The sequence below is a fragment of the Edaphobacter sp. HDX4 genome, from assembly GCF_036877565.1.
Lineage (GTDB): Bacteria > Acidobacteriota > Terriglobia > Terriglobales > Acidobacteriaceae > Edaphobacter.
Window position 1 is genome coordinate 1 of the sequence record NZ_JAEDXW010000035.1, and the last position, 43693, is coordinate 43693.

The 43693-nt window shown below is 58.4% G+C and carries 42 protein-coding genes, 1 tRNA gene and 1 pseudogene; 28 read left to right on the forward strand and 16 right to left on the reverse strand.

The genetic code is table 11. From position 1 onward, the window contains the following. Positions 1 to 246: 246 nt before the first annotated feature. The 4 genes from JAO29_RS21770 to JAO29_RS21785 all read right to left on the reverse strand — a co-directional run bounded on the left by JAO29_RS21770 (position 247) and on the right by JAO29_RS21785 (position 5034). Complete coding sequence (locus JAO29_RS21770) at positions 247 to 873, reverse strand: lysozyme inhibitor LprI family protein (RefSeq protein WP_334270385.1); 627 nt, start codon at positions 871 to 873, stop codon at positions 247 to 249. 741 nt (positions 874 to 1614) lie between these two features. Continuing rightward, a complete protein-coding gene (locus JAO29_RS21775; RefSeq protein WP_334270386.1) occupies positions 1615 to 2388 on the reverse strand; it encodes a hypothetical protein in 774 nt (257 codons plus the stop codon). Positions 2389 to 2476: 88 nt separating this feature from the next. Next, positions 2477 to 4684, reverse strand: coding sequence for a M56 family metallopeptidase (locus tag JAO29_RS21780; RefSeq protein ID WP_334270387.1), 2208 nt, complete (start codon positions 4682 to 4684; stop codon positions 2477 to 2479). After that, on the reverse strand, positions 4681 to 5034 hold the full coding sequence (locus tag JAO29_RS21785) for a BlaI/MecI/CopY family transcriptional regulator (protein ID WP_334270388.1): 354 nt from the start codon (positions 5032 to 5034) through the stop codon (positions 4681 to 4683). The genes JAO29_RS21780 and JAO29_RS21785 overlap by 4 nt, the downstream gene beginning before the upstream one ends. A 755-nt stretch (positions 5035 to 5789) precedes the next feature. Between JAO29_RS21785 and JAO29_RS21790 the strand changes: the two genes are divergently transcribed. From JAO29_RS21790 to JAO29_RS21815, 6 genes are all read left to right on the forward strand, one after another. Then, positions 5790 to 6002, forward strand: a complete 213-nt coding sequence (locus JAO29_RS21790; RefSeq protein ID WP_334270389.1) for a hypothetical protein — start codon at positions 5790 to 5792, stop codon at positions 6000 to 6002. Next, positions 5948 to 6733 (forward strand): ABC transporter ATP-binding protein, encoded by a 786-nt coding sequence (locus JAO29_RS21795; protein WP_334270390.1) that lies wholly within the window; start codon positions 5948 to 5950, stop codon positions 6731 to 6733. Before JAO29_RS21790 ends, JAO29_RS21795 begins: the two co-directional genes overlap by 55 nt. A gap of 92 nt (positions 6734 to 6825) precedes the next feature. Then, positions 6826 to 7569, forward strand: a complete 744-nt coding sequence (locus JAO29_RS21800; RefSeq protein WP_442886466.1) for an ABC transporter permease — start codon at positions 6826 to 6828, stop codon at positions 7567 to 7569. A gap of 68 nt (positions 7570 to 7637) precedes the next feature. After that, positions 7638 to 8072 (forward strand): hypothetical protein, encoded by a 435-nt coding sequence (locus JAO29_RS21805; protein ID WP_334270391.1) that lies wholly within the window; start codon positions 7638 to 7640, stop codon positions 8070 to 8072. A 153-nt stretch (positions 8073 to 8225) separates the two neighbouring features. Next, a complete protein-coding gene (locus JAO29_RS21810) occupies positions 8226 to 8771 on the forward strand; it encodes a sensor histidine kinase (protein WP_334270392.1) in 546 nt (181 codons plus the stop codon). Continuing rightward, on the forward strand, positions 8768 to 9325 hold the full coding sequence (locus tag JAO29_RS21815) for a response regulator (RefSeq protein WP_334270393.1): 558 nt from the start codon (positions 8768 to 8770) through the stop codon (positions 9323 to 9325). Before JAO29_RS21810 ends, JAO29_RS21815 begins: the two co-directional genes overlap by 4 nt. 12 nt (positions 9326 to 9337) lie before the next feature. On the opposite strand, the pseudogene JAO29_RS23695 reads toward JAO29_RS21815, so the two are convergent. The 4 genes and pseudogenes from JAO29_RS23695 to JAO29_RS21830 all read right to left on the reverse strand — a co-directional run. Further along, positions 9338 to 9535: pseudogene (locus JAO29_RS23695) on the reverse strand (hypothetical protein); the annotation flags it as partial. Positions 9536 to 9910: 375 nt separating this feature from the next. Next, positions 9911 to 9999, reverse strand: a tRNA-Leu gene (locus tag JAO29_RS21820). Between the two features lie 374 nt (positions 10000 to 10373). Continuing rightward, complete coding sequence (locus JAO29_RS21825) at positions 10374 to 10637, reverse strand: hypothetical protein (RefSeq protein WP_334270394.1); 264 nt, start codon at positions 10635 to 10637, stop codon at positions 10374 to 10376. A gap of 239 nt (positions 10638 to 10876) precedes the next feature. Continuing rightward, positions 10877 to 13288 (reverse strand): lytic transglycosylase domain-containing protein, encoded by a 2412-nt coding sequence (locus JAO29_RS21830; RefSeq protein WP_334270395.1) that lies wholly within the window; start codon positions 13286 to 13288, stop codon positions 10877 to 10879. A 226-nt stretch (positions 13289 to 13514) separates the two neighbouring features. On the opposite strand from JAO29_RS21830, the gene JAO29_RS21835 reads away from it, so the two are divergent. Both JAO29_RS21835 and JAO29_RS21840 read left to right on the forward strand, forming a co-directional pair. Further along, positions 13515 to 14141, forward strand: coding sequence for an RNA polymerase sigma factor (locus JAO29_RS21835; RefSeq protein WP_334270424.1), 627 nt, complete (start codon positions 13515 to 13517; stop codon positions 14139 to 14141). Next, positions 14138 to 14380: an anti-sigma factor family protein gene (locus JAO29_RS21840; RefSeq protein ID WP_334270396.1), complete on the forward strand. Its 243-nt coding sequence runs from the start codon at positions 14138 to 14140 to the stop codon at positions 14378 to 14380. Before JAO29_RS21835 ends, JAO29_RS21840 begins: the two co-directional genes overlap by 4 nt. On the opposite strand, the gene JAO29_RS21845 is transcribed toward JAO29_RS21840, so the two are convergent. The 4 genes from JAO29_RS21845 to JAO29_RS21860 all read right to left on the reverse strand — a co-directional run bounded on the left by JAO29_RS21845 (position 14377) and on the right by JAO29_RS21860 (position 18143). Then, positions 14377 to 14763: a DUF779 domain-containing protein gene (locus tag JAO29_RS21845; RefSeq protein WP_334270397.1), complete on the reverse strand. Its 387-nt coding sequence runs from the start codon at positions 14761 to 14763 to the stop codon at positions 14377 to 14379. The two genes, JAO29_RS21840 and JAO29_RS21845, sit on opposite strands and share 4 nt — an antisense overlap. A 4-nt stretch (positions 14764 to 14767) precedes the next feature. After that, positions 14768 to 16297 (reverse strand): aldehyde dehydrogenase, encoded by a 1530-nt coding sequence (gene adh, locus JAO29_RS21850; protein ID WP_334270398.1) that lies wholly within the window; start codon positions 16295 to 16297, stop codon positions 14768 to 14770. A gap of 175 nt (positions 16298 to 16472) precedes the next feature. Continuing rightward, positions 16473 to 17168 (reverse strand): lipid-binding SYLF domain-containing protein, encoded by a 696-nt coding sequence (locus JAO29_RS21855; protein WP_334270399.1) that lies wholly within the window; start codon positions 17166 to 17168, stop codon positions 16473 to 16475. 255 nt (positions 17169 to 17423) lie between these two features. Beyond that, positions 17424 to 18143, reverse strand: a complete 720-nt coding sequence (locus tag JAO29_RS21860) for an SDR family NAD(P)-dependent oxidoreductase (protein ID WP_334270400.1) — start codon at positions 18141 to 18143, stop codon at positions 17424 to 17426. 99 nt (positions 18144 to 18242) lie between these two features. Between JAO29_RS21860 and JAO29_RS21865 the strand changes: the two genes are divergently transcribed. The 13 genes from JAO29_RS21865 (at position 18243) to JAO29_RS21925 (ending at position 31267) form a co-directional block, all read left to right on the forward strand. After that, entirely contained in the window at positions 18243 to 19637 is a 1395-nt protein-coding gene (locus JAO29_RS21865; protein ID WP_334270401.1) for an FAD-containing oxidoreductase, read from the forward strand. A gap of 227 nt (positions 19638 to 19864) precedes the next feature. Then, on the forward strand, positions 19865 to 20053 hold the full coding sequence (locus JAO29_RS21870) for a hypothetical protein (RefSeq protein WP_334270402.1): 189 nt from the start codon (positions 19865 to 19867) through the stop codon (positions 20051 to 20053). Between the two features lie 95 nt (positions 20054 to 20148). Then, positions 20149 to 21081, forward strand: a complete 933-nt coding sequence (locus JAO29_RS21875; RefSeq protein WP_334270403.1) for a dienelactone hydrolase family protein — start codon at positions 20149 to 20151, stop codon at positions 21079 to 21081. Between the two features lie 241 nt (positions 21082 to 21322). Then, complete coding sequence (locus JAO29_RS21880) at positions 21323 to 21652, forward strand: PadR family transcriptional regulator (RefSeq protein WP_334270404.1); 330 nt, start codon at positions 21323 to 21325, stop codon at positions 21650 to 21652. Then, entirely contained in the window at positions 21649 to 22371 is a 723-nt protein-coding gene (locus JAO29_RS21885) for a hypothetical protein (protein ID WP_334270405.1), read from the forward strand. The genes JAO29_RS21880 and JAO29_RS21885 overlap by 4 nt, the downstream gene beginning before the upstream one ends. Next, positions 22356 to 22874 (forward strand): (2Fe-2S)-binding protein, encoded by a 519-nt coding sequence (locus JAO29_RS21890; protein ID WP_334270406.1) that lies wholly within the window; start codon positions 22356 to 22358, stop codon positions 22872 to 22874. The genes JAO29_RS21885 and JAO29_RS21890 overlap by 16 nt, the downstream gene beginning before the upstream one ends. Positions 22875 to 22886: 12 nt before the next feature. Then, a complete protein-coding gene (locus tag JAO29_RS21895) occupies positions 22887 to 25229 on the forward strand; it encodes a xanthine dehydrogenase family protein molybdopterin-binding subunit (RefSeq protein ID WP_334270407.1) in 2343 nt (780 codons plus the stop codon). 391 nt (positions 25230 to 25620) lie between these two features. Next, positions 25621 to 26364 carry a cytochrome b/b6 domain-containing protein gene (locus JAO29_RS21900; RefSeq protein ID WP_334270408.1) on the forward strand — a complete coding sequence of 248 codons (744 nt, stop codon included), beginning with the start codon at positions 25621 to 25623 and terminating at the stop codon, positions 26362 to 26364. After that, positions 26358 to 27599 (forward strand): molybdopterin-dependent oxidoreductase, encoded by a 1242-nt coding sequence (locus JAO29_RS21905; protein WP_334270409.1) that lies wholly within the window; start codon positions 26358 to 26360, stop codon positions 27597 to 27599. Before JAO29_RS21900 ends, JAO29_RS21905 begins: the two co-directional genes overlap by 7 nt. Positions 27600 to 27637: 38 nt before the next feature. Continuing rightward, positions 27638 to 28405 (forward strand): class I SAM-dependent methyltransferase, encoded by a 768-nt coding sequence (locus tag JAO29_RS21910; RefSeq protein ID WP_334270410.1) that lies wholly within the window; start codon positions 27638 to 27640, stop codon positions 28403 to 28405. Continuing rightward, positions 28405 to 29160, forward strand: a complete 756-nt coding sequence (locus JAO29_RS21915) for a TIGR04282 family arsenosugar biosynthesis glycosyltransferase (RefSeq protein WP_334270411.1) — start codon at positions 28405 to 28407, stop codon at positions 29158 to 29160. The genes JAO29_RS21910 and JAO29_RS21915 overlap by 1 nt, the downstream gene beginning before the upstream one ends. Next, entirely contained in the window at positions 29151 to 30572 is a 1422-nt protein-coding gene (locus tag JAO29_RS21920; protein ID WP_334270412.1) for a glycosyltransferase family 87 protein, read from the forward strand. Before JAO29_RS21915 ends, JAO29_RS21920 begins: the two co-directional genes overlap by 10 nt. Then, positions 30569 to 31267, forward strand: coding sequence for a glycosyltransferase family 2 protein (locus JAO29_RS21925; RefSeq protein ID WP_334270413.1), 699 nt, complete (start codon positions 30569 to 30571; stop codon positions 31265 to 31267). The genes JAO29_RS21920 and JAO29_RS21925 overlap by 4 nt, the downstream gene beginning before the upstream one ends. Here JAO29_RS21925 and JAO29_RS21930 read toward each other — a convergent pair whose 3' ends face one another. Then, positions 31268 to 32398 carry an NAD-dependent epimerase/dehydratase family protein gene (locus JAO29_RS21930; RefSeq protein ID WP_334270414.1) on the reverse strand — a complete coding sequence of 377 codons (1131 nt, stop codon included), beginning with the start codon at positions 32396 to 32398 and terminating at the stop codon, positions 31268 to 31270. Between the two features lie 155 nt (positions 32399 to 32553). After that, entirely contained in the window at positions 32554 to 33939 is a 1386-nt protein-coding gene (locus JAO29_RS21935; RefSeq protein ID WP_334270415.1) for an ArnT family glycosyltransferase, read from the reverse strand. 138 nt (positions 33940 to 34077) lie between these two features. On the opposite strand from JAO29_RS21935, the gene JAO29_RS21940 reads away from it, so the two are divergent. The 4 genes from JAO29_RS21940 to JAO29_RS21955 all read left to right on the forward strand — a co-directional run bounded on the left by JAO29_RS21940 (position 34078) and on the right by JAO29_RS21955 (position 38900). Beyond that, on the forward strand, positions 34078 to 36366 hold the full coding sequence (locus tag JAO29_RS21940; RefSeq protein ID WP_334270416.1) for a polysaccharide deacetylase family protein: 2289 nt from the start codon (positions 34078 to 34080) through the stop codon (positions 36364 to 36366). Further along, a complete protein-coding gene (locus tag JAO29_RS21945; RefSeq protein ID WP_334270425.1) occupies positions 36363 to 37604 on the forward strand; it encodes a glycosyltransferase family 2 protein in 1242 nt (413 codons plus the stop codon). The genes JAO29_RS21940 and JAO29_RS21945 overlap by 4 nt, the downstream gene beginning before the upstream one ends. Continuing rightward, positions 37601 to 38269, forward strand: coding sequence for a DUF416 family protein (locus JAO29_RS21950; protein WP_334270417.1), 669 nt, complete (start codon positions 37601 to 37603; stop codon positions 38267 to 38269). The genes JAO29_RS21945 and JAO29_RS21950 overlap by 4 nt, the downstream gene beginning before the upstream one ends. A 73-nt stretch (positions 38270 to 38342) precedes the next feature. Then, positions 38343 to 38900, forward strand: a complete 558-nt coding sequence (locus tag JAO29_RS21955; protein WP_334270426.1) for an REP-associated tyrosine transposase — start codon at positions 38343 to 38345, stop codon at positions 38898 to 38900. Between the two features lie 204 nt (positions 38901 to 39104). Here the strand turns inward: JAO29_RS21955 and JAO29_RS21960 are convergent, their stop codons facing one another. Further along, on the reverse strand, positions 39105 to 39605 hold the full coding sequence (locus tag JAO29_RS21960) for a cupin domain-containing protein (RefSeq protein ID WP_334270418.1): 501 nt from the start codon (positions 39603 to 39605) through the stop codon (positions 39105 to 39107). 405 nt (positions 39606 to 40010) lie between these two features. Here JAO29_RS21960 and JAO29_RS21965 point away from each other — a divergent pair, with 405 nt between their 5' ends. From JAO29_RS21965 to pruA, 3 genes are all read left to right on the forward strand, one after another. After that, positions 40011 to 40472 carry a hypothetical protein gene (locus JAO29_RS21965; RefSeq protein ID WP_334270419.1) on the forward strand — a complete coding sequence of 154 codons (462 nt, stop codon included), beginning with the start codon at positions 40011 to 40013 and terminating at the stop codon, positions 40470 to 40472. Positions 40473 to 40475: 3 nt separating this feature from the next. After that, positions 40476 to 40967, forward strand: coding sequence for a hypothetical protein (locus JAO29_RS21970; RefSeq protein ID WP_334270420.1), 492 nt, complete (start codon positions 40476 to 40478; stop codon positions 40965 to 40967). A 255-nt stretch (positions 40968 to 41222) separates the two neighbouring features. Further along, positions 41223 to 42866, forward strand: a complete 1644-nt coding sequence (pruA, locus tag JAO29_RS21975) for an L-glutamate gamma-semialdehyde dehydrogenase (protein WP_334270421.1) — start codon at positions 41223 to 41225, stop codon at positions 42864 to 42866. 57 nt (positions 42867 to 42923) lie between these two features. Here pruA and JAO29_RS21980 read toward each other — a convergent pair whose 3' ends face one another. Then, the gene (locus JAO29_RS21980) at positions 42924 to 43580 is read right to left on the reverse strand and encodes a response regulator transcription factor (RefSeq protein ID WP_334270422.1); all 657 of its coding nucleotides are present in this window, start codon (positions 43578 to 43580) and stop codon (positions 42924 to 42926) included. Positions 43581 to 43693: the final 113 nt, after the last annotated feature.

A 43693-nucleotide genomic window follows, 5' to 3' on the forward strand; every position in this document is an offset into this window, starting at 1 on the left:
CTCCCAGTGGAAGAGGTCTACGTTTGGATTGCGGTGACCTATAGCACGGTGATCGTTTATGAGATTGTCAAACGCTGGAAAAGCTCCGGGCGGTCGATATCTCACGCGTTCCTGGGGACAGGGGATGCCTTATGACACACATCTGGACCGAAGCGCACTGAGGAAAGCGCTTCCTGATTCGTCACTGACGGGAAGCCGACTTCGCGTTACCGATCTGATAGGCCACTTGGCACTCGACTTGTGAGTCTAAGGCTGCCTGGAGGTGTCATCGTTAGTGATACATGCGATATCTAATCCATTACCGCAGGCGTCGAGGACAGAAGTACGAGCTTTGTATTTCTGTATGAGACATGAGACAACTGCGGGCGACGCCGGCACACCTGAGAGTCTGCACGCCGTAGGTATCCTTTCGTTCCACGCTCGTTGATTATCGAGGAGTGTCTTGCGATCAGAGCCTTTGATGGCTTTGAAGAAAGGGAAATAGGCGCGTGCCATCAGCAAATCCTGCCTGCCAAGATCAGGGTGGACACAGATGGTGATTTCAAGTGGAGATTTAGCCTTCACACAATCGAAGCTCGCTCGTGGAAGCGGACGCGAGGCTTCGGTGAGATTTGTTGCGAACTGAAAGGCGATATCGGCGAAACAAGTGGATTGCTCAGACAAAGCAAGGGTTCCGTCTTGGTTGGCGAATTCATCAGCACAAAGCGAGCTCTTATCGGCGTAGATGATCTTTTGGGTAGCAGAGAGTATCTGAATGAAGTCTTTCTCACATCGCGAACGAACGATCTCGGCGAAACCTACGTCGGCAGAAGAGCCCCAGGCGCATTTTCTGAGATAAGCATGAGCTGCAGAACACGAGGCAGACGTGCGCAAGACATTCTCTGTTGCAGCAGCATTCTTTTCACCGAAGAAGTGGCAGCTTTGAGCACTCACGGTGTGAAGGCACAGGAAGAGATACATCGAGAGGAAAGCGAGGAGCTTGCGATTCATGTTAGGAGAGGAAACTTTTGAGATGTGCTAAGAATAAGCTCCAGATCGGAGTTTGGCACCGGTAAGTGCAATTTATTGACCAGAAAATTGCGCAGAATCCTTATCGGAATGACAAAAGAACTTGGCAACAACTACTTGTCTTGGGTATAGGTCCTGATAAACGCCGTTCACGTCAGTAACAGATGGTTTGCTGGACTCCCCCGGATTTGGCTCCACCAACTGAATGTCAACGAGTGCATCCCTGTTGGCATCAATTGAGAATAGATGGCAACAGGTCAGTGACCCAGGGTCTGACTTTCCGCTCTCATCCTTGGAGATCATCCAGGCATGCGAAGCTCCATCCAACCATACCGTTATGCAACCGCTGCCGTTCATGCAGATCCTTAGCCTTTTGGGCTGCTTCTGCCAATTATGCGGCACGGGCATCCATGTAGCCGAATAGGCCTCGTTCTTTGCCTGCATGCGAAGCCGTCCCATCTGTAGATCAATACTTCGCCAGCAATGTGGTTTCATAGTCCACGAAGGAAGAAGCGTCTGAAAAACACACACAACAGCAAGAACATATGCCGAAGTTCGTTCAGGAATCATCGCTCCTCCTTCCTGAAACGCATTGAAGAACGTCGCCTATTCGTCCACTTTAAAGATCTTGATCTTGATTAGCTTGTCCAGCGTCAGATCATTCAGGCCTCGCGCACGCATCCGCTCAACAAACGACCGGTCGATATGAAAAATGCTCATCTGGATCAGCTCATGTTCCGTAGGCGTAAAGCCCAGTGCTTTTGCCTCCTGTACCTTCTCCGGCGTTACGCCTACAGCCTTCATCTCCGTCAGCTTTCCCGCCCGTAACTCAGGGTATCCCGCTGCGGACATTGCACGTACATACCCCGGCGTTACATGCAGAGCCTTCAGGCCCATCAGCTTGTTCGTCGAAAGTTCCGTCACGCCAAGCCCTTTCATTTCCTTCACCCATGCGGTCGTTACATCAAGCATCAGAAAGCCAAGCTGCTTCCTCGGCGTGATGCCATCAAATCCCATCGACGCCATCTCCTTCACGAACGCCTCGTTCCCCGTGAACTGGTAGCGCCCGCTCAGCACTCCGTCATGGACGTTGCCATTGCACGTCAGCTCGCCCGGCTCGGCGCTCATCTGCGCCGTCAGTGTCGTACCCTCTTTCTGCAGCATCTCTGCCGAAACCCCAGTCCACCGGCTCCACTCGGTCGACGAGTTGTTCATATCCGAGCAGCTATCCGAACCCTTGTCGCAGTCGGTACGCGCCAGCATCAGCTGCCCCTTGTCAGGCTGGTCCGCGCGCTGCGACAGCATGCAAAGCCCCGACAGTGACTGCGCAAACCCAGTCGAGCAGCCCAGGAACAACACCGCGAAAGCAATAACCCTCATGTCCTCTCTCCTCAAAACGGTTGATTTTGACGCAAAACAACTCCTGATGCAGTCCATGACTGCATAAAACCCATCCTTCAGTAACGAATTAGTTCAGAAGGCCGGTCATCTTCAGCTTCACGAGCTTGTCCAGATCGGTGCTGTTGAAGCTGTGTGCCCTGGCCTTGTTTATGAACTCCTCATCGATGTGAAACACCGCTGCCTTACGCACCTCTTGCAGGTCGGCGTTCGGAAAGGTCGACTTGATCCAGCGAACATATTCAGGTGTCACTCCCTGCGCTTTAAGGGAGACCAGGTCATGCGTCGAAAGCCCCTGAAAACCTGTCGACGCCATCCCCTTCGCGTACTCCGGCGTTACTCCCACGGACCGAAGCGCGATCAGCTCATGCAGGTCTGCAGGCGCAAGCCCTCCGGCCTTCATTTGCGCCAGATATTCAGGCGTGATGCCCTGCGACTTCATCGCGACGAGATCATGAGTCGTTGGCGTTCCCATTCCAGCGGCCGTCATCGCCTTCGCATATTCCGGCGTCACTCCCACAGACCGAAGAGCAATCAGCTCATGCAGGTTCTCAGGCGCAAGGCCCCCCGCCTTCATCTGCGCAATGTACTCCGGCGTAATGCCCTGGGCCTTCATGGCAACGAGATCATGCATCGTCGGCGTCCCCAGCCCTGTCGCCGCCATTGCCTTGGCATACTCCGGTGTTACGCCTACGGCCTTCTCCGAAACCACCTCTTTGAAGTTCGTGGGAGCAGCGTTGGAACCCTTCAGCCCGGCAACATACTCCGGCGTTACACCAACCGATTTCAGCGACACAAGCTCCTTCAGCGTAGGAGTTCCCAGCCCAGCCTGCGCCATCGCCTTCGCGTACTCCGGCGTCACCCCAACGGAGCGAAGCGAGATGATCTTATCCAGATCCTTATCGAGGTCCAGCGGATAGCCCGCGTCACGCATCTTCTGCAAATAATCCTTCCCACTCGCGTTCCCTGCATCCTGCATCTCTTCGTCACGCGGCATAGGATGCGGCATGGGAGATGGCGCCGCAGCCGGGGCTGGCGCAGCCGCTGCCATGGGAATAGCTGCCATCGCCGGCACAGGAGCTGGCACAGCCTGGCTCACTTCTATGCCCGCCTTCTCATTGCGAGCTGCTGGAGCCGCCACCGCGACGTTGCCACTGCGAGCCTGTGCCATCAGAACTGCAGGAACCTTCTCTCCCGCAACGGTTCTGGCGCCAGCCGGCTCCGCCTTCAAGCCCTCCGCCACATGCGGCGCGACCGCAAGGCCCGCCACCACCAAACCTGCAGCTGCAAAACGCACCATACCCATCGACCCATACTCCATTGTTCTCTCTCCCATCACTCTCTGAATTCTGTTCAACAGCGTTCCGCCCTTCCCATGCAACGCGACCGCCAGTTGCAGATGCTCTGCCCTCTGCTCCTCCATCTGCAGCAGAGCCTCCACATAAATTCCAGGATCGGCACAGGTCCGCGCCGCGATCTCGTCGCAGCAAACCTCACGCAACTCTCGCGTCCGCTTGCTCATCCACCAGACTGCAGGATGGAAGAAGAACAGACACTCAATCGCTGTCTGCAGCAGATTGCAGAAGTAGTCCCACCGGCGAATGTGCGCCAGCTCATGTGCCAGTACCGCCTCCAGCTGTTCCGCCGGAAGCGAAGTAGCCACACTCAGCGGCAGGATCACGGTGGTCCGCCATATCCCCATCGCCATCGGCGAGATCACCTCCCGCGACACCCGCAACACTACCGGCTGTGCCAGGCGTAACTGCCCAACCACCTTCGCAAAGCTCCGCTGCATGGCCGGCGGCACCGCAACCTGCGCACTGCGCCGCAATGACCTCAACCGCCACCAACCACCCGCCGCCCTCAACGCCAGAAAGCAGACGCCCGTAAGCCACACACCATCGATCCAGGGCATCAGTCGGTCCGCGTGCCCTGCAATCCAAAGCTCGCTGTCTGCCATCGCTGGAGCCACAAACGGAGCCTCCATGGCTATCGTCGTGTGCAGACTTCCAACATGGGACGCCACAAATGTCTGTTCACCCTGGTTTAGGTGAACGACAAGCCGTTCCTGCTCGATAAAGGTTGCGATCGCCGCAAGAGGCATCAGCCCCAGCATCGTCATCGCCACTCCATAGCGTACGGCCGTCGCTGCACGAAAGAGGCAGCAGTCCATCAGCGCATACAGCAGCGCGACGATCGCGCTCTGCCAACAGAAATGGAGCAGTGTCCACCCCAGTGCTACCGCCTCACCTGAATGCACCCAGTTCAGGACACTCATTGGCTGGCCTCCTGTCTCCGCCGCGCCAGCAGCTTGCGAATCTCGGCCACCTCTTCCTCGCTGGCAGGCTCCATCTCAAGTGCTCGCAGAGCCAACTGTGCCGCACTTCCGGCAAACAACCTCCGGCTCAAATCGCGCACAAAACGCCGCTCCGTCTCCTCCTTCTCCACCGCGGCGCGATATACGTGTGCGCGAGCGCTCTCGTCCCGGATCACCAACCCCTTGTCAGCCATGATCTGCATTAGCTTCAACACGCCCGTATACACCATCGGGCGCTCTTCGCTGATCGCCTCATACACGTCGCGGACCGTAGCCGATCCGCGCTCCCAAAGGACGGAAAGTATCTCCAACTCTCCTTCCGTCGGCCTGATTGTTTCTTTGGTCTTCATCATGGACGAAACAATATACGAACTATTTCGTATATGTCAACGAAAGCCTTCGTATTTCTGTCGAAATTAAGTTCATTCTTTATGAATTTGGTGGACCAGAACAAAAAATATTCAGCTCCTGAATTCAGGAGCGCCGTTTCCCAAATCCATGCCTATCAATATTTTGTAGCTGAGTGCGAAATCGCCAATACGCGTTTCTGCAGCGGCCGCGACCATTAGGTTCTCATACTTCCTTCGCCGTCGATGGGAATGCTCAAGTTACTACGAGCCGATATCGGGTAATAATTCAAAGTCGATGTCTCCATCGCCGCCATGCCTTGAACCGACTGAGTGCCTCATCAATCAGGGAAACTACAGAAGCGCATTCCGCGTGCTACCACGTCAATTGACCATAAATCGCCAAGTCACTCTTTGAGCCGGATTCGTAACGATAAGTCGGCTTATCGTCAGTAATCTGATCTGTCAATGAATGCCTTGGCGAATTTATCGTCAACTGACCGAGAACCCCGCTTCTCATTTTGAACCTGCGGACGCATCCATGATTTTCCTCAATATTTCAGATGCTGCCGTATTTTTTGAATTAAGTCTTTGTGATGTTTCTGCACATGTGACATCTGTCATATCGCTTTGCTGACGTACAGCACTACTGGCGATCTGCAACCTAACGCATCCTTAGGTCAGTACGACGGATCATCGTCCGATCCACAGGAGAGACCATGCAAGCAACAGCACTTCTACCGGTCGGCCAGAAACCGAGCCTAGAGCCGCTCAAGCGGCCCACACCGATGCCCATCGCGATGCTGGACAGCATTACCAAGCGCTATCAGTCCATCGCGGCACTCGACGGCCTTTCCCTGCCTTGCACCCTGGTGAAGTGGTCGCCCTCCTCGGTCCAAACGGTGCTGGTAAATTCACCGCAGTTCGCCTGATGCTCGGCCTCACCACACCGACATCGGGACAGGTCCGCATCTTCGGCAGCGACCCGCGCCTCGCCCTCACCCGCACCCGCATCGGAGCCATGCTGCAGGTTGCCCGCATCACTGAGACCCTCAAAGTCCGCGAGCACATCGACCTCTTCAGCAGCTATTATCCGCATCCTTTGCCCTTCGCCGAGATCGTCCGCATCGCCCAGCTCGAAGGCATCGAAGACCGCAAGTTCGGCCAGCTCTCAGGTGGCCAGAAGCAACGCGTCCTCTTCGCCATTGCGCTCTGCGGCGACCCCGACCTCATCTTCCTCGATGAACCCACAGTCGGCCTCGACATCGAATCCCGCCGGGGACTCTGGCAGCAGATCCGTTCGCTCGCCGCCCGCGGCAAGACCGTCCTCCTCACCACCCACTATCTCGAGGAGGCCGACACGCTTGCCCACCGCATCATCGTCATCAACAAAGACCGCGTCGTGAGCGAAGGCACACCTGTAGAGATCAAGAGCATGAGCGGAGACCGCCAGATTCGCTGCAATACCAAGCTCTCAGCGCACTTCCTCCGCACACTGCCCAGCGTCAGCTCCGTCACGGAAGACACAGGCATCACCACCGTCACCACCCGGCAGGCAGAGACCGTCATTCGAGAGATGCTGCGCAGCGACGAGACGCTGAGCAACCTCGAGATCGCCAGCCCTGCCCTCGAAGACGCCTTCCTTGCCCTCACAAAGAACTAAGCGTAAACAGCACCGAATCCAGGAGACTTCAATGTCCACTACTACGATCCCATACCCCGCTACAGCCCCCTGCGAACCTGCCTCGCATTTACATCAAAGAGACGAAGTACGAGTTCCTCAAGCTCCTCCGCACCCGCTCCTTCTCCATCGCCACCATCGGCTTCCCCGTCATGTTCTACCTCCTCTTCGGCATTGCCAATAAACATCTGGTCGCCGGCGATATCCAGATCGCCAAATACATGATGGCTGGCTATGCCTGTTTTGGACTCATCGGCGCCGCGCTCTTCGGCATCGGCGTTGGCATGGCCGGTGAGATCAACGCTGGATGGCTCGAAGTCAAGCGCGCCAGTCCCATGCCCCCTGTCGCCTGCCTCTTCGCCAAATGCGTGACCGCCATTGCTTTGGGCCTTATCATCAACAGCGTCCTCATTACTCTCGGCGTCACTCTGGGCAAAGTCTCCATCACTCCATCCGAAGTCGCCATGATGCTTGCTCTCGCAGTTCCCGGCTCCATCGTCTTCGCCAGCATGGGCTTGCTTCTCGCGCAGGTCATTCCTGCCAACCCCGCCCCCGGCATCGTCAATATCATCTATCTCCCCATGTCCTTCCTCGGCGGTCTCTGGATTCCGTTCTCCCAACTCCCTCATTGGGTTCGGCCGATCGCCTCCGTCATGCCTACCTATCACCTATCTCAACTCATGCTGGGCGTCTTCGGCCGCGGCTACCGCTTCGACGATGTCTCCACCCAGACTCATTGGTTGAGCCTCATCGGCTTCGCCTGCCTGATGCTCGGTTCGGCTTGGGCCGTTTTCAGCCGCAAACAACAACGGTCATAATCGCAACTATGCGCGAAGCTCCCTCCAGTAGTCGAGCCGCGCGCGATACACTCTTCAATCGGGGAAGTATGAGCACTCCAACCAAAAAAACGGCATGCGCACAAGATATTGGCACACGCAAGGGCACCGGTTACATCTGGATCGCATACTCCATCTTCTTCTTCATCGAGCCCGTCATGCGTCATCAACTGCTCTACTGGCTCGAATGCGCAGCGATTTACGCTGTCTTCGTCGCAATGTATATCAGCTACATGCCCCCCCGAACCACAAGGCAGCGCCACCTGCTGCTCGGCGGCTTCTACCTTCTCGGCTTGTTGACCTTCCCCCTGAACCCCGGCGCCACCAGCTTCTTCATTTACAGCGCTGCATCCCTGCCCTTCGCCGTCGAATCCATCGCAAAGATACGCATCATCCTTGTCGCCCAGTGCCTTGTCGCGGCCGTGGAGATCCTGTGGCTGCACAGCAACGTCATCAACGTAGTCGCAACTGTATTCTTTGTCTAGTCGTCGGCTCCGCCAACACCTTGATCGCCCAGCAGAAGCGCGCCGACAGCAAACTTCGCATGGCCCCACGAGGAGAATGCGCAGCTCGCCGCCGTCGCCGAACGCGAGCGCATCGCACGCGACCTCCACGACGTCCTCGGCCACAACCTCTCAGTGATCGTCCTCAAGGCCGAGCTCGCCAAGCGCTTGATGCAAAGCGAGAACCAGCAGAACCTCGAACGAGCCGTGCAGGAGATCGCCGATGTCGAGGCCACGGCCCGCACCGCCCTCGCCGAGATCCGCGAAGCCATCGGAGGCTACCGCTCCCAGGGCCTTGCCGCCGAGCTGGCCCACGCTCGTAGCACCCTCGACGCAGCCGGCGTTACCCTACGCTGGCAGGCCCCGTCCGGAGGTCTGCCCGCACTTACGGCGACGGAAGAGACGGTGCTCTCCCTGTCCGTGCGAGAGGCCGTCACCAACATCGTCCGTCACGCCGAAGCCACGCGCTGCACGGTGAGCCTTGCCACAACCTCCGATGGCCATTACGCGTTGCTGGTCGAGGACGACGGTCGCCACACCATTCAGCATGAGGGCAATGGTCTCCGCGGCATGCGCGAGCGAGTCAGTGGACTCGGCGGACGCTTCTCCATCCGTTGCGACCATGGCACGCAATTGCTCATCGAGCTGCCCATTACCTCGCAGCAAGGAATCCTCGCATGATGACCACACCCAAACCGGATGTCAGCTCAGGCCCAGTCGATAACAAGATCCGTGTAATCCTCGCCGAAGAGCTGGCCATGGTGCTCGGCGCGCTCGCCGCCCTGCTCGAGATGGAACCCGACATCACCGTCGTCGCCCGCGCCGCCCTCAATGCCATCATCAAATTCACTCCCGACGTCCTGGTCACAGACATCGAGATGCCGCACATGAACGGCCTCGAAGTCGCGGCCGCACTGCGCATTACCCACCCGAATATCCGCGCTGTCATCCTCACCACCTTCGCGCGTCCCGGTTACCTCCGTCGCGCACTCGATTCCGGAGCACGCGGCTATCTCCTCAAAGACCATCCTGCCGCCGAGCTGTCGGACGCCGTCCGCCGCGTCCACCGGGGACTCCGCGTTGTCGACCCTGCCTTCGCCACCGAAGCGTGGGGAGCCAAGCTCGACCCTCTGACCGATCGCGAGCGCCAGATCCTGCAACGCGCCGGCGACGGCCGCTCCTCCACCGAGGTTCCGGGGACTGAAGCCTTCGACACCCGGGAACTCGGCCTGTAGGTCCCTCGCTAAACGCTCATTGATCTTGCTTCCCCACTCTTCGGTCGCAAAACGCTGACTGAGATCCCGGCCGATCGACCAACAGAGGAGAACCAAGTCCCGGGTGACAGGGAGGCCGGTAACCCACGATTGGGACCAGCATGAGCCGTGCGATTCGTTCGATCTCTTCTGCAGGTAGAGGTTCGTCGCGGGATGGTTCCTATCGCGCACCTACATCATGACGCTGTTCATCCACCGGGGAATGGTTCAGGTGATCTATTCCGTGGCCCTGGCCGGAAAGATTGCGCCCAAGGATGAAAGCTTTCAAGATCCTCCAATGCTCTGCGGTCGGATCCGTTGGACTGATCGTGGTGGCCTACATCATGGAAGGCCCAGAGTATGGCCAGCGGGAACAGTGCAATCGGAACTGAACCTGTTCGGAAGTGATACGAAGGCGTCCCTGTACCAACCACCTTCCTCGGCATAGGAAATGCCTCCTGGATGCGATCCTAGCAAAGTCGGAACGAAGTGGCGCCAGAAGCGGCACCAGTATTTATTTTCTGTACTTTATCGAGCGAGATATCTTCCTGTATCTATCGATTCTATTGGTGCCCGGAGGGGGACTTGAACCCCCACGACCGGTTAAGGTCTGCGGATTTTAAGTCCGCTGTGTCTGCCGATTTCACCATCCGGGCGTGTGCGGTGGGCTGCTGCCTTTCACATCCTATCGTACTGAGCTGAAAAGGAGAGGTCTCTGGGTGGGCAGCGCGGACCGAGATCCGGGTGCGGCGGCTGTGCGCGCGGAGCGCAGCTCGGGAGATACCCCCTCCCCCCTCCTGTTTGCGCAAATCTTCCAACGATGAGACTTAGGTCCGGACCTCTTGTTTTTATCCGTTCCGTAACTGCCTTGCATTCCAAGAAATAGCTCTATAAAAAGAATAGCCGAACGGACTGAACCGATCGGCATATTTATGTCTTTGATCTCGGGAGAGTTAGATACTATCTCCTCTTGACATTCTCATGGGAGACCGCGACCCGGGGTGCAGCGGCTCAAGTACTCGAAGCAGATCTAGCTTGGTTTCCTGTAGTGGATGTGACCGTCGGAGAAGAAGTATTCGGCAGAGCAGTTTTCCGAGCCGCAGATCATTGTTTCCAGCCCCGCGCACTGCTGGCGGGTTATGAGTCCCAGCGCTCCGCAGGAAGGACACGACAGAACCGCCCAGAAGGGGTTCTCCGGCTTCCCCAGTTCGCCAGCCTTTTCCAGCAGAAACATCGTGCCCGGCTCCATCTGCTCCGGGATCCACTCATCGAGGAAGCTTAAATCAGCGACCATAGACACCTCATTTACAGGGTTGAGTTTGCTTCACGACGGCGCAGGAAGCGCCAGAATGCGTATGCCTTCTACCTCCGGAAACCCTCCTCCGCATGGAAAAAGTTGCACCAGCTATGGTGCAAAGGATAATCCAAATCCCCGCCGTGTCAATGCCCCGGCCTGGGGAAATCGTCCTTTCAGGTTCCTGGATGGGACCACCGTTACGCGGCTCCGCCGAAGAGAGGCGTCTCGTGTTCGACTTAGGGCTGCGAGGCGCGTTCGCTGGTGTAGAGGGCCTGATAGAGGATCCGGTTGCGCATAATCGCTTGCACGTATTCGCGGGTCTCGGTGTAAGGGATGGATTCCACAAACTCGGGAATATCCTTGTAGTCGCCGATCGCCATCCACTGGCGGACGGGGACATCGCCGGCGTTGTAGGCGGCCAAGGCATACTCCGGCTGACCCCCGTAACGGGAGAGTACCTGGCTGAGGTTGAGCGTTCCCAGGGCGAGATTCGTGGAGGGATTGAGCAGCGAGGCGGTACTAAACCCCTTCATGTGCTGTTTGCGCGCCATGGATTTGCCGACCGACGGAAGCAGCTGCATCAACCCGTACGCATGGGCGCGGCTGACCGCACCGGCATTGAACTCCGATTCCTGGCGGATCAGCGAGGCGACGAGGAAGGGATCAAGACCATTCTTCTCCGCATTGGTCGCCAGATCGCTCCAGTAGGGTCGGGGAAAGAGCAGCTGCCAGTAGAGTGTGGGGACCTGGTCCATCGGCAACGCGAAGAAGGAGATCTTGCTCCGCTTGAGCGACTGAAGAGCGCGTGTGGTCTCGCCATAGGAGGCATAGATGCGCGCTTCGGCCAGCGCTCCCCACTCGGAGGAGTCTGGAGCTGCCTGAATCTCCGGGGCGATGTACTCGTTCAGCGCGGCGTTGGCGAGCAGCTTCGCCTTGATCAGGTGCGGCTCGTTCTCCGGGAGGTCATCGGTGAGCTCGGGAATCTCCCGCTGCTGGACTGAAGCGAGAATCGGTGATTCCGGAACACTGGGCGCCTGCGTCTTGAGAACCGCGAGACGCTTCCGCGCCAGCTCCGCATAGTAGTAGTTGATGTAGCTGGTCCGGAGCGCGCGATAATAGTTCGCCGCCTGTCCGGGATTGTGTTCTTCATCCTCGTAGATACGGCCACGCCAGTAGAGGGCGGTGGGCGCCTCGATCCCAGCGGAGTACTTCACGATCTGCTCATCCATCAGGCGAGCGGCCTCACCATAGCGGCGAAGACGATAGTTCATCCAGGCTGCACGCCAATGGGCCGATGGCGCATAGGTGCTGCGGGGAAACATCTCGACCAGAAGGCTGTAGTGATGGATGGCCTGCTCGAAGTCGTGCTTGAGCAGGTACATGTTTCCGCCGGAGTAGAGAGCCTCCTCGAGCCATCGGCTTGTGGGGAACTGCTTGATTAACTGATCGAGAATCGCGGTGTGTGTCTGCTGATCATTTTCGTTCCGCGAGATTTCGGCCAACAGATAAAGCTTGGCGGCTGCCGTGTCGTCGTTGCCGGTATCGGGTAGGCGCTCTACGTCATGGCGGCTGATGCGCTTGAGCTTGAACTCGCAGACGGCGGCATAGATGGCCAGAGCGTCACGGTCTGCCTGGGAGAGGCTGCTGTCGGCCTTGGCGATCTCGTGATATTCCTGGCCGGCATCGTTGTACCGCTTCGCATTGAAGAGAAAGTCCGCGTGGGTCTTTCGCTCTGCCGCGTTGAGAGGAACTCCCATGGCGTCCAGCTGAGCACGTGCCTGGCCAGCCTCAAAGCTGGTGGGGAACTTCGCATAGATGCTGCGATAGATGGGAGCCGCATGGCCTGTGTCGCCGGTAAGCTGGTAGGCGCGAGCGAGCATGTAGCGAAACGCGCTGTGACTCCCCTGCGGAGTGTTTTCCATCGGCTGCAACGCAGTGAGTGCTCCCTGCGGATTGTTCTGCTGGATGTAGGCGTTGGCCAGGAGCACAGGGGCTTCGCTCTCAAAGATGCTGTCAGGATGCCGGTCCGCAAAGCGGTCGAGCAGAGCGTAGGCGTCAGAGCCGCGACTTGCCTGGAGAGCGGCCTGTGCTCCGAGGTAGTCGGCGTAATCGTCCAGAGCCTTCCCGCTCGCCTTTGCCTGCTGGAACGCGGAGTAGGCGTCGTTATAGCGATGGTCGAGCATATAGGCATGCCCGAGGGACAACCAGGCTGCAGCCGCTCCCTCGCCCGAGTGGGCATGAGCGTAGGACTGGACTCCGGCGTAGGCAGCGGCTGAACGCGTGGCGATCAGTTGCTGGGCCATGGGCCGCAGCTGCTCGGTCGCATGGAAGGCGCTGGTGAGATGAATGGTCTCAGGGGTGGCCTTTTTAGAAGTGCGCCGGGAGGTTGTCTTCTTTTTGCTGCGGGATTTTTTGGCGCTCTCGGATCGTCGCGAGGCTGAGGATGTGGTCCGGGTGGGATGCGTCGACTTGGACGAGGTCTTGCCGGAGCTCTTTCCGGAGCTCTTCTTCGTTGTTTTGCTGGTGGTCGTCTTGCTTGCGGACGAGTGCGACTTCTGTCCGGCAGCCGTCTCACGGGCCATAGCCCATGGAGAACTTAGCAGAAGAGAACCAAGCAGCACAGCAGCATCAAATCGGAAACCCTTCAACTTCGCCTCACTCTTTGCGGGAGCCCACTAGTCTACTTTAGCCGCGAGCTCTCTTCTTTAGACTGACGACTACGCAGAGTGGAATCTGGACAGATACACCTTGCTGCACCCCATCTGCGGGAGAAGACGATTTGGTCGGGAGGTGAGGGGGGATTTACTATTGTGCAAGGCGTTAGAAAAGCTGAGCCACAGAGGCTCAGGCAGGATTTGACGCACCTTTTTAGTGATGCCAGCCATCCAATCTCCAGGAACGGAAGAGATTCATCCCGACGTAGCTCTGGTGGAGCGCGCGCGGGAGGGTGACACAGCTGCCTTTGAGAAGCTGGTCAGGCAGTACGAACGCCAGATCTTCCGAGTAGCGCAGCATATTACTCAAAACCGTGAAGACGCCGAAGACATCACGCAGGACACCTTCCTCAAGGCTTACGAGAAGCTGGAGCAGTTCCAGGGAAACTCGAAGTTCTCGACTTGGCTGGTCCGGATTGCGGTCAACGAGAGTCTCATGCGGCTGCGCAAGCGCAAGACCAGCAAAACCGTCTCCATGGATGAAGACGTCCAGACGGAGGAAGGATCGATCCCTCGCGACTTTGCCGAGTGGCGACCCAATCCTGAGCAGATCTTCGATCAGAACGAACTCAACGACATCCTTCGAAGGACCATCCAGGGACTTCCCCCCGGTTTCCGCACTGTATTTACCCTGCGGGACATCGAAAACCTCTCTACGGAAGAGACAGCGGAGGCACTCGGCTTGAGTATCCCCGCGGTTAAGTCTCGTCTGTTACGCGCTCGGCTACAATTGCGCGAACGTCTGAGCAGGTACTTCCGCCAGCGGAAAGAAGGACAACCCGCATGAACTGCACCGATTTTCTTAGCCAGCTTACCGACTACTTCGACGGCCAGATCAGCCCCGAACTTCTTGAAGAGGTTCGTACGCATCTGGCAGGCTGCAGCCACTGCGAGGTTGTACTAAACACGACGCGGCAGACGATCGAGGTCTATCGCGGGAACGAGATCTATGAGATCTCCGACGCTCTCCAGGAGCGGCTGCACTCTGCCATCATGACCAAGTGCCTGGAGAAGAAGCGCGCCTAGATTCGCCCCGCAGCCCTGAGAGCTTCAATCTCTTCCTCCCGAAAGACCCTTGACCGGATGAGGAATCTCACCCCCTCCGGACCCTCCAGCGAAAACATTCCTCCCCTTCCCGGCACCACGTCGAGGATGAGCTGCGTGTGTTTCCAGTATTCGAACTGGGGACGGCTGATATAAAACGGCGTTTCGTCCACCTCACCGAGAAGAACGTCGCTGTCGCCGACCAGGAACTCGCCTCGTGGATAGCACATGGGGGAGCTGCCGTCACAGCAGCCTCCCGACTGATGGAACATCAGCTCCCCCTGCTTTGCCTTCAGCGCCTTGATCAGCTCGATCGCGGCGTTCGTGGCAAGGACCTGCAGTGGAATCTCCGTCGTCGTTGCCATAGCTTTAGAAGAAGCCCATCGCCTTGGGGCTATAGCTGATGAGCTGGTTCTTGGTCTGCTGGTAGTGGTCGAGCATGAGCTTGTGGTTTTCGCGCCCGATGCCGGACTGCTTGTAGCCACCGAAGGCGGCGTGCGCAGGATAGAGGTGGTAGCAGTTGGTCCACACCCTTCCAGCCTGAATGGCGCGACCGAAGCGGTAGGCGCGATTCAGGTCCCGGGTCCAGATACCGGCTCCCAGACCGTAGAGGGTGTCGTTGGCGATGGCGAGAGCTTCGTCGTCGTCCTTGAAGGTGGTAACCGAGACGACGGGACCGAAGATCTCCTCCTGGAAGATGCGCATCCTGTTATTGCCTTTGAAGACGGTCGGCTCGATGTAGAAGCCCTCGGCGAGATCGCCGTCGAGCGAGGCGCGCTTGCCGCCGGTGAGGACCTCGGCGCCTTCCTGTCTGCCGATGTCGAGGTAGGAGAGGATCTTTTCCATCTGCTCGGTGGAGGCCTGCGCGCCGATCATGGTGGACTTATCCAGAGGATTTCCCTGCTTGATGGCCTTCACGCGCTTGACGGCGTGCTCCATGAAGCGATCGTAGATGGACTCCTGCACGAGCGCGCGGGAGGGGCAAGTGCAGACCTCGCCCTGATTGAGGGCGAACATGGCGAAGCCCTCGAGGCATTTGTCGAAGAAGTCGTCGTCCTCACGCATGGTATCGGCGAAGAAGATGTTCGGGGACTTTCCGCCGAGCTCGAGCGTGACCGGGATGATGTTCTGCGACGCGTACTGCATGATGAGGCGGCCGGTCGTCGTCTCCCCGGTGAAGGCGATCTTGGCGATCCTTGGGCTGGAGGCGAGCGGCTTCCCTGCCTCGAGACCGAAGCCGTTGACGACGTTCAGGACGCCGGGAGGAAGGAGGTCCTGGATGAGTTCCATCAGAACAAGGATGGAGAGAGGCGTCTGCTCGGCGGGCTTGAGGACGACGGCGTTTCCGGCCGCGAGCGCAGGTGCGAGCTTCCAGGTCGCCATCAGCAAGGGGAAGTTCCAGGGGATGATCTGGCCTACGACGCCGAGGGGCTCGTGGTAGTGATAGGCCACGGTGGTCTCGTCGATCTCGGCGATCGATCCCTCCTGGGCACGGATGCAGCCGCCAAAGTAGCGGAAGTGATCGATGGCGAGAGGAAGATCGGCTGCCATGGTCTCGCGGATCGGTTTGCCGTTGTCCCAGGTCTCGACCGTGGCAAGCATCTCGAGATTGTCTTCCATGCGCTGGGCGATCCTCTCAAGGATGTGCGCACGCTCAGCCTGCGAGGTCTTGCCCCATGCCGTCTTCGCCGCATGAGCGGCATCGAGGGCGCGGTCAACGTCTGCCGCGTTCGAGCGCGGGATTTCGCAGAGAACCTGTCCCGTAACCGGCGTTACGTTCTCGAAGTACTGTCCTGAGGCGGGAGCCACCCACTCGCCGCCGATGAAATTCTCATATCTCGGGCGTATCGAGACCGGATATCCATACTCCCCCGGCCGAAGCGCTGTCATCGTTGCCATTCTGGTCCACTCCTTCGCAGTCGACTAGCGACACCGCGAGATTGTAGACCCGCGGAGGTACGACTGTCACAGTGGCGTTGGAAGGGCAGGCGGAGAGATCGCCAATAAAGGAAAAAGGCTTCAGCGAGGGAGGCAATCCCGGTCGCTGAAGCCTTTAGGTTAGTGCCGCAACGGCTTAGGGCTTGCGCTGGGGCGAGATCTTGTGGAGTTCTGAAAGCAGCAGGCTCGCTGAAGGAGGAGCCTTGACCTCGTGCTTGAACACGATGTCCTTTGCACTCACGTCGTGCCCATAGAGGTGCTTGTTGGCGTCATCGTCTGCGCGCATGGTGGATCCCGTCAGGGATACGCCAGCGAAGAGGCCTTGGGCTCGCGACCACGACAGGATCTCAGCCTTCAGGACGACGTCAGTCTCGGCGCTAAGGTTGCGGCCTACCGGACCAGCTGCAGCCGAAGCATCGCCGCCGATCTTTACCTTGCTGGAGAGAACAGAGTTCGCGCCCTTCTCGTTCATGATGAGAAGAACGAAATCAGTCGCCTGACCGCCGATCTGTAAGCCGAAGCTCGCGCCTTCGAGCGCCATCATTGCCGGTGCGCTCCAGGGGCCTTTGAAGGTAGCGCCGGTCCGGCAGGTCATAACTCCGCGTCCATAGCTTCCACCCACAATGAAAGCAGCTTTCTTTACAGATGGGTAGATCACCACACACTCGGCCTTATCCACCAGATCATGCGGAATTCCCTTGTCGGGCGATTCAAGAATGTCCCTCAGAACCTCTCCTGAGGCCTTAACCCGGTCTTCTTCTTTGTCCTGAGCGTTGGCCACCATGGGTAGCACCAGCAGGAAGCCTAACGATAGACATGCAATTTTCTTCATCTTTCTCTCCTTGACCTTCTGTTCCATTTCGTCAGGGCGAACCCCCGTGTATGCCTACCGACTTACCACAGCACTGCCGGATCGGAGAACGTCGCTGCGAATACGACGTATCTTTCGTTGTTTCAGTTGCTTTGAAGTTCAAATGGGCTCCCAGGAGACCTTGGAAGCCGGGCCAGAGTATCACGCCACAAATCATTGGCGAGCAAGCTTTTACATCCAGCAACGCGTCTCCCGGAAAGCTCTCTGTCCGGTGACTTAGCCATTGCCGTACACAGGCACTGAGGCTCCATGGACAACCTTTGCCTCATCGCTCGCCAGAAACAGGATGACCCGGGCGATATCCTCCGGCTTCGGCCATTTTGAAAAATCGGCACTCGACATGGCCTCACGATTGGCTGCGGTGTCGATAATGCTGGGCAGAACCGTGTTGACCCTGATGCCGGTGCCTCTCACGTCTTCGGCAAGCGAATCCATCAGTGCGACGGCCGCAGCCTTGGAAGCAGCATAGGCAGAGGCTCCTGCGGCATGTTCGATGGCTGCTTTCGACGCAATGTTGATGAACGCGCCGCTTCCCTGCTTCAGCATTACCGGAATCGTCGCCTGCGCGAGGACGAATCCTGTTCGAAGGTTGAGATCCAGCATTCTTTCAAACACCTCTGCTTCGACCTCCCAGACCTTCAAGCCACCCACGTAAGCACCCACCGTATTTACAACTGCGTCGAGAGAGCCATGGCGAGTAATGATTGCCTGGACGAGCGCCGCGACTGAGGACGGCTCCAAGGCATCCGCCTCCATCCCTTCCAGCAGCGCAGCTTTTGCTCCTGCCCTCGCTTGCAGCTCGCTCAACTCCTGCCGGTTCCGATAGGTCACAATCACCTTCGCACCTTCGGCGAGGAAGGTAAGGGTGACGCTTTTACCCAGGCCGCCGGTTCCGCCCACAACAAGAACGGTCTTCCCTTGACAATGTATCTGCATCTTCGCCCCTCGATTGGCACAGCTTCTTCTATCACAGGCTTCCCTGCCGCCCCATTTATTCCAGTCGTCAGCCTCGTGGCTGCTGATAGTCTCCCATCTATGGAACCGAAACAGTTCGACGCCATCATCGTCGGTGCGGGGCAGGCTGGACCTTCTCTCGCCGGGCGGCTCGCGCAGGCCGGACGCAAGGTCGCCATCGTGGAACGAAAGCTCTTCGGAGGAACGTGCGTCAATACCGGATGCACTCCGACCAAGACGCTCATCGCCAGCGCCTATGTCGCGCATAAGGCGCGGACGGCCGACTCCTATGGCATCGAAGTGACCGGTCCTGTGAAGGCCGATATGAAGGCGGTCAAGGCGCGCAAAGACTCCGTGCTTTTAAAGTCGCGCAACGGCATTGAAACCTGGCTGCGCGACATGGAAAATTGCACGGTCTTCACGGACCACGCCCGCTTTGTTTCACCGACGCGGATGAGCGTGGGCGGGGAGCTTATCACCGCGCCGCAGATCTTTCTTAACGTCGGAGGCCGCGCCGTCATACCCGACATGCCAGGCGCCAAAGATGTTCCTTTCCTCACCAACACCAGCATCCTCGAGCTCGAGACCCTGCCGAAGCACCTCGCCATCGTCGGAGGAAGTTACATCGGCATCGAGTTCGCTCAGGCATTTCGCCGCTTCGGCACCGAGGTGACCATCGTCGAGATGAGCTCTCGGCTGGCCCATAACGAAGATGAGGACGTCTCTGCCGCGATCAAAGAGATCCTGGAGAAGGAAGGAATTCGCATCCGGCTGAATGCGGAGTGTATCGAGCTGCATCCCGGACCGGAAGGTGTCTCGGTGCATGTCAGCTGCAGTGAAGATCCATCCTCTACCGACGCCTCCCACGTTTTGCTGGCCGTCGGCCGACGCCCCAACACCGATGATCTCGGATTGGAAAACGCGGACGTTGCCCTGGACAAGCGAGGCTATATCCAGGTGGACGACCAGCTTCGCACCAACGTCCCGGGCATATGGGCGATGGGAGACTGCAACGGCCAGGGAGCTTTCACGCATACCGCCTACAACGACTTTGAGATCGTCGCCGCCAACCTGCTCGACAACGATCCTCGACGAGTCAGCGACCGTATCCTCACCTATGCCATGTTTATGGATCCACCGCTGGCGCGTGTCGGTATGACGGAGCGCCAGGTGCGCGAGTCGGGCAAGCCGGCTCTGATTGGAACGCGACCCATGACCAAGGTTAATCGCGCGGTCGAAAAAGGCGAGAGCGACGGCTTTATGAAGATCCTGGTCGATGCGGAGAGCAAGCAGATTCTTGGCGCATCCATTCTCGGCGTGGGAGGAGACGAAGCCATCCACTGCATCACCGATGTCATGTATGCGCGCGCGCCTTACACCACGATTCAGCGCGCCGTGCACATTCATCCGACCGTCGCCGAGCTGATCCCGACTGTGCTGGGCGATCTCAAGCCCCTGGAATCAGCTAAGCCGTAGAAGACGAAGGACGACGGGCTGACGATAGCCGTTTCACTGAGCCAATGTTTCGACTCAGGTCTAATCATGTTTGATCAGTCCATTGGCCTGTTGTCGCCAACTGAGTTCACAAATGCCGATTACAGCCGGATCAGTGAAGTCGATTCCGGTACTTATTTCACTCTTCGACCGAACTTTTAGATTCGAGGAAACGTAAAGCACAGAAACCAGCTACAGAAGGACTCGAAATGTGGCTCCGCAAACTGGCGTTCTGTGCTTTTCTGACACTTGGATGTTTTCATGACTCGCTCGGCGAGAACTACGCGACCCGCTTCCCTGTGGAGCATGGACCCTATGCAGTCGGTCTCAAGGTCGTTGAGCAGTACGACCGGGACGAGCTTTCGGGCCGGAAGCTGGCAAGATTGATCCCCAGGTAAAGAACGAGCACCCCCGACCCCTGCAAACCCTCGTCTGGTATCCGGCGCAGAAGACTACGCGTCCTGCGATGACGATGGGAGACTACCTGGCTCTAATGGCGACCCAGGTGAGCTTCGGTGCACCCCAAAAGACGCGAGATCAAGACCTGCTAAAGACCTGGTTGCAATCCTCTGCTGGGCAATCGCTCTTCGCTGTGCGCGATGCTCCAATGCAGGAAGAGCGATATCCAGTCGTTGTGTACGCTCCTAGCTTCAGCTCGATGGCATGGGAGAACGCCGATTTGTGCGGGTACCTCGCCAGCTATGGTTACGTTGTGTTGGCCAGCCCCGGTATGGGAGAAAAGTCTGTCGAATCCACTCACGACCTGGCAGGAGTGGACGCTCAAGCTCGTGATGTGTCCTTTTTGATTACCTACGCCGGCACCCTGCCCGACACTGACATGACCAGGGTAGCGGCCATCGGGTTTAGCTGGGGTGGTCTGTCGAACTTGTTTGCCGCGTCCCGCGACAAGCGCATCAAAGCACTCGTTTCCCTCGACGGCAGCGAGCGCTATTTCCCGGGTCTTGTGAAGGCGTCAGGGACAGTCCATCCTGATCAGATGTCGATTCCGCTCCTCTATTTCGAAGAAGGCAATCAGTCGTTAGAAGATCAAGATCGTCTTAATAGCCGCTTCCATGCGGACGGACCGAGTGTACTGAATCAATGGGTTCGAGGTGACCTGATTACCATTCGCATGCTCGGTCTATTCCACCCAGAATTTTGTTCCATCGCCTATCGAAATGCGGAGCTCTGGGACCATGAGCTGCCGAATCAGCAGATAGCGGATTACGATCGTGCTGACGGTCTAGTTGGCTACTCCTTGGTGATGCGCTACACGAAAGCTTTTCTGGATTCGTACCTCAAGAGCGATACGGCGGCGGCCACCTTTCTGAAGGCGCAGCCCGGCATGAATGCGGTCCCAAGGCACACGATGTCCATCAAGATCAAACGATCTACTGCTGTCGACAATGGGCCATCCAGTCGGTGAGTCCCGCGGAAACGCGCTCGTGGTCAGCAGTCCGCGGCTTAACAAGACTCTGCACAACAGGAAGCCAAACTCCCATCGTCTGTACCGCTTCGTCTCATCGCCAACTGAAGCTCCACCTGCGGTTGCGCCAATCCGATGTGAGTGTGACTTCCTGCAAGTCGCTTGACCTTGCGTCAGGTAGGAAGGCAACAATTTCGTGATGCTTGACAACGCTCTCCATTAGACCCACAATGTAGTTCTTATGGTCGGTGAGTTTGAATACGTACTTCTTACGGCCGCTGCGACGCTTGGCGACGATGCCTATGGCGCGGCTATTCGTCAGCAGATCGAGAGCACTACTGGCCGACGCTGTTCCATCGGTGCGCTCTACACCACCATTGATCGTCTGGAGTCAAAAGGCCTGGTTGCCACCTGGATGGGGGAAGCCACGTCGGAGCGTGGCGGCCGCGCCAAGCGAATGGTGCGGCTCACTCCACAGGGCGTTCGCGCCGCTAAGGATTTCTACAACGCGATCATCCGCGTCAGCCGAAAGGCATCCTGGGCGGTCGAAGGTCGAAAGGGGACGGTATGAGCCTTTCATCGAGTGTGCTTCGAGCTGTCTCGGGATTGCTCACACCGCACGAGCGCGAAGCAGTCCTCGGCGATTTCGCGGAGCTCGGTGCCAATGACTGGCGAAGCATCGCCGATATCCTGGATCTTTACTTTCGTCGCCGCATTATGCTCTGGAAGAGCTGGCGACCATGGCTCGCCGCCTTTGGTCTTGCCATCCCATCAAGCCTTACGCTCATGGGTCTCTCTGTCTCGATCGCGCAGTCTGGTCAACGCTGGATCAATGCGTGTGTACTCAACGGGGCGCAGGTCACCTTGGGCCCGGGGTTTGCCCTCCTGCTCTCGAATATCGTGTTGCTTGTCGCGTGGTCCTTCACCGGGGCTTTCGTTATGGGATCGATCTCGCGCCGCACTGTTCGCATAAGTGTTGCGCTCTCGTTCGTGCCCTGCGCCTTCTGCCTCGCGCGTTTTCGCATCGAATCACTCTCACGGCTCTGCCTTCTCCTGTTCATGATTCCAGCAGCCTGGGGACTTGCTCACGGTCTGCGCTTCGCTCATATCCGTCTGCGCTCTGCCATCTTTCTAGCGGCAATCATCACGGTGCTGACCATCCCGGCATGGACCAGCAAGGGCGCATGGCTTCCCAACTGGGCATTAAGCTGGCCCGCATGGTATCTCGTCGCAACCGCGTCTCGCAGTGCTGGCTCGCTCAAGGACCGTAACCCATGGCAGACCAACTAACTCTCAATGTCAACGGACACGACTGCGTCGTCACGGCGGCAGCAGAGACTCCCTTGCTCTATGTCCTCAGAAACGAGCTGAGACTCAGCGGACCTCGTTATGGCTGCGGTCTCGCCCAGTGCGGTGCCTGCGCCGTTCTCGTCGACGGCACAGAGGTGCGCTCCTGCATCACACCTGCCGCCGCAGCTGCAGGCAAGAAACTCACTACCATCGAAGGCCTGCCTTCACTCTGGGCGCAGAGCAAAGGTACTGCTGCGGGTTCCAGCCCACTCCATCCTGTACAGCAGGCATGGATCGACGAACAGGTGCCACAGTGCGGTTATTGCCAGAGCGGCATGATGATCGCTGCCGTCGAGTTGCTTTCCACTAATCCCACGCCAAGTGTGGCGCAGATTAAGGATGCATATACCAACAAGCCTCCATCACCCCACCTCTGCCGCTGCGGAACCTACGCCGCCATCATCCGCGCGGTGCAGCGAGCTTCCTCTGTAATGAAAGCCTGATCAGGCATCGTTATGAATATTGCGCTTCCCTCTTCGATCCCGCCATCCTCCCGAACGCTTCTTCCTCGGCTGACCCGGCGTGGCTTTCTGCAGACCGGAGGTGTGCTCATCGTCTCACTCGCCACACCACGGCTCCGCGCGCAGGCATCGCAGGCTGGACCCTCGCGCTCTATCTCCATTGCTTCCTGGCTTGAGCTGCGCGACGACGGCACAATTGTCGTTCGCACCGGCCGCACCGAAATCGGTACGGGTATGAGCGGCTTCTACCCTCAGATCATCGCAGAAGAGCTCTGCGTTCGTCCGGAGATCATCAAGCTCATCATGGGCGACACCGATTGCACACCCGACGGCGGGTACTCTGCCGGCTTCCTCACGGGAGCCGACAACTTGCGCAAGGTCGGTGCCTATACTTACCAGGCACTCCTGCGCCTTGCCTCAAAGAAGCTCCGCACGCCTGTTGAGTCCCTTACCGTGGAAGATGGTGTGGTCTCCGGAAACGGACACAAGATCGGCTACACCGAGCTTGTGCGCAACCAGCGACTTGACCTCACCATTCCCGTCTCCGGCGAACCCGCCAGCGTCGATCCCAAATCATGGAACGGTGTCTCCGGCCTCGACGGACTCGTCGTGCTGGGCAATCCTCCTACGCGCCCGGTGAGCAAGTACAAGATCATCGGAACCTCAAATCCCATGCCTGGCATTCCCGACAAGGTCACCGGCCGCACTCAGTGGACCTGCGATGTCGCTCTGCCCAACATGCTGCACGCCCGTATGGTGCGTCCGCCTACGCTTGGTTCAACACTTATCTCCGCAGGCAACCTCGATAAGGCGAGATTCCCCGATGCGCAGGTTATCGTGAAGAAGAACCTAGTTGCCGTCGTTTCCCCCAATGAGTGGGAGGCCGTAACGGCATCGCAAGTTGTTGCCTCCGACACCAAATGGACCGAGTGGACAGGTCTTCCCACCAGCGACAAACTCACTGAGACACTTCGCAGCTACAAATGGACCGCTCCCTCCGAGGGCAGAGGCAGCATCGAAGAGACAGCGGCTGCGCTTAGTACATCCGCAAAGCAGATCTCGGCGGCTTACGAGCAGCCCTTCGTCAAGCACGCGCCCATCGGTCCTTTCGTCGCCGTCGCGGATGTTCGTCCTGACGGTTCTGTTACCGTCTGGTCGCACTCTGCCAACTCTCAGGGCCTGCGAGCGCAGATCGCCAATACGCTTTCAACATCTGTCGATAAGGTTGTCGTGCGCTGGCTCGATCATGCCGGGCAGTTCGGCCGCACTACCTTCGGGGGCGATGGTGCCGAAGGCGATGCGGCGATCCTTTCTCAGATCACAGGCAAACCGATACGCGTGCAGTGGACGCTGCAGGACGACTTCGCGTGGTCGGCCAGTTCTCCTGGCTGGGTGGAAGACATTACCTGCGGCATCGATATCGATAACCGCATTACAGCGGTCAAGAGCTCCTTCTACTCGCCGCAAACCAACGACGCTCGCATTGTAGGCGCCATCCTGGCAGGCGCACCCACCAGCCAACCCAAGCCCGGCTATTGGATCGCGACCGAGTGGCCTTACGACCGCATTGCGCATCGTCGCGAAGAGGTCTACGGTATGCCTAACCTTGGTGCGGACTCACCCAGCGGCATCGGCATGCGCGGACTCATCATGCGCACGCCTGGTCAACGCCAGCAGAACTTCGCGCTGGAATCGCTACTGAACGAAGCCGCAGCCGCCACAGGCATCGACCCTATCGCCTTCCGCCTCGATCACACCAGCGATCAGCGTCTCATCGAACTGGTTCGCGCAACGGCTAAGGCCGCGGACTGGGAGCCACGACCATCGCCAAATCCCAACGCGAGCAGCGCAGACGCACAGCAACTGCACGGCCGTGGCATGTGTCTCATGGTTCGTCAGAACTCCTGCTGGGCTGGCATCGCAGAGATCATCGTCACGCCCTCCACCGGCGTCATCCAGGTGACGAAGTTCACGATCGGTGCAGACCCCGGCAAGATCATCAACCCTCGCCAGCTCGAGCGCTGCATGCTAAGCGGCGTTGTCATGGGTATCAGCGAAGCGCTCAAGGAAGAGGTCACTTTCGACACCGGAAAGATCACCAGCACCCTTTGGTCCAGCTACAAGATTCTCACCATGGCCGAGATGCCCGAAATCAAGATTGTGCAGATTTCGCGTGACGATAAAGGCTACGGCGGAGGCTCAGAGGCCGCTAACGCGGTGTGCCCTCCCGCGATCGCGGCGGCTTTCCACGACGCCACAGGCATTCACCCTCGTCGAATCCCTCTGACACCGGCTTATGTCAATCGCCTACTTCAGATAGCAAGAACTGCTTCGTAACCATTTAAGATCGTCTAAGTTTTCCTTTGGACGAAACACCGAATGGAAGTTCCATTTCTTAGTTGACCGATTCCCAAGGCACTCATCGAAATAGCAGATCAAGTCCTTATATGCGAGGAACGCTGACTGAGACAAGCTTCATGGTCTTTCGCTTTCCTTGCGACTTAGACCGTAATTCCGTCGTGTTACTTTGCCAATCCGGAAGCTCTTCGTGTAGAGAGCCTGCGACAAGAGAATGCAGCCTGCGTCCGGAATTCAACTGTTTACCCAGCACGGCTTCCCTCGCCGGCGTTAAATAACTCCACAAAAGAACGCGACCGCTGTAACCTTTGAACGCGAACGGACTCAAACGGTCAAACTGGCGTCTTTTACCCGGAAGACCCTGTACAACATGAAGCCAAGTTCCCCATCGTCCGCACCGCTTCGTCTCGACCGCAAGCACCCGCTTGCGATTCGATGGATGCATTGGATCAACTTCCCAATCCTCTTCATCATGATCTGGAGCGGGCTCCTAATCTATTGGAACGATTCGGACAACGCCTACCGCCACCCTCACGCGATCTACCGCATCGGTCTTGGGAAGGTCACCCTGTTTCGCTTCTTTCCTGAGTGGTTCTGGAAGGCCATCCATGCGCCGTATCACGTGACTCAGGGGCTGGGGCACCACTTCTTCTTCATGTGGATCTTCGCCGCCAACGGTGTGGCTTATGTCATCTTTCTGGCGCTCTCGGGAGAGTGGCGGTTTCTTCTGCCGCAGCGACGCAGTCTGTCCGAGGCCATTCAGGTCACTCTCGCCGATCTTCACCTGCGAAAAACAGTACCGCCGCAGACCAAGTACAACGCCGCCCAGCGTATCGCCTACACGGCCGTTATCCTCATGGGGTTCGGTATGCTCGCTACCGGCGCTGCCATCTACAAACCGACGCAGTTGCACTGGCTCACTACGATCCTCGGCGGATACGAGATGGCACGATGGGAACACTTCTGGATCACCATGGGCTTTGTGGGATTCTTCGTGGTGCACGTGGTCCAGGTCATCCTAGCCGGATGGAACAACTTCCGCAGCATGGTGAGCGGGCTGGAGATCAAGAACGAAGACGATGTGTCCCTCGAGGCAGAAAGGAAGTCATGGTGACGCCGGAGCCAGAGGAGCAGAAATCTTCAAACGTCGAATCCCCGCCAGAAGATGGCATCGTCGACTCCTCATTCGCGCATCCGGAGGAGATGGCGCACGAGAATGACTCTTTCCCGCCTGACGCCTCCGGAGCAGAAGGCAGCAGGCAAGGTGAAACAGGAGTTCCATCGTCGCTGCAAGACCAACCCCCGGCACAGTCATCCCCCGACGACTCAGATGCTGAAGATCCGCAAACCGCCCTCGATCAGGCAAACGAAACCGCCCTTGCGGAGTCGCGACGCCGCACTCGTCGCTCGTTCGTCGTCGCAGGTGCGGCAGCAGCGGCCGGGTACGGGGTCTACCACTGGCTGGAGCATCTGCCTGGAAAGGGGATGCAGCCAGCTGGATACCGGAAGGCGTTCGAGACGAATGCCGCCATCTCGCGGGCTCTCTTCAACGATCGCGCTCTCAGCCCGACGTATCCTCTGTCCCGGTCTGAGAATCTCCGCGTCAACGGAGTCTATGGGCTGAAGAAGATGCTCGAACCAGCGAGCTATCGTCTGCAGCTTGTGGGCTCCTCTGCCCCGCCCTCCCATCCTCGATACAGTCGCGATGTCACGGCCTGGCAGTACGTCTACACCGACGACGGCTCCCCGGAAGATCAGGGCCACGATACCAAGACCCCCCCGCCGTCCGCCAACACGTCCGAGAAGATGCCGCCGCTCTCAATGGTCGAGCAGGAGAAGAAACGAGAGAACCGCAGTGGCCGAATGCCTCGCGGCAAAGAAGAGGCCGGAGAGAGCCGCTCTACCCTTCCCGAGGGGACACCTGGCCTGTTGCTTACGATGGAGGACATTCTTAAACTGCCCCGCCATGAACTCGTGACACAGTTCAAATGCATCGAAGGATGGAGCCAGATCGTTCATTGGGCCGGCGTTCGCATGGCCGACTTTATCGAGGCTTATCCCCCCGCGCCGATCCGCGGAAGAGAACCGAGGTACGTTTACATGGAGACACCGGATGGCGATTACTATACTGGCTACGATCTTCAGGTCTGTCGTCATCCCCAAACGCTTCTTGTGACCGAGATGATGGGAGCGCCATTAACGCAGTATCACGGCTCGCCTTTGCGCCTGCACATGCCAACCAAATATGGGTATAAGCAGATCAAACGGATTGGACTGATCAGCTACACCAACAGCAAGCCCGATGACTACTGGACCAAACTCGGTTATGACTGGTATGCCGGACTGTAAACCGCGCAACAGAAACTCTGGGAAGGGCGAACCAAAGCATGAATGATGGCGCGGTCAGTCTAACCAGAACCGAAAACAAGTCGGAGACAGGCAATCTCTTTGACAACTGCGCCTGGCTGTATGCGTTCTGCCGTGAACGTCTCTTTCGTGACCACACCGAAGAGATTGCGCACGCACTGTTCCCCGACGGGGTCGATTCACAATCGATCTCCGTTCTGGAAGTCGGTTGTGGACCTGGCTTCTATGCCCGCCGACTCGCGCAGCGCTTTCCCTCGTTGCGGGTCTGCGGGGTCGATCAATCCACGCGTCTGATCTCCTGGGCTCAGGGACGAGCCTGCTCCGATGAGCTGACGAACTGCCGGTTTGTAGAAGGTGACGTTGAACAGCTCTCTTCCTACATGAAACAGGTCGATGCTGTCGTCAGCTCCCGCCTGCTGCTGGTCGTGGCTGATCGGAGCGCCGTGATCTCGGAGATGTTCCGCGTGTTGAAGCCGGGTGGACGCCTCTTTCTTGCCGAGCCAACTGCCAGCTTTAAGACACAAATCCCTATCTCGCTGATGCGAGTGGTCAATCGTTTCACTTGTCCCTCGCGTCGGCAGATGATCCCGCAGACCGCCGAGATTCTCGCCGCCCAGGATTTCGAGAACCTCATCCACACGCAGCCATGGAAGGATGTGTCGATCAGGATGTTTGGTGACTATCAATGCGCTATCTGCGAGAAGAGCGCAGATGCACACGACATATGCGCTCGTTCTGAGCAACACCAGTGCGGAAGCGTTTCCAACACCTCCCGGAGCGTCGCCTAGTGCCTTATCCGATTCTCGATCCTGCGATGCCGGATGCATCGCTCCAGTCCCTCTGCGCGCTGGCCATCATGGCGAAAGCACCGCGTCCAGGCAAGGTAAAGACGCGCCTCTCCCCTCCATTGACGCCGGAGCAGGCTGCCGCAATCAACACCTGTTTCCTGCGGGACACGACAGAGAATATCGCAAATCTCGCCGCCAAGGCGGAGTGCATGGGTGTGATCTCCTACACTCCCTTGGGCGAGGAGCACCTCTTCGAAGGCCTGCTGCCCGCTGGATATCGCCTCGTTGCGCAGCGCGGCGATGGCTTTGGAGAGCGCCTCCTGACGACAGCACAGGATCTCCTGGCATGCGGATTTTCGTCGGTCTGTCTCATCGATTCGGATTCTCCTACAGTCCCGAGAGAAGCCTTCGCGATGGCCGTCGACGCGTTACACCGGCCCGGCAATCGGATCGTACTTGGACCGTCGCAGGACGGCGGCTATTATCTGATCGGCATGAAGCAGGCACATAAAGAAGTCTTCGACAACATCACCTGGAGCACAGCCAGCGTCTTCGACGAGACCGTAGCAGCGATTCGTGAGATCGGCGTCGAGCTCGTCACGCTGCCGCTCTGGTACGACGTGGATGACGCGGCGACACTCGCAATCCTGAAAGCGGAGCTACTCAACGATCTCCGGCCGGAATTCACCTCGGTTCGCGGTTTTTCTGCGGGACATACCCGGTCTTTTCTGGAGCAGATGGACGGATGCGCGTGAAGCTGAACCAGCTTCCCCTCTGGCCGAAGAGCCGTCCCTGGATCACCAACACGATCCTCTCCGTCCTCGGACTCGGAGTGCTGGGTCTTTCCCGCCAGCTCATCTTGGAATTTCATCACTTCACAATCGGATTCTCCGGCGTCGCGGGCTGGTCTGTCCTTCTCTATGCGCTTGCAGCGGCAGTCATTCTCAAGCTACCCACCGACCGGTTTACCTTCGCACTTGTCATCGGCTTCGGGATCGCCTTCCGCGTGGTCACCCTTATACCAGAGCCCTTCATGTCGTCGGACATCTACCGCTATGCTTGGGACGGTGTCGTGCAACACGCGCACATCTCTCCCTATCGTTACGTTCCCGGCGACCCCGCCCTCGCCTTTCTTCGCAGCCCGAATCAGAATCTCTTCGATCACATCAACCGCCGCGACTACGCTCACACCATCTATCCGCCTGTCGCTCAGTTCCTCTTCTACGTCATCACCTGGTTCAACGGCTCCGTTACTTTCATGAAGCTCGCGATGATCCTCTTCGAGGGTCTCACGGTATACGCGCTCGTCGAGTTGCTTCACGCACTCGGCCGGCGAAGGTCAGAGATACTGCTCTACGCCTGGTGCCCGCTCCTGGTCTGGGAGATTGGCAGCTCTGGCCATCTGGACTCTGCCGCGATGGCATTTATCGCGCTCGCTCTGCTTGCACGGTTTCGCCAACGCCCGATTGCAACCGGCCTCTTTCTTGGAGCGGCGATCCTGATCAAGTTCTATCCCGTAGTCCTTTTTCCGGCACTATGGCAGCGCAAAGACCTCAGAATGCCTGCGACAGTTGTCGCTCTTACAGTGTTTGCATACGCCTGTTATGCGAGTGTGGGCAGCCTCGTCTTCGGATTCCTCGGCGGCTATGTTCATGAGGAAGGCATGGAGTCCGGCTCGCGATATTTCCTGCTCCAGATCATTCAGCACCTGCCCGGTCTTCAGCACATATCCGTACCTGTGTATCTCGCGGTTCTGTTGCTTGCGTTGGCAGGCCTCGCAGTCTGGGTCTGGAGAAGCAGCAACCGCAATCCCGCCCAACATCCAGCTCCATTCTGGACGACGACCTTCCATCTGCCGGAACAGGCCTCGTTCCTTCCAGGAGCTATGTTTCTCGCCTTCGCCATGATGCTGGCCTTCTCTCCCCACTATCCCTGGTACGTGGCGTGGCTGATCCCCTTTTTCGTTCTTCTGCCCAACCTTCCCGTCTTCGCCTATACGCTAGGGCTGTTCTACTTTTCGGCGACCTCACTCGGCGCAGGAACTCCCGAGGCACAATATCGTCTGAACTGCATTCTGTATACGATTGTCCTCATCGCCGCGATGGTTGAGATGTTCCTTCGTCTTCGGCGACATCGCAGCGTCCCGGTCGAAGGCAACAACGCATGACTCCATCCCGAATCTCTGTCATCATCCCTGCACTCAACGAACGCGACTCGATCGGTCACGTAGTCGCCTCGATGCCGTGGTCGAAGATCGCAGAGTGCATCGTGGTCGATAACGGATCGAACGACGGCACCGATGAGGTTGCACGCAACGCAGGAGCCCGGGTCGTGTATGCGCCCAGAGGATATGGATCGGCCTGCAAGGCCGGCGCAGAGGCCGCCCTCACTACCAGCACTATCCTCGTCTACCTCGATGGAGACGGTAGCGACATCATCGACGACCTTCCTCGCATCGTGGCTCCAATAGAAGAAGACAAAGCAGACTTCGTGCTGGGATCCCGAATACGCGGGCATGCGCAGCCTGGCTCCATGCTGGCGAGTCAGGTCTTTGCAGCTCACCTCGTCGGCTCTCTCGTTCGCATCCTCCAGGGCATCCGCTATACCGACATGGGACCCTTCCGGGCTATTCGCCGGTCCAGCTTCAATCAGCTGCCCATGTCTGAGATGACCTATGGATGGAATCTCGAGATGCAGATTCGCGCAGCCCAGCACGAACTGCGCATCGTTGAGATACCTGTCGATTACCGCTGCAGGATCGGAGGCATCAGCAAGGTCTCCGGAAACCTGAATGCCTCCATCAAGGCCGCCACCCGCATCCTCGGAGTCGTGTTCCGGATCGGTCTTTCCCGCCGTCCCTAGCTACTTCGCGATGTTCTGCACGATGCCTTTTTCGCGGAGTCCGGCTTCGGCTTTAGCGAAATAGTCCTCAACAGCTCCCTGTGTCTTGATCCAGTCGATATATCGACCGATGCCCTCTTCCAGCGGAACGCTGGGTTCATAGCCGATCGTGCGAATCCGCGAGATGTCGGAGATAAGAGAGCGAATCTCTCCCGGCCGAAACTCGCCGCGCGCGATGGGATCGATCGCGATCCCAAGTTGCTTCGCGATGATGCCCGCGAGTTCTCTTACACTCGTCGGCCGTCCGCTGCCGACGTTCACCGGAAGCCCATCAAGCTTATCGGTCGTCGCAACCAGAAGATTGGCCTGTGCGATGTCTTCCACAAAACACAGATCGCGCGTCTGGCCTCCGTCTTCATAGATAACCGGTGGCTGCCGGTTCAGCAGACGAGTGCAAAAGATCGCGATGACCCCGGTGTAAGGATTGAACAGGGATTGTCTCGGCCCATAGGTGCACGAATAGCGCAGGGCCACTGTTGGGATTCCGGTTTGCTTGCCCCACAACAGCACCAGCCTCTCCTGATCGACCTTTGTGAGCGCATAGACCGTCTCGCCACCACCAGGAGTTCCCTCCGGTGTAGGAATCGATGTGGTTGGTCTTCCGCATCTGGGACAATGGACCTGGAAGTCCCCTGCACGCAACTGCTCTGCCGGCCGAAGCAACGGGGTCACATGGCCATCGATCTCGCAGTGCGCCGCTCCCTCGCTGTACACGGCCTGGGAGCTCGCGACAACGACCTTCTGAACCGGCAGCTTATGGTCCCGGATGATCTCGAGCATCTGAGCTGTTCCAAAGCTGTTGACCAGGACGTACTTCGCCATCTCCGGCATATAGCCACCGTAGGCGGCTTCGTGAAAGACAACGTCGATGTCAGTCAGCGCAGACCGCATCGTCTCGTAGTCCTGTACGATCCCGCACCTGAACTCAGCTTCAGGATTGATCCAGGCCGGCCTTCCATTCTTATGGGTCTGGGGCTCAAGGTTATCCAGAATGCGAACCTGCCAGCCCTCCCGCACCAGACGATCGACGATATGGGACCCGATCAGTCCAGCTCCACCGGTAACCAAAGCTCGTTTTGGAGCATCGCTCATACGGCAATCATACCGTCCATGCTTTCGCGACTCAGACGGATCGGGCCGGTGTCGCGCGGGTTGCATGTACTTCGAGCCATCATTCCCCGGTGACTCCATGGAAACAGCGTTTCCCTTGGCATAGGGTAGAACTTCTTCACTCGCCGAGATGTCGATCAGGAGGCAATTGTGCGGACACTCTCAACCTCTCTTGCGCCGGGCAGGGACAGGAAGAGAGCGCCTGCCCATAACATCAGCAGAGGAAAGAACTCGAGCGTGTATCGGGGCTCGGAGTTGTCCAGCGTCAACAGCAGTGCGCAGCGCAGCAGGAAGAAGGCTACTGTCGACCAGGCCAGCACAGCATAGCCGTCCCAGCGTCTCCGACGCCATCGCCACAGACCTGCGGCGCCCACCACCAGATAGGCGAGGTTCAGCAGAGCATAGGCAGTCGCGAACGCCGTCTGGGCCCTGTGCCTGCTCCAGTTCCACCACTCCAGATCAATCTCCATCATCGAGACCCGCGGTCGCAGCATCATGTTCACAAGACGCGCGAAGGGCAGAGCGACGTAGTACCGCAAGGGATCGTCTTCGATACGTTCCTTCGCCAGTGCAGCAAAAGCTGCATCCAGCTTCGGCGTGGCGTTGGACGTCTGGTTGTACTCGTTCAGAAGATCATTGACGCGGTCATACTGTTCGTCCGTGTCGAAGGCGCGGGTCGGGAGGTCGCCAATGTCGATGGTCGAGGTATTCCAGTTCCAGTACACATCTTCTGTCGAGGCGAAATCGATAGCCCAGCTGCGATACCACCGGTTGAAGCCGTGCGGAACCAGCTCTCCCGGATCAACCGCATCCCTCGGCACCAGCGGTTGAAAGACGTGGAAGGTCCTCCAGTTGCGAATCGTCCAGGGAACCAGCGGAAGTATCACGCAAAGAGCCACCGCCAGCGCCGGGCCAGCCCTCCGGATCTGAACCTTTCCCTCTGCCGTAACCCACAACATCGCCGGAACGACCACTGCCGCCAGCAGGCCCTGTTCCGGCCGCAACAACAGCGAATAGGCGAGCGCCACGGCGATGAGCCAGAGCCAGCGATTCCATCTAGCGCCCTCTGACCTCCAGCGCTCTAACCCATAAAAGGCGGCGACGATGGTCGCCAAGGTAAGAGTCTCAGTCAGCGGAGACGCCGCGTAGTTTGCCGTAAAGGGGCAGAGGGCAGCCATCCACAGCACCACGATGGCCGCGCGCCCACCGAATAGCCTCCTTGCCAGGTCGCTCAGCAGAACGCAGGTACCAAGGTCGATCAGGCATTGCAGCAGCATCACAGCGTTGTACTGGTCGTCTCCGAAGATACGGAAGCAGAGAGCCATAAACAACGGATAGCCAGGCAGCCGGATCAGGGTCGGAACGGGTCCATCGGGCGAATCGGCAAATCCATACACGCCATGGTGCATCCAGTTCTTCGCGATGTCGCCGTACATCAGCGTGTCTCCCGCGATGCGAGGAGCGTACAGCACGAAGACCAGCCTCAGGAGGAATCCCAACGCCAGCGGCAGCCAGAACTGCACGACCCTTCTTCGTGGATTTAGCATGCAAATGCATCATACTGTGAACCTTCGCTCCTGCTCCCTGGCTGCGTTGACTGCATCGAGCCCGCTGCATAGGATGGAACTTGGACTCGACCGCGGACCCGCATCAAACTCCCGATGAAGAAACAGATTTTCTATGATCCGCAACGCAAGCGATGGAAACGCCTCCGAGTTCTGTTTGACATTCTGGCGTTGGCTGGACTGGTTCTTGCAACCATCTTCATGATCGGCCTCATGCGCATGAAGCCGCTGCCCGAGCTGCTTCTTGCCGCCCAAAAGCGCAACTACCGGACACTTTCGAATCAGCTTCTCCAGAAGAATCAGAAGTTTCGTCGCTCCGCGCATCGCAAAACTGACCTCAAGCCCTCGGAGGTTCCGCTCAACTCCGGTGAAGGTCTGCGCGCCGCCTACTATGTAGACGACGATCCCGCCAGCTACTCCTCGCTGCGCCAGCACATCACTCAGATCGACCTTCTCTTCCCCGAGTGGCTGCACGTCACCTCCCCCGATGGCTCCCTGACCGGTTCCTCGATCGACGGCCGGCCTTACAAGATCATCAGCAACAGCGGGGTTGTGCCGGTCGATCGCGAAAACAAGATCGCCAATGTCATCGCGGACAGCCACGCGAACGTCGACGTCCTTCCGCTCGTCAATAACTACGACTCAGCGAAGAACAACTTCATCCCCGAAGTAGGAAAGTTCCTCACGAGCGACGCTGCCAGGGCGAACTTCATCCATCAGATCCATCTCTTCCTCGCGGCGAACCCCAACTATCGCGGGCTCTCGCTCGATCTCGAAAACATTCCGACCGAGGCGCAACCCGGCTTCAAGGCACTCGTCGCGGGCCTCTACGAAGACTTCCACGCACGCAATCTGCATCTCTACGTCAACGTCCCGGCACACGACGAAGACTTCGATCTAAAGTTCCTCGCTGACCACTCCGACGGCCTGCTCGTGATGAACTACGACGAGCACGAATCGGGCAGCGCTCCCGGCCCTATCGCATCCCAGGACTGGTTCGTCGACAATCTCAAGGCCATTCTCAAAGTCGTTCCTAAAGAAAAGGTCATCTGCGCGATGGCCAGTTATGGCTACGACTGGACGACGACGCTTCCTCCTCCCGCCCGCAAGGGCCACAAGCCTGCCCCGGAGAAGGTTCTCTCCGCCTCGACCATCTCCACTCAGCAGGCTTGGCAGGAGGCCTACGACTCCAACTCGCACATCGATCTCGATGACGACTCGCTGAACGTTCACTTCGCCTACGACGACGACGACGCTCATGTGCGCCACTACGTCTGGTTCCTCGATGCCGTCACGGTGCTCAACGAGATGCGCGCTGCCCGCGAGCTCGGCATCCAGACCTACGCGCTCTGGCGGCTGGGTCAGGAAGACAACTCCATGTGGAAGGTGTGGGATTATCCCCTGCGCGCCGACCCGGCAAAAGATCTCGCGCGCGTTGCGCCAGGCTATGACGTCGACAGCGAAGGCGAAGGCGACATTCTGCGCATCACCCGCAAGCCGCAGGACGGCTCGCGCGACCTGACCATGGACGACGACGACTCCGTCCCGCTGCAGTATCGAATGGTAGTGCAGGAGTCCATGGAGTCGTACCCGCTCTCCTACACCGTCACCCAATATGGCTACGATCCAAAGAAGGTCGCCATCTCCTTCGACGACGGCCCCGACTCCGAGTGGACCCCGAAGATCCTCGACGTCCTCAAGCAGTACGACGTCAAAGCCGTCTTCCTCCTGATCGGCGAGGAGGCCGAGAAGAACGTCGGCATCATGCAGCGCATCTATCGCGAAGGGCATGAGATCGGCAATCACACCTTCACCCACCCCGACATAAGCGACATCTCCAAACGACAGGTGGACCTCGAGCTCAACCTCACCGAGCGCCTCTTCGGCTCCAAGCTCGGCGTGCAGCCGCTCTACTTCCGGCCGCCCTACTCCATCGACCAGGAGCCCGACACCAACGATCAGGCCGCGCCCCTCGATCGCATCCAGAACCTCGGCTACGTTATCCTCGGCAACAAGATCGACACCAACGACTGGGACGAGCACCCCCGCAAGACCCCGCAGGAGATCACCGACAGCGTCTTTGCCCAGATGGCCGACATGAAGACCCAGCCCTGGCGACGCGGCTCCATCATCCTGATGCACGATGGCGGCGGCGACCGCTCTGCCACTGTCGCCGCTCTGCCCATCCTCATCACAACGCTGCGTCAGCATGGCTATCAGATCGTCCCCGTCTCCGAGCTCATCGGCAGACCCGCGCCGAAGTCATGCCTCCCCTCACGCCGCACCAGCGCTGGCAGGCGCGCGCCGACTCCATCACCTTCTTCCTCATCGGCTTCTTCAACAACTTCGTCGTGGCCGTCTTCTTCGTCGGCGACATCCTCATGAGCGGTCGTCTCGTCATCATCGGTGTCTTTGCGCTCATCGACCGTCTGCGAACGCGCAGAAACTACGCCGCGCCCGACTACAACCCGCGCGTCGCCGTTCTCATTCCCGCCTATAACGAAGAGAAGGTCATCGCCCGCACCATCCGGTCCGTGATGATGTCGAACTACAAGAACATTCGCATCATCGTCATCGACGACGGGTCCAGCGATCGCACCTTCGATGTGGCCTACGAAGCCTACCCGGCCGACATCGCCTCCGGCCGCCTCACCGTCCTCACCAAACCCAACGGGGGCAAGGCCGAGGCGCTCAACTTCGCCCTCAACCAGACCGACGAGGAGATCTACATCGGCATCGACGCCGACGGAGTCATCGCGCACGACGCCATCACCCGCCTCGTCTGCCACTTCGCCGACCCGAAGATCGGCGCCGTCGCCGGAAACGCCAAGGTCGGCAACCGCGTCAACCTCTGGACCCGCTGGCAGGCCCTCGAATACATCACCAGCCAGAACTTCGAGCGCCGCGCGTTGGATCTCTTCGATGTCGTCATGGTCGTCCCCGGAGCCATCGGTGCCTGGCGCACCTCCGCCGTCCGCAATGGCGGAGGCTACCACCCCGACACCGTCGCCGAAGACGCCGACCTCACCATGAATGTTCTCGAGCAGGGCTACTCCGTCATCTACGAAGACCAGGCCCTCGCCTTCACCGAGGCTCCCGTCGATATGAACGGCCTCATGCGCCAGCGCTTCCGCTGGTCCTTCGGCATCCTCCAGGCCATCTTCAAACATCGCGGAGCCATCACCAAACACCTCGCCATGGGCCTCTTCGCACTGCCCAACATCCTCATCTTCCAGATCCTTCTGCCGCTGGTCTCGCCCCTCATCGATCTCATGTTCTTCGTCGGCGTCATCAACTACCTCATCGACAAACACTTCCACCCGGAGTCAGCCTCCGCGGCCAGCTTCCACAAGCTTCTCGTCTTCTTCATCGCCTTCCTGGTGATCGACTTCCTCACCTCGGCCCTGGCCTTCGCGCTCGAACGCAAACACCCCGCCAGCCGCGGCGACGCGTGGCTCCTGGTCCACATCTGGATCCAGCGCTTCACCTACCGCCAGGTCTTCTCCATCGTCCTCTTCAAGACCATCAAGCGAGCCATCGACGGCAAACCCTTCAGCTGGGACAAGCTCGAACGCACCGCAAAGATGTCAAAACAGACTGAAGCTCTGGCTGAGCATCGATGAGAGATAAGTTCACCGACGAAGGAGCACCTCTTTCCATGCGAAGCTGGACTAAGCCGAATCAGGATATGCCCTTCAAAAGGTGGTTATCCGAATTGCCAAGCCTTTTGATTCAGGTTGATCGCCCGAAGAGGATTAGCTTCTTGGCGGCCACTTGTGAACGGCAGTTCGGAAACTATCTCCGCTTCTATCAGGAAACTGGATGGGGCCATCCTCCAACACTTTATGACGGACTGCAAGCTCTCTGGAACTACAGTGGGTCTATCGACAATCATCGGCTTAGAACGCTCGAGCGACGGATCAAGGAGGTTACGCCCGATACAGAGAAATTCAGCTCGGCATACACTTCAGCTGCTCTTGATGCAGCTTCGGTGATCCTCGAATCCTTCAACTACTGCCTCGACGATAATACCGAACACTGCGTTCAGGTTGCTCGTCTATGCCGTGATACCGTGTACATGTTCGTGGAGCAACGCGATGGAGATACCTACGCTGATGCGGACGAACTCAAAATTTATTCTGACCCTTTGGTCGAGCGCGAGTTGAGAGCACAGCAATCTGATTTCGAAATGATCCGTTCTCTGCCGGACGATTCTTCAATTGGTATTCCAGTTGAAAAGCGTCGCTGTCCCCCCGATTGCGGAACTCTTGAAATCTCGAATTTGTAGGAACCCCATCCGAACGCTGGGTGCCGGGTGCCCCACGTCTCGCTTCTGAGAGGTGGGAAGTAAGATGTCAGTCATGACCAAGGGTCTCGTTCGGTACCAGAAGACTGGATGTCATCTCCACTTCATAAGATTCAGTTGTCACCAGCGTCTTGCCTATCTTGGAAATGCTGAAACACGCGACCTGTTTGAACACTCTCTTGAGACAATGCGCAGACGCTATGACTTCGTCGTACACGGGTATGTAGTGATGCCCGAACATGTATACCTGCTTGTAAGTGAACCAGACGAAACTCTCCTCGCCACAGCCATTCAGGCCCTCAAGTTATCCGTCTCCATACAACAGGGACGAATCCGTCTCTGGCAGAAGCGATACTACGATTTCAACGTGTACACCGATGACAAACGAGTTGAGAAGCTCCGCTACATCCATCGCAATCCGGTAAAACGCGAACTCGTCGCCCAGCCCGAAGACTGGAAATGGTCCAGCTTCCTGCAATGGAAGACAAGCAAACGTGGCGCCGTCACCGTAGAAACAAATATCGCAGTAACTCAAACTATTCCCGGGTGCCCCATTCATGCGGCCTCATTGCATGAGTGGGACATTCGCGCAACGCGCGAACCGCCTCGTTAAGCACACGGCTTCAGCCGTGTGAAACCCCGCCGCTCAAGGCGGCGCTCCACTCTGCCGAAGGCCGGAGCGACGTCCGAAGGACGAAGCGACTCTCTAATCTGTCGAACCCAAACGGGGCGTACTCTCCGCTGCTATCAACCGAACCGGGTGTCGTCTGCGTGCCCCACATCTCGCTTCTGAGACGTGGGCACGCAGACGACACTCTCACAGCATCTCCGTCCGATACTTCGGCGCCAACTCTACAGCCTTTTTCTGCACCGCTTCCAACTCCGCCCCTTCCAGCCTCGGAGGAGGCTCCGTCGAGCTTCCCACCTTCACCCCTACCTCTTCGAAAAATCTCTCCTGCCCCGCAGGCGAACAGATACACAGCATCCGCGCCGCTGCCTTGCCCACGTTCTCGAACCGGTGTGGAGCGTTCGCAGGAATATGCACCGTCTCTCCCCCTCTAGCGATGCGTTTGCCATCGCGAAACGTAAACTCCAGCTCTCCTTCGAGCAGCGTAAACGTCTCCTCAAAATCATGCCGGTGCGGCGGAGGCCCTCCTCCCGGAGGAACATGCATGTCGATCAGGCAGTACCGCCCTGCCGTATCCTCACCCCGCAGCAACACCGTATACGTGTCGCCAGCCACCCCCAGATGCAGAGCATCCTCTACCCCGCGCACCACCAGCTCTCTGCTCAAATCATCATTCGGAATCGCAGCCATCGTCCCCCCTTTCAGGGTAGGATACGCGCCGATGATGGGTGGACCATTTCATCCAGTTCATCGCATGACTAGCCCACCGCACGGAGGCGCGAACCGCCGCCTCGGTAAGCATCCAGCTTTAGCCGTAGGAAGTGTCGCGGTCGGGTGGCCCACACATTCGGGAACCCACGTCCATGGGTGCCCCATTCATGCAGTCCATCGCATGAGTGGGCCATTCGCGCAACGCGCGAACCGCCTCGTTAAGCACACGGCTTCAGCCGTGTGAAAACCCCGAAGACCGTAGCGAGGTCCGAAGGACGAAGCGACCCAACGACCGCTCCCACCGCCTCATCCAACCTCGCGCCCGCCGAAACACCACAGCAAAATTCTTGCCTCCGTACAGGGCTCAGCGTATGATCCGCAGCCATGGATCTCTCCTGCTACATCTGCGATGGTCCCGAGCCGCGCATGGAGTTCATCCTCGGCCGCGTCTCGCCGCTCAATGCATGCTGGGGTCTGTGTAAAGTCTGCGGCATCGCCGTTTGCACCGGACACGGCTTTCGCCACGAGACTCCCGACGAGTACCAGTGCGCTCTCTGTGTCGGCCCCGGCATCAAGCGCCACGGCGGAGGAGGCGATGGCCCGCAGCAGCCAGTCAAACCCGGCCCCACCGAAGACGAATTTCTCCACGCCTACAGCCAACTCCGCATAGAGATCCGCGACGAGATCCGCAGCCGCCTCGACGAATACTTCAGCAATACCTTCGAGCCGTACCAGATGGATCGGCGAGCCCGTGAGATTGCGGCTGCCGCCTTCGAACAGGCATCCGGTGTAACGGAGTTTCGCAAGCGCCTCGAGGAGGCGACGCTTGAGATCTCAGGCGCATAACGTATGCTCACCCTCTTCCCCGGACGCGAGTGCAGTATCTCCTTTCGCCCTTCTGTAGCCGAAGGCGACGCCATCCTCACGGACCAGAACACCATCAACGCCGAGACAGGTTCGAAGATCTTTGTCCAGGTCGGCAGCAAAACCTACTACGTCGCCGTTACGGCAACGACGAAGATCAATAACCTCATCAATCGGGACAACGTGATCCTGCATGGAAGCATGGTGTCAGCCGCCCCAGGCCGATTCCGGCGCGTCTCTGAGACTCGCTACCGCCTCTTCAAGGCCATGGGAACCAGAAAAGCGAAGATCTCACTCGTCGCCATTCTCCTCTCAATCGGCTTGGGCACCGCTACCTCCATCAACGCCTCCCAGCACGGCGCCTCATCGGCCAAGCCCTGCACGGGATTCAGCTGCGTCACCACACCCACATGGATCCTGATGGGTTTTTCGGCCGCCGCGGCTCTCTTTGGCTGGACAAAGGACAACGTCCTCTAAATCAAACCTTCACTGCAGACGCTGTCAAGCCCCAAAACTCGCATCTCTAACAACATCAATGGACTACGGCTGCCGAATCATACTGCCTCAGCAGCTAAGATTAAAAGAACAACCTCTCCTACCCGAGCGACGCCGGATTTCAAGAACCGTAAAATCGAAGGTCCGGACCTAAGTGCAACCTTTCCAGGATTTGCGCAAAATACATGGGGGTGGGTGGGCTCGTCGCTCTTCTTGCCCGCAGCAGTAGAATGAGGCATGGCAACCGCTGACCTCACCTCCGCTGCCCCTCAGCGCACGACCCTGACGCCCTTCGTCAACGAGCCGTTCATCGACTTCACTGTAGCCGAAAACAAACGGGCCATGGAAGCCGCGCTCGCCGATGTAGAGTCGATGCTGGGCCGCGAGTACGACCTGGTGATCGGCGGAAAGCGCCTCAAGACCGATGGCAAGATCATCTCCACTAATCCTGCCCGCCCGGCGCAGGTCGTCGGGATCCACCAGCGCGCCGAAGCAGATCTCGCCGAAACGGCCATGGAAGCCGCACTCGCTGCCTTCCCCGCCTGGAGCAGAAAGCCCGCCGCCGAGCGTGCTGCCCTGCTCTTCCGCGCTGCCGACCTCATCCGCGAGCGGAACTTCGAGTTCTGCGCCTGGCTCGTCTTCGAGGTCGGAAAGAACTGGGCAGAAGCTGACGCTGACGTAGGCGAGACCATCGACTTCCTCGAGTTCTACGGCCGCGAAGCTCTCAAGCTGGACGCCGCAAAGCCCCCGATCCAGTTTCCCGGCGAGCGCAACCAGCTCCGCTACCTTCCGCTCGGCGTCGGAGCCGTGATCCCGCCATGGAACTTTCCCTTCGCCATCATGGCCGGAATGACCGCCGCCGCCATCGTCTGCGGCAACACCGTCATCCTTAAACCATCGGTTGACGCACCGACAATCGCAGCGCGCTTCCTGAGCCTCCTCGAAGAGGCCGGTCTTCCCGATGGAGTTGTGAATCTCTGCCAAGGCGAAGGTTCGGGCTTCGGCTCCGCGATCGTCGCTCACCCGCAGACAAGATTCATCGCCTTCACCGGATCCAAAGCAGTCGGGCTCGAAATTCATGAGAGCGCCGCACGCCCGCAGCCGGGACAGAGGTTCATCAAGCGCACCATCCTCGAGATGGGAGGAAAAGACGCGATCATCGTCGAAGGCGACGCAGACCTCGACGCCGCGATTGAAGGAGTCGTCGCCAGCGCCTTCGGCTTCAACGGGCAGAAGTGCTCAGCCTGCTCCCGCGCCATCGTGGATGCGAACATCTACGACACCTTCTGCGATCGCCTGCAGGCGCGCGTCGAACAACTCCAGACCGGCGATCCCGTGAAGAACGTCTACACGGGTCCAGTCATCAGCGAGAAGGCCTTCAAGAAGGTTCTGGGATACATCGAGATCGGCAAAACTGAGGGTCGGCTGCTCGCTGGAGGCGAAACCATCAAAACGCCGGATAGTGGTTACTACATTCAGCCAACGGTCTTCGCCGACCTCAGCCCGACATCCCGCATCGCCCAGGAGGAGATCTTCGGCCCGGTGCTGGCGGTCATCAAGTCAGGAAGCTTCGACGAAGCCCTGAGTATCGCAAACAACACGGAGTACGGCCTGACCGGTTCGGTCTATTCCTCATCGCGCGAGAAGCTGGACCGTGCGCGGGAGGAGTTCCATGTCGGAAACCTGTACTTCAATCGCAAGTCGACCGGCGCCATGGTGGGAGCTCACCCATTCGGTGGCTTCAATATGAGCGGAACCGACTCAAAGGCGGGTGGTCCGGACTATCTTCTTCTCTTTACGCAGGCAAAGAGCATCGGCGAGAAGATCGGGTACGCCAGCGAGGCGGCCGAGAAGCAGGCAGAGCAGATGGGCGGCCTGTAGAAATCAGGCCCATAGAAAATGCCCGTCAGATGACGGGCATTTTTTATTGCGGTGCGGTTACGCGCTCTTCATCTCAATCAGGTTCCCTGCCTTCGCCGCGGCCTCCGCCAGCACGCGATGATGAATCGTGAACAGGGCGAGCTCCAGACGGTCCGAGACTCCGGTCTTGTCGTAGATGCCGCGCAGATAGTTTTTGATTACCTGCTCCTTGGTGCCGAGCTGAACCGCTATCTCCTTGTTTTTACAGCCCTGCACGATCAGGGCTACGATTTGCATCTCTTTTGGAGTCAGCCGGTCCCGAACCCGGGTTCCGACGCTGTCCGTCGAGTGGATGGCGGTTACATTGGCGCGCTGCATGTAGCGCTGCCCGCGGGCGACGCGGCGGACGGCATCGGAGAGATCGGTTCCGGCGATATTGCGGCAGACCACACCGTCCACTACGGATGCGACCTCGTCCGAGACGTGTTCAGTGTTCTCCGCAATCAGGACGATGCGGCTGCCTACCGTGCGAGCACGACCGGTAAGTGCTTGCACATCAGGATGAAGGCTGGATGCCACGAGAATAATTGCGCCTCGCAGACTCTCGAGTGCGCTCAGCAGCTTGGGCAGATCTTCGCATTGCGCGACGATTCGCATATCTTCTTCGAGCGCCAGAACCCTGGCAGCGCCCGCACGAAAGATGACCTGGTTATCAGCGAGAATGATTCGATTCATGGAGATCTCCTGCAACGGGGTCTTCCGCCCCGTGCTCCTCTCATCGGCGCCATCCGGTCCGCCTGACTCTTGTGTCTTCAATTCGGACAAACCCCCTCTGGTCGAAGTCCAAG

What these genes read in the sequence shown, in the direction of transcription:
- JAO29_RS21950 (WP_334270417.1), top strand. Translation starts at nt 37,601, where the DNA reads ATGAGAGATAAGTTCACCGACGAAGGAGCACCTCTTTCCATGCGAAGC.
- JAO29_RS21930 (WP_334270414.1), bottom strand. Translation starts at nt 32,398, where the DNA reads ATGAGCGATGCTCCAAAACGAGCTTTGGTTACCGGTGGAGCTGGACTG.
- JAO29_RS21970 (WP_334270420.1), top strand. Translation starts at nt 40,476, where the DNA reads ATGCTCACCCTCTTCCCCGGACGCGAGTGCAGTATCTCCTTTCGCCCT.
- JAO29_RS21945 (WP_334270425.1), top strand. Translation starts at nt 36,363, where the DNA reads ATGAGCGGTCGTCTCGTCATCATCGGTGTCTTTGCGCTCATCGACCGT.
- JAO29_RS21905 (WP_334270409.1), top strand. Translation starts at nt 26,358, where the DNA reads ATGGTGACGCCGGAGCCAGAGGAGCAGAAATCTTCAAACGTCGAATCC.
- JAO29_RS21865 (WP_334270401.1), top strand. Translation starts at nt 18,243, where the DNA reads ATGGAACCGAAACAGTTCGACGCCATCATCGTCGGTGCGGGGCAGGCT.
- JAO29_RS21875 (WP_334270403.1), top strand. Translation starts at nt 20,149, where the DNA reads ATGGCGACCCAGGTGAGCTTCGGTGCACCCCAAAAGACGCGAGATCAA.
- JAO29_RS21840 (WP_334270396.1), top strand. Translation starts at nt 14,138, where the DNA reads ATGAACTGCACCGATTTTCTTAGCCAGCTTACCGACTACTTCGACGGC.
- JAO29_RS21880 (WP_334270404.1), top strand. Translation starts at nt 21,323, where the DNA reads ATGGTCGGTGAGTTTGAATACGTACTTCTTACGGCCGCTGCGACGCTT.
- JAO29_RS21815 (WP_334270393.1), top strand. Translation starts at nt 8,768, where the DNA reads ATGATGACCACACCCAAACCGGATGTCAGCTCAGGCCCAGTCGATAAC.
- JAO29_RS21855 (WP_334270399.1), bottom strand. Translation starts at nt 17,168, where the DNA reads ATGAAGAAAATTGCATGTCTATCGTTAGGCTTCCTGCTGGTGCTACCC.
- JAO29_RS21960 (WP_334270418.1), bottom strand. Translation starts at nt 39,605, where the DNA reads ATGGCTGCGATTCCGAATGATGATTTGAGCAGAGAGCTGGTGGTGCGC.
- JAO29_RS21940 (WP_334270416.1), top strand. Translation starts at nt 34,078, where the DNA reads ATGAAGAAACAGATTTTCTATGATCCGCAACGCAAGCGATGGAAACGC.
- JAO29_RS21780 (WP_334270387.1), bottom strand. Translation starts at nt 4,684, where the DNA reads ATGAGTGTCCTGAACTGGGTGCATTCAGGTGAGGCGGTAGCACTGGGG.
- JAO29_RS21805 (WP_334270391.1), top strand. Translation starts at nt 7,638, where the DNA reads ATGAGCACTCCAACCAAAAAAACGGCATGCGCACAAGATATTGGCACA.
- adh (WP_334270398.1), bottom strand. Translation starts at nt 16,297, where the DNA reads ATGGCAACGATGACAGCGCTTCGGCCGGGGGAGTATGGATATCCGGTC.
- JAO29_RS21900 (WP_334270408.1), top strand. Translation starts at nt 25,621, where the DNA reads ATGAAGCCAAGTTCCCCATCGTCCGCACCGCTTCGTCTCGACCGCAAG.
- pruA (WP_334270421.1), top strand. Translation starts at nt 41,223, where the DNA reads ATGGCAACCGCTGACCTCACCTCCGCTGCCCCTCAGCGCACGACCCTG.
- JAO29_RS21920 (WP_334270412.1), top strand. Translation starts at nt 29,151, where the DNA reads ATGCGCGTGAAGCTGAACCAGCTTCCCCTCTGGCCGAAGAGCCGTCCC.
- JAO29_RS21775 (WP_334270386.1), bottom strand. Translation starts at nt 2,388, where the DNA reads ATGAGGGTTATTGCTTTCGCGGTGTTGTTCCTGGGCTGCTCGACTGGG.
- JAO29_RS21860 (WP_334270400.1), bottom strand. Translation starts at nt 18,143, where the DNA reads ATGCAGATACATTGTCAAGGGAAGACCGTTCTTGTTGTGGGCGGAACC.
- JAO29_RS21845 (WP_334270397.1), bottom strand. Translation starts at nt 14,763, where the DNA reads ATGGCAACGACGACGGAGATTCCACTGCAGGTCCTTGCCACGAACGCC.
- JAO29_RS21790 (WP_334270389.1), top strand. Translation starts at nt 5,790, where the DNA reads ATGCAAGCAACAGCACTTCTACCGGTCGGCCAGAAACCGAGCCTAGAG.
- JAO29_RS21890 (WP_334270406.1), top strand. Translation starts at nt 22,356, where the DNA reads ATGGCAGACCAACTAACTCTCAATGTCAACGGACACGACTGCGTCGTC.
- JAO29_RS21870 (WP_334270402.1), top strand. Translation starts at nt 19,865, where the DNA reads ATGTGGCTCCGCAAACTGGCGTTCTGTGCTTTTCTGACACTTGGATGT.
- JAO29_RS21910 (WP_334270410.1), top strand. Translation starts at nt 27,638, where the DNA reads ATGAATGATGGCGCGGTCAGTCTAACCAGAACCGAAAACAAGTCGGAG.
- JAO29_RS21825 (WP_334270394.1), bottom strand. Translation starts at nt 10,637, where the DNA reads ATGGTCGCTGATTTAAGCTTCCTCGATGAGTGGATCCCGGAGCAGATG.
- JAO29_RS21895 (WP_334270407.1), top strand. Translation starts at nt 22,887, where the DNA reads ATGAATATTGCGCTTCCCTCTTCGATCCCGCCATCCTCCCGAACGCTT.
- JAO29_RS21885 (WP_334270405.1), top strand. Translation starts at nt 21,649, where the DNA reads ATGAGCCTTTCATCGAGTGTGCTTCGAGCTGTCTCGGGATTGCTCACA.
- JAO29_RS21925 (WP_334270413.1), top strand. Translation starts at nt 30,569, where the DNA reads ATGACTCCATCCCGAATCTCTGTCATCATCCCTGCACTCAACGAACGC.
- JAO29_RS21965 (WP_334270419.1), top strand. Translation starts at nt 40,011, where the DNA reads ATGGATCTCTCCTGCTACATCTGCGATGGTCCCGAGCCGCGCATGGAG.
- JAO29_RS21955 (WP_334270426.1), top strand. Translation starts at nt 38,343, where the DNA reads ATGACCAAGGGTCTCGTTCGGTACCAGAAGACTGGATGTCATCTCCAC.
- JAO29_RS21835 (WP_334270424.1), top strand. Translation starts at nt 13,515, where the DNA reads ATGCCAGCCATCCAATCTCCAGGAACGGAAGAGATTCATCCCGACGTA.
- JAO29_RS21980 (WP_334270422.1), bottom strand. Translation starts at nt 43,580, where the DNA reads ATGAATCGAATCATTCTCGCTGATAACCAGGTCATCTTTCGTGCGGGC.